Raw genomic sequence first — 55629 nt, forward strand, 5'->3', positions numbered from 1 at the left:
ATCAGGTCGCCCGTCTTCGGGTCCGTCAGGACCTCGGTACCGTCGTCTTGGATCCAGACACCCACTGTCATCGCCTCGCCCGGAAGCACGGACGGCAGTCACGCGTCTTGTCGCGGTCCTCGCCCAGCTCGTCCGCCGACAGCTCGGAACGGAAGGCCCAGCGCCGGGGGATGACGAAGCTGCTCAAGGTGCATTCGGGCTGGAAGGTGTCGCGCTCCGGGTCGTCGAGCTGGGACCGCAGGTATCGATGGTTGCGGGTGTCACCGGCCCAGAAGTGCACGCCGTACAGCGCCGTGTCGACTGCCGCCGGCGGCAGCTCGCCCGTGATTCGTACCGTCATATTGTCGCCCCTACCCTGGCGCCCTACGTCGGACCAGTCATCCGGCGTCGCTAAAACGTAGCACTACGTTTTGCAGCTGTCACTACGGGCGGACGCGGTAGCGATACGATCCGTGCATGGCGAACAGTCCGACGATGCGCCGCAAGCGGCTCGGCGCTGAGCTGCGCCGTCTCCGCGTCGAGGGAGACGTGTCCGTGGAGCAGGCGGCCGAGGTGCTCGACTGCTCGGTGAGCCGCATCGGGCACATCGAGAACGGCCGCAACGCACCCCGGAAGCCCGACCTCCAGGTGCTGCTCGACCTCTACGGCGCGCCGGCCGAGGTACGCGCGGTGCTGGAGCAGCTGCGCAAGGAAGGCGCGCAACGCGGTTGGTGGGCCACCTACAAGCTCCCGCCGTGGCTTCAGACCTACGTGGGCATGGAGGCCGACGCGCGCGCCATCCGGGTGTTCGAGATCGAGCTGGTGACGGCGCTGCTCCAGACGAAGGCGTACGCACGGCGCACCCACGAGAAGGGTACGCACGTCGTCTCGGCGGACGCGGTGGAGCGGCTCACGAGCGCGCGTATCCGGCGCCAGGCGGTGCTGGACGATCCAGGCGGGCCGTCGCTGTCGGCGATCCTGTCCGAGTCCGCGCTGTTGCGGGCTGCTCACGAGCCGGACGGCGTCGGCGTCGAGCAGCTGCGCTATCTGGTCGCGATGTCGCGTAAGCCGAACATCACCATCCGCGTGCTGCCGCTGTCCGCAGGGCTGCACCCCGCGATGAGCGGGTCGTTTCACCTGCTCGATTTCGAGCCGGAAGTGTCGACGCCGGTCGCCTACCAGGAATACGCGGTGGGCGGGCACCTAATCGACGATCCGGACGTGGTGCGGACGCTGAGCGAGCTGTTTGGAACACTGAAGGCTGCGACGCTCGGGGAGGTGGAAAGCCGGAACCTCATCGAGCGTCTCGCGCAAGAGACAGGATGAGCAGATGACCGAGCAGAGGCACGCCGCCGAGTGGCGGAAGAGCAGCTACAGCGGAGCGAACAACAACTGTGTCGAGGTCGCGGTGGGCGCGGCCGTCGTCGGGGTTCGGGACACAAAGGACCGGGTTTCCGGGCACGTCGCCGTCGGCCGTGACAGCTGGTCGGCGTTCCTGGCGCAGCTCGGGCGCTGACTGCGCACACGAGGAAGCCCCCAGCGATTCGAGAACGCTGGGGGCTTCCTGCTGTCCGTTCGGTCAGAAGGTGCGCATCTCGTCGTAGGTCATCGGCGACGTGTTGAGCGTGCACGTGGACACGTCGCGGTAGCCGCCCTGCCCGTCGCTGATCCACCCCTGGCGAGGATCAACGTTGGAGTCGGTGGCGGTCACACCGTCCCACGCAATCGTGCATACCGGGCGGGGCTTGGACCCCATGTCGTCGGCGGTGTCGTCCATGTAGATCGTCGGCGTGGCCACGGCCACCTGGAGACGGAAGGCGTCCCTGGTCTCGTAGGTCCCGATGGTGAACGTCCGGGTGCGTGAGCCCTCCGTGCCGTCGAACACGCCGCTCGCGACTCGGTTTCCCTGCACCACCGACGCGTCGGCGTTGATGACGAAGCCAGTGGGGGAGTCGAGGTAGCGGTAGCTGTCGGCGTTCTGCGGGTCCCAGATCGTCACGGCGACCTCGTGCGCCACAGGGTTAGCCGGGGCTATCGCGTGACCGGCGTTCACCGGAGCTGGTGTTACGAAGGCCAAGGCCGCGAGGCCGCCTACAAGCAGCGCCCCTGCGAGGGCGGCAATCGAACGTCTTCGTCTGATGGTCATCGTGGGTTCCTCCGTGGGTCTGGTGGAGGAATCGCTGAGCCGGCCAATTCGTAACACGGTCCCGGCAGCGCGGATCACAGGTCCGCCCCGTTCGGATCACAGCGGCGGTTGCCCATCGTGGAGCAGTTCCAGCACGGCCGGTCCTCCTCGCAGTGGGCCGACGGGGCCGGCGTCTTGGCCGGGGTCGGGGCGTCGCACTGCGCGGCGAGAGTGAGCGGCAGCAGCAATGCTGCCATGATGGCCACGGCGCACTTGCGTAGAGCTCGGGGGCGGGTGTCCTGTTTGGACATCGGGTGCTCCTGCGATAGGAGCGGGCGTCCCTCAGCCTCCCGGCGATGGTGCCCCGCTGGTCAATTCGCGAAGCACCTGTTCAGACCGCCGCAACTAGTGAGGTCGGGCGTCGCGGCGGCCCACGGTGAGCGCGCGGCTGATGGTGAACAGCACGCTGGGCCCGGGGACGACGACCATGAGGAACGTCAGCGCGGCGAAGGCCGCGAAGTGCGCAGGCGTGACCATCTCCCGAGCGTAGAACGCGCGGCCGCGTCGGCACGAGACGTTTTTGTCGGATCCCGCTGGTACAACGACAGCGTGAAGATCTCCCTCGCGCAACGCCGTGCCCGGCTCGGCGTGCGCCACCACCTCGCGGTTCCCGCGGCCACCGTCGAGGAGGCCGCCGCCGGGGTCGTCGCCCTGCACGCGACCGACCCGGCGTCGGTGTTCCTCGCCGCGTGGGCGCGGGTGCCGGAAGTGGGCGTCGCCGATGTCGAGCGCGCGCTGTACGAAGACCGCACGTTGTTGCGGCTCCTCGGCATGCGCCGCACGATGTTCGTCGCCGAGGTGGCCACGGCCGCGCTCGTGCAGGCCGGCTGCGCGAGCGATATCGCTGCGAAGCAACGGAAACTGCTCGAACAGCACCTCGGCACGGTCGGCCATCCCACCAATGTGGACGATCCACCGAGCTGGCTCGCCGACGTTGCCGCGAGCGTCGAGAAAGCCTTGCGCGCCAGGGGATCCGCCACCGCGCAGGACCTGGTCGACGACGAACCGCGCCTGCGCCAGCAGCTCCACATGGCCAAGGGTAAGCCGTACGCGGCGATCGGCAACGTCACCAGCCGCGTGCTCTTCCAGCTCGCCGTCGACGGCCGCATCGTGCGCGGACGCCCGCGCGGCAGCTGGCTCAGCACGCAGTACCACTGGGCCCCGCTCGACGGCTGGCTCCCCGGCGGCCTGCCCCCGGTCCCGACCGCCGACGCCCGCGCCGAACTAGCGCGGCGCTGGCTGCGCGCCTTCGGCCCGGCACCCGTCGCCGACCTGCGCTGGTGGACCGGCTGGACGGCCGGCCAGACCAAACAGGCCCTCGCCGCCGTCGCTCCCACGGAGGTCGACCTCGACGGCGAACCCGGCCTCGTCCTGTCCGACGACCTCGAGCCCGTCCCGGAACCGGCACCCTGGGTCGCTCTGCTCCCCGCCCTCGATCCGACGCCCATGGGCTGGTCCGCCCGCGACTGGTACCTCGGCCCCCACCGCCCCGCCCTCTTCGACCGCAGCGGCAACATCGGCCCCACCGCCTGGTGCGACGGCCGCGTCGTCGGCGCCTGGGCCCAGCGCCCGACCGGCGAGGTCGTGCTGCGCCTCCTGGAGGACGTCGGCGCCGACCGGGCGGCCACCCTGGAAGCCGAAGCCGCCCGCCTGACGACGTGGCTGGGGGAGACACGCGTGGTGCCGAAGTTCCGCACCCCGGCCGAACGTGAGCTGTCCACGTGAGCGCGCCGACGAGCAGCCCCGGCTGTCCGGGCAGCACCGCCGGCTCGACGGGTCGCCTCGCGAGGCGACCGAGAGCTACGGGGCCGGGCCGTCGACGCCGGCTGGGCCTGCTGGGCCGGCCGGCCGCAACCCCCGGTTCCCGTCGCGACCCGCCGCGCTCGTGACCGACGCCCGGCCGGTCCCGCGCCTCGGCGAGCCGGCCGCACACCCGCGAGACGCGGCCGCGGCCCGACGCGCCACCCCGCGCATCCTGCTCGCGACGCGCCCGGGCCCGCCCCCCGATCCCGACCTTCCGGACTCCACCCCCCGTCAGGCCACCGCGTGAACCGCGGCACCAAGACCGATCAAGCGTGTGGTCCGCACCCCTCCTGTGACACCGCCGGATTTCCTGTCGCAAGCTCGTGAGCTGGCTTCTTAATCGATTCTTGACGGTTCGGCGCAGTGGTGGAAGTCTCGTCGGGGCAGTCAGGGTCGACCGCGCCCGCACGCTAGGGTTGCGCCGAGCCCGGAAGTCTTCCGGGGCGTGGGCCCCGGTTCGGAAACACAGCGATAAGAGGAGTGGCAGCAGTGACCGTTCGCGTAGGTGTCAACGGCTTCGGCCGGATCGGCCGCAACTTCTTCCGCGCCGTGAAGGCGAGCGGTCACGACATCGAGGTCGTCGCGTTCAACGACCTCGGCGACGTCGCGACGATGGCCCACCTGCTCAAGTACGACTCCATCCTTGGCCGTTTCCCGGGCGAGGTCAGCCTGAGCGACGACGGCATCGTCGTCGACGGCAAGACCATCAAGGCCCTGGCGGAGCGCGACCCGGCGAACCTGCCGTGGGGCGAGCTGGGCGTGGACGTCGTCGTCGAGTCGACCGGCTTCTTCACCAACGCCGACGCCGCGAAGGCCCACATCGCCGGCGGCGCCAAGAAGGTCATCATCTCCGCGCCCGCCAAGGGTGAGGACCTCACGATCGTGCTGGGCGTCAACGACGACAAGTACGACGGTTCGCAGGTCATCATCTCCAACGCCTCCTGCACCACCAACTGCCTCGGCCCGCTGGCCAAGGTCCTGCAGGACGCGTTCGGCATCGAGCAGGGCCTGATGACCACGATCCACGCGTACACGCAGGACCAGAACCTGCAGGACGCGCCGCACAAGGACCTGCGCCGCGCCCGCGCCGCCGCGCTGAACATCGTGCCGACCTCGACCGGTGCCGCGAAGGCCATCGGCCTGGTGCTGCCGGAGCTGCAGGGCAAGCTCGACGGTTACGCGCTGCGCGTCCCGGTGCCGACCGGCTCGGCCACCGACCTCACGGTCACGCTGACCAAGCCGGCGACGCTGGAAGAGGTCAACGCCGCGTACAAGGCCGCCGCCGAGGGCCCGCTGTCGGGCTACCTGCGCTACAACGAGGACCCGATCGTGTCGGCCGACATCGTCACCGACCCGGCGTCGTGCATCTACGACGCGCCGCTGACCAAGGTCATCGGCAACCAGGTCAAGGTCGTCGGCTGGTACGACAACGAGTGGGGCTACTCCAACCGCCTCGCCGACCTGGTCAAGCTCGTCGGTTCGAAGCTCTCCTGAACCCGATGACGGTCAAGAACCTCGAAAACCTGCTGAGCGAGGGCGTTCAGGGCCGCTACGTACTCGTACGCAGCGACCTGAACGTCCCGCTCGCCGCGGACCGGATCACCGACGACGGCCGCGTCCGCGCGGCTCTGCCGACGATCGAGAAGCTCGCCGGCGCGGGCGCCAAGGTCGTCGTCACGGCGCACCTGGGCCGACCCAAGGGCGAGCCCGACCCGAAGTACACGCTCGCGCCCGTCGCGAAGCGGCTGGGCGAGCTGCTCGACACGGTGGTCCCGCTCGCCGGTGACCTCGTGGGCGACTCGGCCAAGGCGCTCGTCGGCGGCCTCGCCGACGGCGGCGTCGCGCTGCTGGAGAACGTGCGCTTCGACGCGCGCGAGACCAGCAAGGACGCCGTGGACCGCTCCGAGCTGGCCGCCGAGCTGGCCGCGCTCGTCCCCGGCGGGGCGTTCGTGTCCGACGGGTTCGGCGTGGTGCACCGCAAGCAGGCCTCGGTCTACGAGATCGCCGCGGTGCTGCCGGCCTACGCGGGCGGCCTCGTGCTGGCCGAGCTCGACGTGCTGAAGAAGCTCACCGACGACGTCAAGCGCCCCTACGTGGTGGTGCTCGGCGGTGCGAAGGTGTCGGACAAGCTCGGCGTGATCGCCAACCTGCTGACCAAGGTCGACCGCCTGCTCATCGGCGGCGGCATGGCCTACACCTTCCTCAAGGCCCAGGGCCACGAGGTGGGCCAGTCGCTGCTGCAGGCCGACCAGCTGGACCAGGTGTCGGGCTTCCTCGCCGAAGCGGAGAAGCGCGGCGTGGAACTCGTGCTGCCGGTCGACGTGCTGGCCGCCACCGAGTTCGCGGCCGACGCCGAGCACGAGGTCGTGGCCGCCACGGCCATCCCGGCCGACCGCCAGGGCCTCGACATCGGCCCGGAGAGCCGCGAGGTGTTCGCGAGCAAACTGGCCGACGCGGCCACCGTGTTCTGGAACGGCCCGATGGGCGTGTTCGAGTTCGAGGCGTTCTCGGGCGGCACCCGTGCCGTGGCCGAGGCACTGGTGAAGAGCGACGCGTTCACCGTGGTCGGCGGCGGTGACTCGGCGGCCGCGGTGCGGCAGCTGGGCCTGCCGGAGGACGGCTTCTCCCACATCTCCACGGGGGGCGGCGCCTCCCTGGAGTACCTGGAGGGCAAGGAACTGCCCGGCGTTTCGGCGTTGGAGGAGAAGCACTAGTGGCACGCAAGCCGTTGATCGTCGGCAACTGGAAGATGAACCTGAACCACCTCGAGGCCATCGCCTTGGTTCAGAAGATCGCCTTCGCGCTGCCGGCGAAGTACTACGCGAAGGTGGACGTGGCGGTGCTGCCGCCGTTCACGGACATCCGCAGCGTTCAGACCCTCACCGACGGCGACAAGCTGTCGCTCACCTACGGCGCGCAGGACGTGTCCCCGCACGACTCCGGTGCCTACACCGGTGACGTGTCGGGCCTGATGCTCGCGAAGCTGGGCTGCACCTACGTCGCCATCGGCCACTCGGAGCGGCGCGAGTACCACGCCGAGACCGACGAGCTGGTCAACAAGAAGGTGCGCGCGGCCGTCAAGCACGGGATCACGCCGATCCTGTGCGTCGGTGAGAAGCTCGAGGTCCGCGAGGCCGGCGAGCACCACGCGCACGCGACGACCCAGCTGATCGAGGGCCTCAAGGGGCTCAAGGCCGAGCAGGTCAAGGACGTCGTCGTGGCCTACGAGCCGGTGTGGGCCATCGGCACCGGCAAGGTGGCGACGCCGGCCGACGCCGAGGAGGTCTGCAAGACCATCCGCACGGTGCTGGCGGAGAAGTACGGCGACGAGGTCGCTTCGGCCGTTCGGGTGCTTTACGGCGGTTCGGTGAAGTCGGGCAACGTGGGCGAGCTGGTGGGCTGCGAGAACATCGACGGTGCTCTCGTGGGTGGCGCGAGCCTCGACGGTGACGAGTTCACCAAACTCTGCGCACTCGCGGCGGGTGGCCCCCTGCCCTGATCGAGGCCACTACCGGGTAACCTGTGTATCCGGTCCGTCACACAGCAGTGGACGAGTCCAGGGGTACGGTGATATTCGAGCCGTACCCCTGCATTCTCCGATGAGCACAGAGGATGACATGAAGCTGTTCCTGCAAATCCTGTTGATCGTCTCCAGCGTGCTGCTGGTCGTGGCCGTGCTGCTCCACCGCGGCCGGGGTGGCGGTCTGTCGTCGCTGTTCGGCGGCGGTATGCAGTCCAGCCTCTCGGGCTCGAGCGTGGCCGAGAAGAACCTCGACCGGATCACCCTGCTGCTGGGTGCCATCTGGCTGATCAGCATCGTGGGCCTCGGCCTGCTGCTCAAGGTCTGACCGGACTCCCCGCTCGGGGCCCGGCGAGTCAGGGGCTCTGTGTGCATCGGCGTGCCTATTGGGGGGCGCGCCGCCGATTCCTAGGTGTGAGGATTCATGGTTGGCGGTAACGCGATTCGAGGCACCCGGGTGGGTGCCGGTCCTTCGGGCGAATCGGAGCGGGGTGAGTCGGCGCCGCGGCGCCGCATCTCCTACTGGTGTGCAAACGGCCACGAGGCCCGTCCGTCGTTCGCGATGGAGGCCGAAATCCCCGACGAGTGGGACTGCCCGCGCTGCGGTCTGCCCGGCGGACAGGACGAGCAGAACCCGCCCGCCGCGCCCCGCACCGAGCCCTACAAGACGCACCTCGCGTACGTCAAGGAGCGCCGCAGCGACGCCGACGGCGAAGCGATCCTCGCCGAGGCCCTCGAGCGTCTGCGTCAGCGCCGGGAACTGATCTAGGTTTTCCCTGTCGGAAACCACCGACCAGGCCGATTCGGTTCGGCTCTGGCCGGTGGTTTTCGCGTTTCGGGGGGTTCCGGTGTGTTGGCGCCGGCTTGGGTACGGGGTGGCGAGGCTGCTTCCGGTGCTGGCGCAGATGCTGGTTGCGGTGTTGGTCTTGGTGGTGCGACTGCTCCCGGTGCGGTCGCTCGTGGCTCGGTTCCGCCCGGCGCGGTCGCCGGAGCGCGGGCCAGGGTTGAAACCCCTTCTCCGGCAAGCCCTTTGAGGCCGCGAGCGCGAGTTGTCCACACCAGACCCCGGGTGTGGACAACTCGGCCCTCGACCGGCTTTCGAGCAGGTTCTGTCGGGGGCGGCCGATAGAATGGAACTGGGCACGCCCCCCAGGGAGGGCGCAGTGTCTGGCGAGGCGGGGTGTCTGGCGAACAGCACCAAACGCCCACCCGGCAAATCGGAGTCGGCGCAGTGCAAAGACTCCGCCAGAGGCTTCTGGGACATGCGGGGCCGGTCAGCGCGAGCTCCGAACCCGAACCCTTACCCGACGAACCCGAACCCGACGAACCCGAACCCGACGAACCCGAACCCGACGAACCCGAACCCGACGAACCCGAACCCGAGAAGCCCCGAACGCGGCGAAGGGGTGGCACCCAGGCGCAGCCGGATCGCGGCGCGCACTGGGGCCACCCCTTCGACCTGCGGGGGACCGGGGAAGGTCAGAGGGTCAGCGGTCCAGGGGGTACCTGGCCCGCACGCGGAAACCGCCGTCTTCGGTGTCCGAGGTTTCGAAGCTGCCGCCCAGGAGGCGGGCGCGTTCGGCGAGGCCGGTGAGGCCGTGGCCGCCCGAGGGGAGGTGTTCGCCGGCGCGTTCGGCGCGTTCGTTGCGGACCTCGATGTTCAGGGCGCCGCTGCCGCCCTGGATGCGGATGGTGGCGGTGGCGCCGGGGGCGTGCTTGTGGACGTTGGTGAGGCACTCCTGCACGGTGCGGTACGCGGCGGCCGACACCTGGCTCGGCACGGTGTCCGGCAGGCGCTCGACGGTCAGGTGGACCGGGACGTCGGCGGTGCGGATCAGGTGGTCCAGCTCGCCGATGCCGGGGCGCGGGCCGTCGTCCTCGGCGCCGGAGCGCAGCACGCTCACGAGCGAACGCAGTTCCTCCAGCGTGCGGGTGGAGAGCTGGCGGATTACCTGCGCGGTCTGCAGCGCGGGGCCGTCGGTGGCCTGGGCCTGCAGTGCGCCGGCCTGCATGGCGATGAGGGTGATCTGGTGGGAGACCACGTCGTGCATCTCGCGGGCCAGGCGGGCGCGCTCCTCGGCGCGCACGGCGTCGGCGTGGAAGCGGCGTTCGCGGTCGCGGCTCTTGGCCAGCTCGGCGAGCTTCGCGGAGATCTCCGCGCGGGCGCCGATCAGCAGGCCGATCGCGATGGGCATGCCCGCCACGAGCACGCCGTAGATGCCGTCGAGCACGTGCTCGCGCCAGCTGAGCTGCGCGAAGTCGTCCAGTGGCCACTGCACGAACCGGCAGGTGAACACCAGCCCGGCGCCCACCCACGTCTGCCAGTGGATCTGGCGCTTGGTCGCGAGCGTGCCCAGCGTGATCATCGACGCCAGCTGCGCCCACCCGGCGAGGAAGCCCGGCACCGCGAGCACCACTGCGAGGAACGGGAGCTTCCGCCGCAGCACCACCGCGAGACACGCGGCCGCCGACAGGTAGATCGAGTACGGCGGCGCCTTCGGCGGGATCACCAGCCACACGTCGAGCACGGCCAGCAGCACGGCGACGGCCTCAACTCCGACCGTCGTCGCGATCGGCCGGCGCAGCGAAGCGAATGCACCGCGCAGGCTGAACCGCCGGACCCGATCGGCGGCCCCCGCGCCGGGGCTGCCCATCGAGATTCCTGGAATCGAGAGTCCCTCAGTGCTCATGCGGCGACCCCATTCGTCTTGTGGACTTGATGATGAGATGCGCCGGACACCCGATCGGGACGCGCGGCGGGCAACAAATGTGCGGATGCTAACGAGAAGACGTGTGACGACGGTAAGTTTCACCCGGACCCACAACTTTGGTCGTCTGATCTCCATCACTACAGCAACCAGGTGAGGCGAAGACGTCTGACGTCACCTGGTGTCGATCACAACACCCTACGTTCACCTTACGGGTGATCCCACATACTGGTGAGCCGCTTGATGGAGTAGTGGTCACTGCTCCGTTCGCACATGAATGATCTTCACGCTTACGGGTGGCGCGCGTCAGCCGGTCGAGCGGGCCCGGAAACCCACGGTCAGGGCCGCGAACCGGCTGCGCGGAGACAGAAAAGGCCGCCCCGGGCGAACCCGGGGCGGCCTTCGAGAACCGACGAGCGTCACGCGGTCGGCGGCTCGTACACCTTCGTCAGCTTCCCGGCCGCCGTGCGGTCCAGAAGCCACAGCGTCCGCCGGTAGCCGCGGGCACCCGACACGGGCACCTGCACCTCCGGCGCACCCGCGAGAGCCAGCGACACGGCCTCGGCCTTCGCTTCACCAGCGGTCATCAGCCACACCTCACGCGCGCGGCGGATGGCCGTGAGCGTGAGCGAGACGCGGGTCGACGGCGGCTTGGGGCAGTCGCGCACCGCCACCACCGAAAGCCGCGTCTCGTGGACGGCGGGGGAGTCCGGGAACACCGAAGCGGTGTGCCCCTCCCCGCCGAGGCCGAGCAGGCAGATGTCGAACGCGGGCACGCCTCCCTCGTCCGGACCCGCCTGCGAAGCCAGCACCTCCGCGTACGCCGCGGCCGCGGCGTCCACGTCGTCACCGAACTCGCCGTCCGACGGCGCCATCACGTGCACGCGCTTCGGGTCGAGCGGCACGTGGTCCAGCAGGGCCTCGCGCGCGCCCTTCTCGTTGCGTTCGTCGGAGTCGGCCGGGACGAACCGCTCGTCGCCCCAGTAGACGTCCAAGCGCGACCAGTCGATCGCGTCGCGCGCGCTGGAGGAGTTGAGCTCCTCCAGCACCGCGATGCCCGTGCCGCCGCCGGTGAGCACGACCGAAGCCGAGCCCTTGGCCGCCTGCACGTCGACGATCCGGGTGACCAGCCGCGCCGCCGCGGCGGCCGCCAGGAGGCCGGCGTTCTCGTAGACGACGACCTCCGTGCGGCTCACGAACCGCTCTTTTCCGCCTTGGCCTTGCCGGCCTTCTTCGCCGGAGCCTTGGCCGCCGAGGCCTTCGGCTTCGCAGCAGCAGCAGAAGCAGAAGCAGCCGCAGACGAAGCCTTCGCCGCGGTCGTCGGCGCGGTGATCTTGGGCAGCCCGTGCATCGCCGCCTCGAAGACCTCGTCCGGGTCGAGCCGGCGCAGCTCCTCCACCAGGCACTCCGGGTTGCTCCGCCGCTGCAGCGCGATGCGCCGCGTCGGCTGGCCCGGCTGCGTCAGCGTGCCGACACGGCCGTCGGGCCGGGTCAGCTCCACTGCACCCGAACGTCGTTCGAGCTCGACGGAGATGATGCCCTGCGCGCTGGAGCTCTTGATCCGCTTCACCGGCACCTTGAGGTACTCGGCGAGCCAGCCCGCCAGCAGCTCCGTGGACGGCGAGTCGGCCTCACCGGTGACGGTCGCGGCCGTGATCTCCTCGTACGGCGGCAGGTCCAGCGCCGACACGAGCTGCGCACGCCAGTGCGTCAGCCGCGTCCACGCCAGGTCGGTGTCGCCCTCCACGTAGGCCTTCGCCCGCGTGGTCAGAGCCCTTATGGGGCTCTTTTCCGCGGCCGAGTCGGTGATGCGCCGCTGCGCGATCTGGCCCAGCGGGTCCTCCGCCGGGGCCTTCGGGCCCGCGCCCGGCCACCACGTGACGATCGGCGCGTCGGGCAGCAGCAGCGGCACGACCGCGCTCTGGCCCTGCGCGGCCAGCGGCCCGTAGAGGCGCAGCACGATGACCTCGCTCGCGCCGGCGTCGCCGCCCACGCGGATCTGGCCGTCGATGCGCGGAGCCGCCGTGCGCGCGCCCTTCGCGACCACGATCACGCGCGACGGGTGCTCCCGGCTGGCGTGGTTCGCGGCCTCGATGGCCTCCTCGAGCTTGGCGTCGTCGTCCGCCACGATGACCAGGGTCAGCACCCGGCCCAGCGCGACCTGACCGCCCTGGTCGCGGATCTCCACCAGCTTCTTGTTCAGCTGCGAAGTCGTGGTGGATGGCAGGTCGATGATCACGGACGCCTCCAGTGCTTTTGCGGGATACCCGCACCCAGTCGGCGTCCGCGATCAGCTTCGCGATTATGGATCACGGACGCCTCCAGTTCCGGCCCGTACGCTCCAACATCTCGTCGGCGCTCTGCGGACCCCACGTGCCCGGCGCGTACTGCTCGGGTGCGCCTTCCTTCGCCCAGTGCTCCAGGATCGGGTCGAGGATCTCCCAGGAGAGCTCGACCTCCTCGTTCACCGGGAACAGCGACGGCTCGCCCAGCAGCACGTCGAGGATCAGCCGCTCGTACGCCTCGGGGGAGGACTCGGTGAAGGCGTGGCCGTAGCCGAAGTCCATGGTGACGTCGCGGACCTCCATCGTGGTCCCCGGCACCTTCGAGCCGAACCGCAGCGTGATGCCCTCGTCGGGCTGCACGCGGATGACCAGCGCGTTCTGGCCCAGCTCCTCGGTGGAGGTGGAGTCGAACGGCAGGTGCGGTGCGCGCTTGAACACCACGGCGATCTCCGTGACGCGCCGGCCCAGCCGCTTGCCGGTGCGCAGGTAGAACGGCACACCCGCCCAGCGGCGGTTCTGCACCTCCAGCGTCACCGCGGCGTAGGTCTCGGTCTTGGAGTCCTTCGCGAAGCCCGCTTCCTGCAGCAGGCCCGGCACCTTCATGCCGCCCTGCCAGCCGCCGGCGTACTGCCCGCGCGCGGTGGTCTCGTCGAAGGGCCGGATCGGCATGGTCGCCGCCAGCACCTTCGCCTTCTCCGAGCGCAGCGCCTTCGGCTCGAACGACAGCGGCTCGTCCATCGCGGTGAGCGCGAGCAGCTGCAGCAGGTGGTTCTGGATGACGTCGCGCGCGGCGCCGATCCCGTCGTAGTACCCCGCGCGGCCGCCGAGGCCGATGTCCTCGGCCATGGTGATCTGCACGTGGTCGATGTAGTTGGCGTTCCAGATCGGCTCGAACATCTGGTTGGCGAAGCGCAGCGCCAGCAGGTTCTGCACCGTCTCCTTGCCGAGGTAGTGGTCGATGCGGAACACCGACTCCTCGGGGAAGACGTCGTTCACGATCCCGTTGAGCTCCTTGGCGCTCTTGAGGTCGTGGCCGAACGGCTTCTCGATGACCACGCGGCGCCAGGTCGTGGCGTCGGTGTCGGCCAGGCCCGAGCGGGCCAGCTGCTTGGTCACCACCGGGAACGCGCCCGGCGGGATCGAGAGGTAGAACGCCGTGTTGCCGCCGGTGCCGCGTTCGGCGTCCAGGTCCTTCACGGTCTGGGCGAGGCGGTCGAAGGCGTCGTCGTCGTCGAACGTGCCCTGCACGAAGCGGATGCCCTCGGCGAGGCGGTTCCAGACCGACTCCTTGAACGGCGTCCGCGCGTGCTCGCGCACCGAGTCGTGCACCAGCTCGCCGAAGTCCTGGTGCTCCCAGTCTCGGCGCGCGAACCCGACCAGCGAGAAGCCGGCGGGCAGCAGGCCGCGGTGGGCCAGGTCGTAGATGGCGGGCATGAGCTTCTTGCGGGCCAGGTCGCCGGTGACCCCGAAGATCACCAGGCTCGACGGGCCCGCGATCCGCGGGAGGCGCTTGTCGCGCGGGTCCCGCAGCGGGTTCTGCCAGGTCGTCACTCGCCGGCCTCCTGTACGGCCCGCACGAGCTCGGCAAGCCCGGCGGCCCGGTCGGTCAGGTGCAGCCGCAGCACGGGGCGGCCGTGCTCGGCGAGGACCTGACCGTCGCCGAGGGCCTGCGCGTGCTGAAGCTGTCCCAGGGTGTAGGGGCGGTCCGGCACACCCAGGTCCTCGGCGACCGCGCCGGTGATCTGGAGGAAACTGCCGTTCTGGTGGCCGCCCTTGTGGTACTGCCCGGTGGAGTGCAGGAACCGCGGACCCCAGCCGAACGTCGTCTGCACGCCGGTGCGCTTGGCGATCTCGCCGCGCAGCAGCGAGGTCGACGCGTCGTCGAGCCGGTCGAGGTAGGCCTGCACGGCGAAGTAGCCGCCGTCGGCGACCGAGCCGAAGAACGCGCGCAGCACGTCCACCAGCTTTCCTTCCGTGGCAACGCCTTCACTGCCGAAGACCTCGACGGAACCGTCCACAGTGGCCGGAGTTTCTTTGCCGGACAGCTTCTCCGGCTCGTCCAGCAACGCGCGTGCGGCCTTCTTCGCAGCCTCGACGTCGGGCTGGTCGAACGGGTTGATCCCGATCAGCCGGCCGGCGAGCGCGGTCGCGAACTCCCAAAGCAGGAACTGCGCGCCGAGCGGGCCGGTCACCGAGATCTTCGCGGCGCCTTCCGCGGCGCCGACGGCGACCGGGGTCGCGTCGGACTTCGCGTCGGCGAAGCCGGCGGCCTGCGGACCCTCGACGGCCACGGGCAGCAGGCCCGTGCCCAGCTTGCCGGTCGACTCCGCGATCAGCTGCTCGGCCCAGTCCGGGAAGCCCTTGACGCCGGAGCCGGTGTCGGCCAGCACGACCTTCTCCGCGCCGCCCTCGTGGGCGGCGGCCCAGGCGGCCGCGAGCTTGATCGCCGGGTTGTCGGGCGAGTCGGAGCCCAGCACCTCGGCCACCGCGGCGGCCTGGTCCAGCAGGCGCGCGATGTCCGCGCCCGCGAGGCCGGCCGGCACGAGGCCGAACGCGGTCAGCGCCGAGTAGCGGCCGCCGACGTGCGGGTCGGCCAGGAAGGTCTTGCGGTAACCCTCCTTTTCGGACAGTTCCGAGAACGGCGAGCCCGGGTCGGTCACGACCACGATCCGCCGCGCCGCGTCGATCCCCGCGTCGGTGAAGGCCTTCGCGAAGATGCGCCGGTGGCTGTCGGTCTCCACGGTGCCGCCCGACTTCGACGACACCACGATCACCGTGCGCTCGAGGTCGCCCGCGAGCGCGTCGGCCACCTGGCCCGGGTCGGTCGTGTCGAGCACCGTCAGCGCGACACCCGCGGTCGCGGTGATGACCTCCGGCGCGAGCGACGAGCCGCCCATGCCGGCGAGCACCACGCGGTCCACGCCCTCGGACTGCAGCTCCGCGCGCAGCGCCTCGATCTCACCGATCAGCGGCCGCGACGACTTGTGCAGCGACGTCCACGAGAGCCGGATCGACGCCTCGGACTCGGCGTCCGGGCCCCACAGCGTCGCGTCCTGCGCGGCGAGCTTCGACGCGGCCTGGTCGGCGACGAGGCGCTCGACCAGCGGCGCCGCCTTGCCTGCCAGTTCGGCGTCGACGAGCTCGACGCCGGTTTCGTCCCCTGTCATGGTCTGGCTTCAGCCCTTCGCCTTGTTCAGCTGGCCGGTCACCGTCTCGAGCAGCTCCTGCCAGGACTTCTCGAACTTCTCGACACCCTCGGTCTCGAGGGTCACGAACACGTCCGGCACGTCGATGCCGGCCGCGCTCAGCTTGTCGAACACCGCCTGCGCCTCGGCGCCGCGGCCGGTCACCGTGTCACCGGTGAGCTCGGCGTGGTCGGCCACCGCGTCCATGGTCTTCTCCGGCATCGTGTTCACGACGTCGCGGACCAGGAGCTGGTCGACGTAGCGGGTGTCGGAGTACGCCGGGTCCTTGACGCCGGTCGAGGCCCACAGCGGACGCTGCGCGTTGGCGCCGGCGGCGGCCAGCGCCTGCCAGCGGTCGCTCGCGAAGAGCTCCTCGAACTTGGCGTAGGCGAGCCGGGTGTTGGCGATGGCCGCCTCGCCCAGCAGAGCCTTGGCCTCGTCGGTGCCGATCTTGTTCAGGCGCTTGTCGACCTCGGTGTCCACACGGGACACGAAGAACGACGCGACCGAGTGGATGCCCTTGAGGTCGTGGCCGTTGGCCTTCGCCTGCTCCAGGCCGGCGAAGAACGCCTCGATGACGTGCGCGTAGCGCTCGACGGAGAAGATCAGCGTCACGTTGATGCTGATGCCCTCGGCCAGCGCCGCGGTGATGGCGGGCAGGCCCTCGTCGGTGGCCGGGATCTTGACCATCAGGTTCGGCCGGTCCACGGCCTTCCACAGGTCCTTGGCCTCGGCGATCGTCTTGTCGGTGTCGCGCGCCAGGCGCGGGTCGACCTCGATGGAGACGCGGCCGTCGGTGCCGTTGGTGGCGTTGTAGACGTCGCGGAACAGGTCGGCGGCGTTGCGCACGTCGCTGGTCGTCAGCTCGCGGACGGTGCCGTCGAGGTCCGCGCCGCGCTCGGCCAGCTCCTTGACCTGCGCGTCGTAGGCTTCGCCCTTTGACAGCGCGTTGGCGAAGATCGTCGGGTTGGTCGTGACGCCCACGACGTGCTTGTCGCGGATCAGCGCGGCGAGGTTGCCCGAGTTGAGGCGCTCGCGGGAGAGGTCGTCCAGCCAGATGGAGACGCCCGCCTCCGAAAGCTGTGCGAGCCGATCGGTGGTGCTCATACCTTCTTCATCCCCTTCAAGGAAGAAAATTCAGTTCTTGGTGTTGGCGATCGAGCGACGGGCGGCCTCGACGACCTTCTCCGGGGTGAACCCGAACTCACGGAACAGTGTGGCGGCGTCGGCCGAAGCACCGAAGTGCTCGATCGAAACGTTCACCCCCGCGTCACCGGTGAAGCGGTGCCACGACTGCGCGATCCCGGCCTCGACGGACACGCGCGCCTTGACTGCCGGCGGCAGCACCGCGTCGCGGTAGGACTGCTCCTGCTCGTCGAACCACTCGACGCACGGCATCGAGACGACGCGGGTCGGCACGCCGTCGGCCTCGAGGGTCTTGCGGGCCGCGACGGCCAGCTGGACCTCGGAACCGGTGGCCATCAGCACGACCTCGGGAGTGCCGTCGGACGCCTCTTCGAGCACGTAGCCGCCGCGCTTCACGCCTTCGGCGCTGGTGCCCTCGAGCACCGGCACGTTCTGGCGGGTGAGCGCGACACCCGACGGGTGGTGCACGTCTTCCAGCACGGCCTTCCACGCGTAGGCGGTCTCGTTGGCGTCCGCCGGGCGGACGACGTTGAGGCCCGGGATCGCGCGCAGCGCGGAGAGCTGCTCGATCGGCTGGTGCGTCGGGCCGTCCTCGCCGAGGCCGATGGAGTCGTGCGTCCACACGTACAGCGTGGGCAGACCCATCAGCGCCGCGAGCCGGACCGGCGGGCGCATGTAGTCGGAGAAGATGAGGAACGTCGCGCCGTACGGGCGGGTGCCGCCGTGCAGGGCGATGCCGTTGAGGATCGAGCCCATCGCGTGCTCGCGGATGCCGAAGTGCAGCGTGCGGCCGTACGGGTTCGCATTCCACGCGGACGTGGTGGCCTTCGCCGGGCCGAACGAGTCGGCGCCCTTCATCGTGGTGTTGTTGCTCTCCGCCAGGTCGGCGGAGCCGCCCCACAGCTCGGGCAGCGGGTCGCGCAGCGCGTTGAGGACCTCACCGGAGGCCTTGCGGGTCGCGATGCCCTTGGGGTCCGGGTCCCAGTGGGGCAGGTTGTCGGCGAAGCCCTCGGGCAGTGTGCGGGTCGCGAGCCGGTCGGCCAGCGCCTTGCGCTCCGGGTTCGCCGCGGCCCACGCGTCGTAGCGCTCCTGCCAGGCGGCGTGCTCCTGCTTGCCGCGGTCGAGGGCCTTGCGGGTGTGGGTGATGACCTCGTCGTCGACCTGGAAAGTGCGCTCGACGTCGAAGTCGAGGATCTCCTTGACCGACTTGATCTCGTCGGCGCCGAGCGCGGCGCCGTGCGCCTTGCCGGTGTTCATCTTCGTGGGCGCCGGGTAGCCGATGATCGTCCGCAGCGCGATGAACGACGGGCGCTCGGTCTCCGCCTTGGCGGCCTTGATGGCCTCCTCGATCGCGGTGACGTTCTCGCCGCCCTCGACGACCTGCACGTGCCAGCCGTAGGCCTCGTAGCGCTTCGCGGTGTCCTCGGACAGCGCGATGTTCGTGTCGTCCTCGATGGAGATCTTGTTGTCGTCCCAGAAGAGGATGAGGTTGCCCAGCTCCTGGCGGCCCGCGATCGACGAGGCCTCGGAGGTCACGCCCTCTTCGATGTCGCCGTCGGAGGCGATCGCGTAGATGTGGTGGTCGAAGATGCTCTCGCCGGGCGCCGCGTCGGGGTCGAGCAGGCCGCGCTCGCGACGGGCGGCCATCGCCATGCCCACCGCGTTGGCCAGGCCCTGGCCCAGCGGGCCGGTGGTGGTCTCGACGCCCTTGGTGTGGCCGAACTCCGGGTGGCCCGGGGTCAGGGAACCCCACGTGCGCAGCTGCTTGAGGTCCTCGAGCTCGAGGCCGTAGCCGGCGAGGTACAGCTGGATGTAGAGGGTGAGGCTGGAGTGCCCCGCCGAGAGCACGAAGCGGTCGCGCCCGCGCCAGTGCGGGTCGGTCGGGTCGTGGCGCATGGTCCGCTGGAACAACGTGTAGGCGAGCGGGGCGAGGCTCATCGCGGTGCCCGGGTGACCGCTGCCGACCTTCTCGACGGCGTCCGCGGCGAGGACCCGGACGGTGTCGACGGCGCGGGAATCGGTCCCGGTCCAGTCGGCGGGCACGTCACGCCGGAGCAAAGGGTTGTTCTCGCTGGTAGAGGCGGTTTCGGACACTGAACTCGAACTCCCCGTCCTGAGGTTGTCGCTTGCTTTCCGTCATGGTGTAGCCGGTGTGCACTGCCAGTAATCTCAATCGATCCCGAAGGGACGATATTCCTGCTGGGAGCACTGCGCCGGGGTGCCACGCGGCCCGTCCGCGACAGCCTAGTGCTTGGGGTGTGCTCCGGGCAGCCGCGACGGCCGCGCCCGGCCCTTCCGGCCGGGTGATCCCGCCCATGCGGGTCGCCCGCCGTCCGCCGCTGGTCACGGACCGTGCAAAAGGGACGATCGAGGGGACCGACCGGACTCGCCGGACACCGCGACCGGTTCCTTCCGGACACACCGTGCGCCGCCGTTGTCGTCGAGCGTGAACCCGGTGGCGTGACGCAGAAGACAGACCTCGGCGTGTCGAGGACCCTCGATCACCCACCGGATTCGCCACGTCTAACATCGAACGCGGGCCTGGTCCGGGAGCTTCACCAGTTCCATCGCGGTCTTCCGGATCGCAGCCCGGCCCCGAACTGACCCAGGGAGTGAAATGTCGTTGGTGAACGCTGCGCACGGACGCAGTGAGAACACCAGCGCCGAACACCCGACCGGTGAACGACCGCGTGGTGCCCGGCGAAGTGTCCGCCAGGTTGTGGGCGCCTACGCCGCGCTCGCCAAGCCGAGGGTGATCGAGCTCCTCCTCGTCACCACGATCCCGGCGATGTTCCTCGCGGGCCGCGAGATCCCTTCGCCGTGGCTCGTGCTCGCCACGCTCGTGGGCGGCACGATGGCCGCCGGCAGCGCCAACGCACTCAACTGCGTGATCGACGCGGACATCGACAAGGTGATGAACCGCACCAAGAAGCGCCCGCTGGTGAAGGATTCGGTGCCGCGGCGCAACGCGCTGATCTTCGGTCTCGTGCTCGGCGTCGCTTCGTTCGCGGTCCTGTATTTCACCGTGAACCTGCTGTCGGCGATCCTCGCGATCGCGACCATCCTCTTCTACATCTTCGTCTACACCCTGGGCCTCAAACGGCGCACGTCGCAGAACGTGGTGTGGGGCGGCGCCGCAGGCTGTATGCCGGTGGTCATCGGCTGGGCCGCCGTGTCCGGCACCGTGCAGTGGCCCGCGTTCGTGATGTTCGGCGTCATCTTCTTCTGGACGCCCCCGCACACCTGGGCGCTGGGCATGAAGTACCGCGACGACTACGAGCGCGCGGGCGTCCCCATGCTCCCGGTCGTGGCGACGCCGCAGCACGTGGCCAAGCAGATCGTCATCTACTCGTGGGTGATGGTCGCCTGGACGCTCCTGCTGCTGCCGGTCACCAGCTGGCTGTACGCCACCTTCGCCGTGCTCGCCGGAGCCTGGTTCCTCTTCTACGCCCACCGCCTCCAGGCCGCGGTCCGCCGCGGCGAGGAGACGAAGCCGATGTCGCTGTTCCACCGCTCGAACACGTACCTGATGATCGTGTTCGTCGCGCTGGCCGTGGACTCGGCGATCGGGTTGCCGACGCTCGGCTTGCCGTTCTGATTTTTTGACCAGCAGCGCCGCCGTGGCTTCGGCCCGGCGGCGTTTTGGCGTGTGGACCAGCCTCCACGGCCTCCGTGCCGGCTGCGCGGTCGGCTGTGGGTACGAGTTCGGCCTCGTCGAGTTCTTACAGGATTGGCCCGGTCTCGCCTGCCCGGTCCGGTCACTCCGCGTTCTGCGCAGGGCCGCTCGGTTTGCCCGCGCCGCCACCCTGAACCGCTGCTACTACGGCGATCCGGGCGACGTCCACAACCTGAGTTCGCCGGTGTTCGCCACCCCGGAGTCGCGTGAAGGTGAGCTGTTCCGCACTCTCCACGACCTCCGATCCTCCTGAGCCGCGCTCGGGAATGGCGTAGTCTGGTTGGCCGTTGTGTTCTTCCGGCTCTCCGCCGCCTTCCCCCGATGCGAAAGCAGGATCTCACTTGTCCGTGTCCCCGGACCGGGAAGCAGACCGCGCCCTCGAGGACGGTACGCCCGAGCACGCCGCCGAGCTGGCGCGTGAGCAGGCGTATGTCACGACGTTGTACGCGAAGCTCGACACCGAGCGGGTCGAGGCCCAGCGGCGCCTCGACACCACGCTGCGGCAGACCGGCGGCACCCCGCAGGCACGCACCGAGCGGGACGTCGCCACCACGCTGTACTCCGACCGGCTCGCGCAGCTCGGGTCGGTGGAGCAGGGGCTGTGCTTCGGCCGCCTCGACTTCGTGCCCGAGAGCGCCGAGGAAACGACCTACATCGGCCGCCTCGGGTTGTTCGAGGAGGACGACGACTACAAGCCGCTGCTGGTGGACTGGCGGGCGCCCGTCGCGCGGCCGTTCTACCTCGCCACGGCGGCATCGCCCGACGGTGTGCGCCGGCGCCGGCACCTGCGGTCGCTGAGCCGCAAGGTGACGGGCTTCGACGACGAGATCCTCGACCTGAGCGCTGCGGACCAGGGCCAGGACCTCGGGCTGGCGGGCGAGGCCGCGCTGCTGGCCGCCCTGGAGCGGCGGCGTACGGGCGAGATGAGCGACATCGTCGCCACGATCCAGGCGGAGCAGGACCGGATAATCCGCGCGCCGCTCGGCGGGGTGATGGTGGTGCAGGGCGCGCCGGGCACGGGCAAGACCGCCGTCGCGCTGCACCGCGCCGCGTACCTGCTGTACACGCACCGCCAGCAGCTCACCACGCGCGGCGTGCTCGTGATCGGGCCCAACAGCACGTTCCTGCGCTACATCGGCCAGGTCCTCCCGTCGCTGGGCGAGACCGGCGTGCTGCTGGCCACCATCGGGCAGCTCTATCCGGGCCTCGACGCGGAAGGCATCGAGGCGCCGGAAGCCGCGGAGGTCAAGGGGCGCCTGGTGATGACCGACGTGCTCGCCAACGCCGTGCGCGACCGCCAGCGCGTGCCCGAGCCCGTGGTGGAGATCGAGCACGAGCGGGAGATCCTCAAGCTCGACCGCAAGACCTGCGTCGAGGCCCGCACCCGCGCGCGCCGCTCGCGCCGGCCCCACAACCTCGCGCGGCGCCTGTTCGTGTCCGACGTGCTCGACGCGCTCACCCGCCAGGCCGCCCGCAAGCTGGGGGAGGACCTGCTCGACGCGCAGGACGTGCAGGACATCCGCGCGGAGCTCGCCGCCAGCCCCGCTGTGGCCGCCGCCGTGAACGAGCTGTGGCCGAAACTGACGCCGGAAGGCCTGCTCGACGACCTGTTCGCCGAGCGCGAACACCTCGATCGCGCCGCCGGCAAGCTGCTGTCGGAGGCGGACCGCGGGCACCTGGAGAGCGGCCACGACGCGAAGTGGACCCCCGCCGACGTGCCGCTGCTCGACGAGCTCGCCGAGCTGCTCGGCGAGGACGACAGCGAGGAGCGCGCCGAGCGCCGGCGCCGCGAGCGCGTCGAGCGCGCCTACGCCGAGGGCGTGCTGCACGTCCTGGAGCAGGACGAGGAGATCCAGGACGAGGAGATCCTGCGCGTGTCCGACGTGCTCGACGCCGAGCTGTTCGCCGAGCGCCAGCAGGAGCGCAGCGAGCTGACCGCGGCCCAGCGCGCCGCGCAGGACCGCACGTGGACGTTCGGGCACGTGATCGTGGACGAGGCCCAGGAACTGTCCGCCATGGACTGGCGCCTGCTCATGCGCCGCTCGCCCAACCGCTCGATGACACTCGTGGGCGACGTCGCGCAGACCGGCACGCCCGGGGGAGCGCGCACGTGGGACGAGGTCCTCTCGCCCTACGTCGCGGATCGCTGGCGCCTCGAGCAGCTCACCGTGAACTACCGCACGCCGGCCGAGATCATGGCCGTGGCCGCGCGCGTGCTCGCCGTGCTCGACGTGGACCTCGCGGCCCCGGCGTCGGTCCGGGAGACGGGCGTGGCGCCGTGGTCGAAGGCGACGAGCGACCTCGACGCCGATCTGGGCGGCCTCGTCGCGCAGGAGCTGTCCGCAGTGGACGGTGGCACCGTGGCCGTGCTCACACCGGCGGCCCGGCTCGCCGCCGTGGAAGCCGCGGTGACCGCCGACGAACGCGTGAGCGTGCTCACGGTCGAGCGCGCCAAGGGCCTCGAGTTCGACGCCGTTCTGCTGGTCGCGCCGGACGAGATCGTCGCGGCGTCACCGCGCGGGCTCAACGACCTGTACGTGGCCCTCACGCGTGCGACCCAGCGGCTCGGCGTGGTCGAGACCGGTGAGGCCGTGGAGGCGCTGAAGGGGCTCGGTCACCCAGCCGACCACAAGTAGACGGGTCCCCGGCGGGACCGTTCTCGTATGCCGCAACCGTTCCCGCCGTGGCTGTGGTCGGATGGGTGCCTGGCAGCGCGCTAGGGTGCCGGGCATGCAGAGAATCGGCAAGATCGCCTCCGTGGGCGCCGTGGCCGTGGCCGCGGCGTTCAGCCTGACCGCGTGCGGCGGCGACGACACCGCGGCCCAGCCGTCCGGCACCCCGTCGGCCCCGGCCGCCCCGTCGAGCTCGGCCGCTGCGGCCGGCGCTCAGACCAAGGGCCGCGAGTGCACCGCGGACGACATCAAGACCACCGGGACCTTCGGCCAGGCGCCGACCATCACCATCCCGGACGACTGCGATCCGCCGAAGAAGCTGATCACGAAGGACCTGGTCGCGGGTACCGGCAACGGCGCGAAGGCCGGCCAGGAACTGTCGATGAACTACACGCTGGTCACGTGGTCGGACAAGAAGAAGCTCGACAGCTCCTTCGACCGCGGCGAGCCGTTCTCGCTGCACCTCGGCGCGGGCGAGGTCATCCCCGGCTGGGACCAGGGCCTCGTGGGCATCAAGCAGGGCGGGCGCCGGCTGCTGATCATCCCGCCCGACCTCGGCTACGGCCAGGGCGGCAACGGCATCGCGCCGAACGAGACCCTCGTGTTCGTCACCGACGCCGTCACGGTGCCGAACGACAAGAGCTGAGCCGTGCCCGACACCGTCGGTCCTCGCCTCGCTTGAAGCGCCCCATGTGGCGTTCGGTGCGTTGGGTGCACCGAACGCCACATCGGGACCGGTAGGGCGCGCTGTCGGCTGGGCGAGAGCGTCAGTGATGACGTGTCAGGGGACGAGGATCAGCTTCCCGGTCGTCCGGCGGCCCTGCAGATCTTCGTGGGCCTTGCGGGCGTCGGCCAGCGGGTAGCGCCCGCCGATGCGGATGTTCAGCGAACCGTCGGTCACGGCGGCGAACAGCTCGTCCGCGCGCCAGTCGAGCTCTTCGCGCGTGCGGACGTAGTGGCCGGACGTCGGGCGGGTCAGGAACAGCGAGCCGCCCGAGTTGAGGCGCTGCGGGTCGATCGGCGGCACCGGGCCGCTGGCCGCGCCGAACAGCGCGAGCATGCCCCGGATCCTCAGGCTGGCCAGGCTGCCGTCGACGGTGTCCTTGCCGACGCCGTCGTAGACCACGTGCACGCCCTCGCCGTCGGTCAGTTCGCGCGTGACCTTGGCGAAGTCCTCCCGGTCGTAGCGGATCACGTGGTCGGCGCCGGCCCCGCGGGCCAGCTCGGCCTTCTCCTCGGTGGACACCGTGCCGATCACGCGCCCGCCCTGCGCCTTCGCCAGCTGCACCAGCAGCAGGCCGACGCCGCCGGCCGCGGCGTGGACCAGCACGTCGTCGCCCGGCTTGACCTCGTACGTCGAGCGGACGAGGTAGTGGGCCGTGATGCCCTGCAGCATCGTGGCGGCGGCGACCTCGTCGGACACGCCGTCGGGCACCTTCACGGCGCCGGCCGCGGGCACGAGCTTGCGCGCCGCGTAGCTGCCCAGCGAGCCCTGCCAGGCCACGCGGTCACCCGGGGCGAACGCCGTCACGCCCTCGCCGACCTCGGCCACGGTGCCCGCGCCCTCCAGGCCGAGCACGAACGGCAGGTCGATCGGGTAGATGCCCTGACGCTGGTAGGTGTCGATGTAGTTGACACCGGCCGCGGCCACGTCCACCAGCAGCTCACCGGCACCCGGCGAGCCGACCTCGACCTCGGTGACCTCCAGTACCTCGGGACCACCGGTCGTCCTGACCTGCACAGCGGACGGCATGTTTCCTCCTCGCGTCGGGTTCGGCTCTCACCAAGTGCCAACTATGGCCGACGCCACGCTTGTTCCGCGCCACCGGGTGAGACCGGTTAAGCTCGCCGACGTGGCTGAGGAGACCGAGCAGACGCCCCCCGCACCGACCGGCCGGCAGCTGGCCGCCGCCCGTGACTTCGTGGCGCGGCACGGGAAACCGTCGCGCGCGGTGGTCGAGAACATCGGCCGCGCCGGCGCTCGCGTGGTGCTCGTGGGAGCCGACGGGGCCCTCGGCGACGTGATCGTGCCGGTCCCGGAGACGGGCACGGCGCTCGTCGAGGCGGTCGAGGACCTCGAACCCGCCGAATGGGACAGCGAGACGGTGAAGGCGACCAAGATCGGCGCGGCCCACCGCCGCAAGATGGCCGGTCCGCGAGCCGGCCGGTGAACCGCGAAGCGATCTTCGTCGCCTGCGCGCAGATGCCGGAAGGCGACGGCGACGACACCGGCGCCGCGGCCGCCCTCGACGACCTGGGCTTCGCCGTGCGCTGGGCCGTGTGGGACGACCCGGGCGCCGACTACGCGAGCGCCGACCTCGTGGTGCTGCGCGCGACCTGGGACTACCCCGAGCGCCGCGCCGAGTTCCTAGACTGGTGCGAGACCGTGCCGACGCTGGCCAACCCCGCCGCGGTCGTGCGCTGGAACACCGACAAGTCCTACCTCGCCGAGCTGATCGAGGCCGGCGTGCCCACGGTGCCGACCACACTGGTCGAGCCGGGTGAGCAGGCGAAGTGGCCGAAGGTGCCGTTCGTGGTGAAGCCCTCGGTCGGTGCGGGCTCGCGCGGCGCCGCCCGCTTCGGCGCCGACGCCGCCGGTGCGGCCGAGCACCTGCGCGAGCTGCACGCAGACGGCCGCACCGCCGTCATCCAGCCGTATCAGTCCAGTGTGGACACCCAGGGCGAGATCGCGCTCGTGTACTTCGGCGGCGTTTATTCGCACGCCTTCACGAAAGCGGCGATGCTCGGCGCCGGCACCGATCCGTCCGGCCTGTTCCTCACGGAGAAGCTCGCCCCGGCCGTCCCGGCGTCCGGTGTGCGTGCCGTCGCGGAAGACGCCCTGGACGCGGCGTGCTCGCTCATGGGCATCCTGCGCGCCGAACTGCTCTACGCCCGCGTGGACATCGTGCGCGGTGAAGACGGGCACCCGCTGGTGCTGGAGCTCGAGCTGGCCGAACCGTCACTGGGCTTCCGCAACGCCGACGCGGGGGCCCCGTTGAGGTTCGCGTCGGCGGTGCGGCAGCAGCTGGCCTAGTTACTTCAAGCCCGGTCACTTCAAACCCGGTCACTTCAAGCCCGGTCACTTCAAGCCCGACGACGCCAGCCCGTCGATCACCCGGCGCTGCAGCAGGATGAACAGGATCAGGATCGGCGCCATCGCCAGCAGGCTGGCGGCCATCAGCACGGGGTAGTTCACCGTCACGTCGCCGGCCAGCGTGGCCAGCGCGGCAGACAGCGGCATCTGCGTGGCGCGCGTCGACACCACGAGCGGCCACAGCAACTCGTTCCACGACCACAGCACGGCCGAGATCGCGAGCACGCTGATACTCGGGCGCACCACCGGCAGCAGCACGCTCCAGAACGTCCGCAACGGCCCGCTGCCGTCGATGCGCGCCGCTTCCTCCAGCTCCGCCGGGAGGTTGAGGAAGGCCGTGCGCATCAGGAAGGTGCCGTACGCGCTGAACAGCCCGGGCGCGACGATGCCGGCCAGGGTGTTGAGCCAGCCGAGGCCCTGCACGATCTGGTACTGCGAGATCAGGTACGCCTGCGAGGGCACCAGCAGGATCGACAGCACGAGACCGAGCAGCACCGCCCGCCCGCGGAAGCGCATGCGGGCGAACGCGTACCCGGCCAGCGTGCAGAGCACGATCTGGGCGAGCGTGCGGATCACCGTGATGAGCACCGAGGTCCACAGCTGCGACAGGAACGGCAGCCGCTGGAACACGGCCGCGTAGTTCTGCCACTGCAGGTGCGCGGGCCAGAACGTGGGCGTCACGCTCTGCACCTCGGCGTTGGTGGACAACGACATCACGATCTGCCACAGGAACGGGAAGGCCATGATCAGCCCGCCCACCCCGAGCACGAGGTGGATCAGCGCGTGGGACTGCCGCCGGCGCCGTGTTCTAGGCATTGCCGGTCCACCTCCGTTGCAAGCGGAACTGCACGAGCGTGACGAGACCGATGAGCACGAAGATGACCATCGCGATGGCCGCGGCGAAACCCTTGTCGTTCTCTACGAAACCCGCGTCGTAGAAGTAGTAGACGAGCGACATCGTCTTCGGCAGCACCGCGTTGTGGTTGCCCAGCAACGCATACAGCAGGTCGAAGAGCTGGAAGCTCGCGATGGTGGTCACCACGATCACGAAGAACACGCTGGGCGCCAGCTGCGGCAGCGTGATCGAGCGGAACTGGCGGAAGCGGCTCGCGCCGTCGAGCTCGGCGGCCTCGTACAGCTCCGTCGGGATGTTCTTCAGGCCCGCGCCGAGCACGATCATCGAGAAGCCCAGCGAGGACCACAGGCCCACCACGGCCACCGCGGCTAGCGCGAAGCCGGGGGTGTTGACCCACGATGGGCCGGTGATCCCGACCCGCGACAACGCCCAGTTGAGGATGCCGTAGTCGCCGTTGAAGATCATGCGCCATACCAGCGCGACGGCGGCGGGCATCGCCACGTACGGCAGGAAGAACAGCACGCGGTAGAACTGCGCGAACCGCAGGCCCGGGGTGTTGAGCAGGCTCGCGAGCCACGCCGCGATCGGCACGCCGAGCAGCACCACCGCCGTGTAGATCAGGGTGTTCAGCAGCGACCGGTACAGCTGGGGGTCGGTGAACAGCCGGCTGTAGTTGTCCAGCCCTGACCACTTGAAGCCGCCGAACACGCCCCAGGTGGTGAACGAGTAGAACGCTGTCTGCAGGATCGGCCAGATGTAGAAGGCGAGCACCCCGGCGAGCAACGGCAGCACGAACGCCCAGGGCCACAGGCCGTCCCCGCGCCGGACGCCGCGCCGCTTCCGCCGGGTGGCGGGAGCGGCGGGCGCCGGAGCGGACTCGGAGACGTCGGCGGACACGGCGCTCATTCCTTGGCCAGGTCCGCGTTCATCTGTGACGCCAGGTCCTTCAGCGCGGCGTCGACGGGTTTGGTGCCGTCGAACGCGTCGGGCAGCAGGTTGGTCTCGAGCGTGTTCCACGCGGCGGTGTTCTTCGACACCGGCAGCGGCTTGGCGTAGGGGACCTCGTCCAGGAACAGCTGCAGGTCGACACCGGGCATGGACTTCGCGAACGCGTCCTGCGTTCCGGTGTAGGCGGGGATCACCGCACCGAGGTCACCTTGCTGCTGCTGGGCTTCCTTGCTCGCGAGGAACACCTGCAGCGCCTGCGCGGCCTGCTTGTTGGGACTGTTCGCGGCGACCACATTGGACAGACCGTGGATCACCGTGGCCTGCTGGTCGCCCTTCGGTACGGGGAGCACGGCGATGTCCTTGGCGACGGGCGCGGCGGCCACCTCACTGCGAGCCCAGCTGCCGCCCTGGTACATCGCCGACTTGCCGGAGACGAACCACTGGTCGCCCGTGGTGTCGGTGAGTTGCTTGATCGTGGGCATCGCCTTGGACTTCACGAGGTCGGTCCAGAACTGGATGCCCTTCGCGGTGGCCGGGCTGTCGTACCCCGACTTCTTGCCGTCGGGTGAGATCACCGAGCCGCCGGCCTGGAAGATCGTGTTGTAGTACGTGCTCTGGCCGCTGTCCATACCGGCGGTGATGCCGTAGACGCCCTTGCTCGAGAGCTTCTGCGAGATCTGCGTGGCGGTGGACTGCAGGTCGGCCCACGTCCAGTCCTTGCTCGGGATCGGCACGCCGGCCTCGGCGAACAGTGCCTTGTTGATCCACACGCCGATGGTGTCGAAGTCCTTCGGCACGCCGTACTGCACGCCGTCCAATGTGTACAGCTGGTCCAGTGACTGCGGGTAGTTCTTCGGGTCGATCGCGCCGGCCTTCACCTCACTGGTGACGGGCGCGATCTTGCCGTTGCTCGCGTAGAGCTGGAAGTTGGGGCCGTTCATCCAGAACAGGTCGGGCAGGCTGTCGCTGGAGGCCTCGGTCTGCAGCTTGGTGAAGTAGTTCGCGTACGGGGTGACGTCCACGTTCACCTTGATGTTCGGATATTTTTTGTTGAACTCGGCCAGGTTGGCGTTGATCGCCTTCACCTGGGTCTGGTCCCAGACCGCGTAGGTCAGGTTCGCCGAGACGCCGGCGTCGGGCGGGCTGTACGGGGTGTCCGAATCGGACGCAGTGGACGCACCCGTGGACGAGCACGCGGCGAGCGTGGCGGCGGCGGCCACCGTGCCGGCCACCGCGGCCAGGGCTCGGCGGGGGAATGAAGCCATCGGGATTCCTTTCAGCGGGCGGGGGAGACGATCAGGGTCAGCGGGTGCCGGCGGGGAAGTGGGCGCGCACGGCGGCGGGCAGTTCGGGCACGTCGAGCGGGACCGAGCCGTTGCGCAGCGACCGGGTGGCCAGCGCGCCGGCGGCCACGGCCTCGCGGGCGGCGACCGGCGAGAGCGTCGGCGTCTCGCCGTCGATCACGTAGCGCAGGAATTCGGTCATCGTGAGCAGGTCGGCGTCGGCGTGACCTTCTTCGACGCCCGAGATCGGGTACTCGCGGTCGCCGTCGGCGGACCAGCCGCGGCGGTGGTTCCAGACCTTCACCACACCGCCGCCGGTGTCGCCGAAGTTCTCGGCGCGGCCTTCGGTGCCGATCACCGTGTAGTTGCGCCAGTAGTCCGGGGTGAAGTGACACTGCTCGTAGCTGGCGAGCACGCCGTTGTCGAGGGTCATGAGCACCAGGGAGACGTCCTCGACGTCGACCACCTCGTTGAGGCCGGTCTGCGCGGCGGGGGGCCAGTTGTCGAAGGAGAACCAGTCGTGCATCAGCTCGTTCTCGTGGCCGCCGCGGTCGGTGATGCCGCCGTAGACCGCGAGCTGCCCCATGCCGACGACGCGGCGGGTGTAACCGCCGGCGAGCATGTGGATCACGTCGAGGTCGTGGCTGGCCTTCTGCAGCAGCAGGGAGTTGACCTTGCTGCGGTCGGCGTGCCAGTCCTTGAAGTAGTAGTCGCCGCCGTTGCCCACGAAGTGGCGGCACCACACGGTTTTGACCTCGCCGATCTCGCCGCGGTCGACCACTTCGCGCAGCGCGCGGGTCACGCCCGAGTGCCGGAAGTTGTGTCCGATGTAGAGCGGCGTGTTCGACTCCTGCGCGGCGGCCAGCACGGCGTCGGCGTCTTCGAGCGTGATCGCGAGCGGCTTCTCGAGGTAGACGGCGATGCCCGCGCGCAGCAGGTCGACGGCGATCTCGGCGTGAGTCCAGTCCGGCGCGGTCACGATCGCGGCGTCGACGAGTTTGCGGTCGATCAGATCCGTGTGCTGCTCGACGACGTCGATCTCGCCGAACAGCTCACGGGCCCGGGCGCGGCCGGCCTCGGTCGGGTCGGCCGCGGCCACCACGGTCGCGGCCAGCCCGGATTCCGCGATGTGCCGGGCGATGACGGCCCGCTGGCCGACTCCCACCACACCCACGCGGACAGCTTCGCCGTTTCCCACCTGGTCACCTCACCTCTGCGTGATATTGATCCGTATGATGGCAAACCAATCACTAGTGCACAACACGCGATGATGCGTCTGCTCAGACGCGTGCGCGAACCGTTACGTGGGCCTTGGTCAGTCCGGGGTCGGCCCGGGGTCAGCTCGCGACCACGAGCTCGACCGACGCGGCCGCCAGCTCGGAGGCGAACGAAGCGGGCACTTCGGCGTCTGTGACCAGCACGTCGATCTCCGCGAGCCGGCAGATGCGCGCGAAGGTGGACTTCATCAGCTTCGTGGCGTCGGCGACCACGATCACGCGCCGCGCGACCTGGCTGAAATGCCGGCTGACCTCGGCTTCTCCCTCGTGCAGGGTGGTGGCGCCGTACTGCGCGCTCAGCCCGTCGACGCCGAGGATCACGGTGTCGAGGGCGAACGCCGCGAGCGCGTTGGACACCAGCGAGCCGACCAGCTCGTAGGACTGGCGCCGGGCCACGCCGCCGGTGACCACGATCTTCACGTGCGCGCGCACTGACAGCTCGTAACCGATGTTCAGGGCGTTGGTCACGATGGTCAGGCCGGTTTCGCCGTCGGCGCGGATGAACCGCTCGCTCTTGCCGAGCGCCCGCGCGACCTCGGTGGTCGTGGTGCCGCCGTTGATCCCCACCGTCTCGCCGGGCCGGACCAGTTCGGCGGCGGTGCGGGCGATCGCGGTCTTGGCCTCGGCCTGGCGTGCGATCTTGTACTGGAGCGGCAGCTCGTAGCCGGCGCCGAGGGCCGCCGCGCCGCCGTGCGTGCGGGTGATGAGGCGCTGGTCGGCGAGGATCGAGAGGTCGCGGCGCGCGGTGGCGGGGGAGATGCCGAGCGTTTCACCGATCTCCGTGATCGTCACGTTCCCTCGTTCGCTCACCAGCTCGAGCAGGGCGTTGAGGCGTTGCTGGGGTGTCATCGGGCGGCTCGCGTTCGAGGTCGAGGGGTAGGACCGACTCATCCTAGAGGTCATCTCCACTGAGCCGGATGATTGAAGATGACGTATATCGCTCACTCCAATCAAGAATGATCGTCTATGCTCACCATGCGATCACGTCGATCGCCCTCGGATCGAAAGGTCTCCATGTCCGACTCCTTCGTGTCCCGTGAGCTGGCGTCCCAACCGCAGATGTGGCGCACGGCCGCCGAGCTGTTCCCTTCCGTCGCGAGCGCGCTGCCGCAGCCGGGGGAACGCGTCGCCGTCGTCGGGTGCGGCACCAGCTGGTTCATCGCCATGAGCTACGCCGTCGCGCGCGAGCAGCGCGGGCACGGCCTGACCGACGCCTTCGCCGGCTCCGAGTACCCGCGTGAGCGCCAGTACGACCGCGTGGTCGCGATCTCGCGCTCCGGCACCACGACCGAGATCGTCGACCTGCTCGGCGCGCTCGACTCGCAGCGCACGGTGCTGATCACGGCCGTGGGCGACGCGCCGGCCGCCGCGGTGGCCGACGAGGTCGTCGAACTTCCCTTCGCCGACGAGGAATCCGTGGTGCAGACGCGGTTCGCGACGACCACGCTCGCGCTGCTGCGCGCGGGGCTCGGCGACGACGTCGAAGCGCTGGCGGCGCAGGCCGAGCAGGCGCTGCAGGTGCCGATCACCGAGCTGCTCGACGCCGAGCAGGTGAGCTTCGTCGGCCGCGACGCCGCGGTGGGCCTCACGTTCGAAGCCGCGTTGAAGACCCGCGAGGCCGCGCAGTTCTGGGCGGAGTCGTACCCGGCAATGGACTACCGCCACGGCCCGATCGCGATCGCTCAGCCCGGCCGGCTCGTGTGGTCGCTCGGCGCGACGCCCGAGGGCCTGGCCGACGACATCGCCCGCACGGGCGCGACGTTCGTCCACCACGACCTCGACCCGATGGCGGCTTTGGTTGTGGTGCAACGGTTCGCCGTCGCGCTGGCCGTGCGCCGCGGGCTCGACCCCGACCACCCGCGCTCGCTCACGCGCTCGGTCATCCTCACCTGATGGCGGTGCTCGGTGTCGACGTCGGCGGCACCACGGTCAAGGCGCGCGTCACCGGCGACGACGGCGCGGTGCTCGCGCAGTGGCGTGAACCCACGCCGACGGGCGATCCGCAGGCGCTCGCGGGGCTCGTGCGCCGCGCCACCGAGTGGTACCCGGTCGACGCTGTGGGCCTCGTCGTGCCCGGCATCGTCGACGAGCGCGCGGGGCTGTGCCTGCAGGCCGTGAACCTCGGTTGGCGCGACGTTCCGGTGCGGGAGCTCGTTTCCGCTGCGGTGGACGTGCCGTTGGCGTTCGGGCAGGACGTCCGCGCCGGCGCGCTCGCAGAGGTCCGCACGGGCGCGGCGGCCGGTTCTTCGGAGCCGGTGTTGTTCGCCGCCGTCGGGACGGGTCTGGCCGGCGCTTTGGTGGTCGACGGCCGGGTGCTCGACAGCCCGTGGGCCGGCGAAATCGGCCAGGTGCTCTTGGCCGGTGGCGGACGGGTGGAGGAGGTCGCCTCGGCCTCCGCCCTCGCGCGCCACGCCGGCGCGCCCGACGCCTTTACAGTCGCCGAACGCGTCCGCGGCGGCGACGGTGCCGCCCTTACCGCTTGGCGCGAGTGCGTCCGTGTGCTGGCCGAGTCCATCGCCTGGACCACCGCCGCCGTGGGCTGCGGCACCGTCGTGGTCGGGGGCGGACTGGCCGAGGCGGGCGCCCTGCTGCTCGACCCGCTCACCCACGAGGTCGCTGCCCGCCTCGGCATCCTCCGCGCGCCGTCGGTCGTCCGCGCCCACCACGGCGACGCGGCCGCGGTCATCGGTGCGACCTTGCTGGCGCAGGACTTGCTGGCCGCGGGAGTGGCCCGATGACCGGCGTGATCGTGCTCGGTCCGGCAGCGGGAGCCACCGATCGCGTGGCTCGGCACGAGTCGGTGATCGTGCGAGCTCACCGAGGTGGCGCGGTGCCTGTCGGCTCAGGACTCGCTCGTGGTGGGCGCGCTCCCGTGCTCCGTGCGACGTTGCCGATGAAGGACTTACCGGCCGCCGGAGTGGCCCGATGATCGTCGTGGTCACGCCGAATCCGGCGGTGGACGTCACCTACCGCGTGGCGCGGCACGAGCCCGGGGAGACGAACCGGGTGCTGGAGGTTCAGCGCCGGCCCGGTGGCAAAGGGCTGAACGTCGCGCGGGTGCTGGCCGGGCTGGGGGTCGAGGTGTTGGCCCTGCTGCCGCTCGGAGGTGAGGCCGGGCGGTGGGTCGCGGGTGAACTGACTGTGCCGCATGAAGTCTCGCCGCTTGCGGGGGAGACGCGGACGACGGTGACCGTCGTGGGTGAGGGGCATCCGACCGTCTACACCGAGCCCGGGCCGGAGACGAGCGAAGCCGAGTGGGCCGCGTTCGGTGAGGTGCTCGGACGGCGGCTCGCGGGCGCGGAGCTGCTGGTCGTCTCGGGGTCGTTGCCGCGGGGGGCGCGGGCCGAGTTGCTCGGGGACTGGGTGCGGGCGGCGCACGAGGCCGGTGCCCGGGTGCTCGCCGATGTTTCCGGCCCCGCACTGGTGGCAGCGGCGAATGCCGGGGCGGATGTCGTGAAGCCGAACCTCGCGGAGCTGCTCGACGCGACGTCCACTGTGGACGAAAATGCCGGCGCCGCCGAACTGAAGCGGCGAGGCGCCGGGCTCGTGGTCGTCTCGCGTGGCGCCGAAGGGATCGCCGCGCACACACCGGACGACACCATCGAAATCCCCGCCGTCCCCGGCGTCACCGGAAACCCGACCGGAGCCGGCGACGCCGCGACCGCCGGCCTCGCGGCGGCGCTCGTCGACGGCGTCCCCCTCGTCCAAGCGCTTCGCCGCGCCGCCGCGCTCGGGGCGGCGGCCGTACTGCGCCCGGTGGCGGGCGAGGTCGATGTCGAGGCCTACCGACGTTTTCTCGAACCGAACGGAGAACCCGCATGATCACCCGCCCGGCTCTCGCCCGGATCCTCGCGTCGGCGCGTGAGCGCAACGCCGCGGTCGGCGCGTTCAACGTGATCCTGCTCGAACACGCCGAGGCCATCGCGAGCGGCGCCGAGCAGGCCGGCGTGCCCGTGGTGCTGCAGATCAGCGAGAATTGCGTGCGCTACCACGGCGGGCTGGCGCCGATCGCGCTCGCGTCGCTGGAGATCGCCAAGCGCGCGAAGGTCGAGGTGCTCGTGCACCTGGACCACATCGAGGACCAGGACCTGGTCCTCGAAGGCGTCGAGCTCGGCGTGGACAGCGTGATGTACGACGGGTCCCGTCTGCCCTACGACGAGAACGTGCGCACCACCCGCGAGATCGCCGACCTGTGCCACGCGGCGGGCATCGCCGTGGAGGCGGAGCTCGGCGAGGTCGGCGGCAAGGACGGCGTCCACGCTCCCGGCGCCCGCACCGACCCGGCCGAGGGCGCCGCGTTCGTGAAGGCCACAGGCGTCGACGCGCTGGCGGTCGCCGTCGGCACGTCGCACGCCATGGTGTCGCGCACGGCCAGCGTCGACCGCGCGCTCGTCTCGCGGCTGCGCGACGCGGTGGCGGTGCCGCTGGTGCTGCACGGATCGTCCGGCCTGTCCGACGACGAGCTGCGTGGCGCCGTCGAGAGCGGGATGACGAAGATCAACATCTCGACGCACCTGAACGGCCTGTTCACCCGCTCGCTCAAGCAGTTCCTCGACGAGCGGCCGGACGTCGTCGACCCGCGCAAGTACGTCCGCCTCGGGCGCGCGGCCGTCGAAACGGAGACCGCGCGCCTGCTGCGCCTGCTCGCGGCTTGATCCGGCCGGCCCTCATCCACGACACACGAGCCAGACGGCCTCTGCCGGTCAGGCTCAGCGGGGCATCATGGTGTGACACGAGGACCTCCGTGGCTGGTGCAGATCGTGGTGATCCACACCAAACCCGGAGGTCCTCCCTCGAACCGAGATCATCCGATCACGCGTCGCCCCGTTCCCCACCACTCCGGGCGCTACACCCGGACCTCTGCGAAGTTCTCCCGGGCGTAGTCGGCCAGGGTGCGGGGTGCGTGTCCGGTGAGCTGTTCGACGTGGTCGGTCACACCATCGCAGGCGTCCGCGCGAACGAGGACGAACAGGTGCATCATGTGGTCGATCCAGGCGTCCGGCCGGCCTGAGCGGGCAAAGTGGGCACGGTGCTGCGCCAGGTCGGCGTCGACGTGCCGGACGGGACGCCCCGACGCTTTCGCGAGCACTTCGGCGACCTCTCCGAAGGTCAGCGACTCCGGGCCGGTGAGGTCGTAAGCCCGGCCGTGGTGGCCGTCGGTCGTCAGGACCGTGACCGCCGCATCGGCCACGTCCCGGGTGTCGACGAAACTCGCGCGGTGGCCGCCGCTGCCCGCGTACAGCTCGTCATCTTCGCGGATCGCCCTCGCGTAGACGGCCTCGTCTTCGTCGAAGTTCTGCATCAGCCAGTTGGGCCGCAGGATGGTCCAGTCGCGACCCGACTCCCGTACCGCCTGCTCGACCCGTGCGCGGTTGCCCGCGGCGGGCCCCTTGTCGACGCCGAACGCCGACATGAGCACCACGTGCCGCGCGCGCGGCGCCGCGGCGATCAGGCTCGCAATCGTGCCCGCCGCGTCGTCGTCGCTGTCGAGGCCCTTGAGGAACAAGGCATCCGCGTCGGCGACCGAAGTGTCCCAAGTGGACCTGTCGGACCAGTTGAACAGGGTGGGCGTGAGGTGACCCGTTGCCGCGCCCGGATGGCGGCTCGCTGCGCGCACGTCGAGCCCGGCGGCGGTGAGCGCCTCGGTCACGCGCTTGCCCGCCTTACCGGTGGCGCCTTCCACCCATACCGTCTTCGCGATCATCTGCGGCTCCTTTCATCCGGTCTCCGAGGATCAAAGTAGAGCGAGGAGACGAGACGAGTAATGGCTGAGAAGCGCGAACCTTTGTCTCATCGTCTCCGCGTTGTAGAGTTCCGTTGTGGACGTGCTGGGGGACATCCTGACCGCGATGCGGGTAGGTCAGCCGGTCGCCGCGCTCACCGAGGTGCACTCACCGTGGGGGCTGCGTTTCGACCACGTCATGGGGGCCGCTTTCCACGTGGTGCTCCAGGGCACCTGCCTGCTGACTCCGCTCTCCGACGGCGATTTCGCCCCCCGGGAACTGGGCCCCGGCGACGCGGTGCTGCTCGGGCGTGGCGCCGCGCACGCGATGAGCTCCACTCAGGACGTGCCCCTCACGGCTTTCACGCCGGTCCGCGGCACTGCGGGAGCCCCCTTCGGACGCTTCGAGCTACCCGGGCCCGGCGCCCGGTCGACGATCGTGTGCGGCGCCTACAAGCTCGTGCGCAGCCGGCCGCACCCGCTACTGCGGGACTTGCCCGAAGTCGTGCACCTGTCCACCCTGCGCGGCAGGAATCCTGGGCTGCGCGCGATGGTGGAGCTCCTGGACACGGAATTGCGCGACGCTCCGCCGGGTGCCGCCGTCGTGGCGCCGTCGCTGGTCGATGCGTTGCTGGTGTATCTGCTGCGAGCGTGGCTGCACGAATCCGCCGCCACGACCAGCTGGGCGGCGGCTTTGAGCGATCCGCCCACAGCGCGGGCGCTCGCGGCCATGCACGCCGAACCGGCTGAGGCGTGGACCGTCGAGCAGCTCGCCGGCCTCGCCGGCCTGTCGCGGGCGGCGTTCGCACGCCGGTTCACCGAGGTGGTCGGTGAACCGCCGCTGACCTACCTCACACGGTGGCGGATGGACACCGCGGCCCGGCTGCTCCGCGGCACCGACAAGACCCTCGCGCAGGTCGCCTCAGCGGTCGGATACGGCTCCGCGTTCGCCTTCGCCAAGGCGTTCCGGCGGGAGTTCGCGACCACGCCCGGCGGATACCGGACCGGCGCGGCTCAGTGATCACCGGCCGTCGTCGGCCCGCCGCAGCCGTCACGGGAGCTGCGTGAGGTCCTCGGGGAAGCCCGCGGCGCCCACCAGGCCCGGGTCGAGGAACGTCGTGATCGACACCAGGTGCGTGGCGTCGACGGTCAGCAATGCCAGCCCGAACGGCCGGAACGGCGCGGCGGTGTGGTCGCGGTGGTAGGCCGCCGCGGCCGGCTGTCCGTTGGCGACGGTCGGGAACATCCGGTACAGGCCAGGCTCGGTGAGCACGTGCTCCCCGAGGAACGGCACGCACAGCCGTTTCCCGGACAGCGAAAGACCGGACGGGATGACCTCGAGGGTCGCGTCGTCGCGCAGCAGCCGCGTCAGCGCCCCGATGTCGGCGGTTTCGAAGGCCGCGATGTAGGAGTCGAGGATGCGTCGCGCTTCGACCGAATCCGGCTCGACGACGGCCTCCGGCGACGGCGACAGTTCGTCGAGCCGGGCCCGGGCGCGCTGGAGCGCGCTCTTTACCGCGGGCACGCTCGTGCCGAGGACCTCGGCTATCTCCGAGGCCGGCATCGCCAGCACCTCCCTCAGCATGAACGCGGCGCGCTGGCGCGGAGGCAGGTACTGCAGACCCGCGACCAGCGCGAGCCGCAGCGTCGACCGTTGTTCGGCGATGTGGGCGGGGTCCGCGGGCAACGGATCGAGCCACAGGACGTCGGCTGTCGCCAGTGGAACGTCGGGGTCCTCGCCGGGGACACCGAGACCGGCCGGCAGCACTCGGCGCCCTCTGCCCTGCAACGTCGTCAAGCACACGTTCATGGCGATCCGGTACAGCCACGTCCGTACCGAGGAGCGGCCTTCGAACGCGTCTCGGCTGCGCCAGGCCCGCAGGCAGGTTTCCTGCACGAGGTCTTCGGCTTCGTGCACCGAGCCCGTCATCCGGTAGCACAGTGCCATCAGCTCCGGTCGGAAGCTCTCCAGTTCGTCCCACGTATCCGACAAGTCCGTCAACCTCGCGCCGGTCGGTAGCGCAACGACACCAGGCCCGGATCGGCCCCGGGCTCCGCGCTGAGGAGCTCCCATACGCTGCCAGTGCCACCGGGGCGGGCGAAGGTGTCACCATCGGGGACGATGACCGGCACGACGGTCAGGGCCAGCTCGTCGATCAGCCCGGCCGCTGTCAGCGTCTGGCCGAACCGGCCGTGACCGCAGACGATCAAGTCCCCACCTGCTTCCCGCTTCAGCGCGGCGACGGCGTCGACGACATCGTCGTCGATCACCGCGGTGTTCGTCCATCGAGGTTGCCGCAGGGATGAGGAGAACACGTATTTGCGCATGGCGTTGAGGTGTGCGGCGTACTCGCCCGGCGTCGCCGGCCACTGCCGGGAGAAGATGTCGTAGGTCCGCCTGCCCATCAGCATGGCCTCGTAGCCACGGAGCGCGGCCAGCGACGCGGCCGCGCTACCCGGGCCGAAGTAGGGCCCCGCCCACTTCAGCGGCTCGCTGATCACACCGTTGAGCGACACGAGCGTGCTGAGCACCAGTCGCCGCGGGGTTTGCCTCGTCATGGGGAGTTGGACCCGGCACGGGCCGAAAAGGAATCGGTCCGGCCGGTGGGTGCCGCGCGACGATTCCTTCGCGGGGCGCCGGCGGTCCAAGAGACCATGAAAATCAGCTACTACCTGCCCACCGGGACGACCCACGAGTTCGCGGGCCACACGAACCCGGTCACCGCGTTCGACAAGCTGCTCGAGCTGGCCCAGGTCGCCGACGCGGCCGGTTTCGCGACCATCTGGGCTCCGGACCACTTCATCCCGTTCGGCCCTTCGGGGTCGTACGTGTTCGAAGCCTGGACTACGTTGGCGGCGCTGGCCCGCGAGACCGGCACCGCGCGGCTCGGTCAGCTCGTCACCGGCAACGGCTACCGCAATCCCGCTCTCCTGGCGAAGATGGCCTCGAACCTCGACGTCGTCTCCGGCGGACGGCTGACCTTCGGCATCGGAGCCGGCTGGTACGAAGACGAGTACCGGGCGTTCGGCTACGACTTCCCCGGCGCGGGAGAACGCCTTCGGCGGCTGGAAGAGGCGCTGCAGATCATCAAGGAACTGTGGACCGGGAAACCCGCGACCTTCACCGGCCGGTACTTCACGACCGACTCCGCAGTGAATTCGCCGACGGGCGTCCAGCTCCCCCACCCACCTGTGATGATCGCCGGGGGCGGGGAGAAAGTGACGCTCCGCCTGGTCGCGCTGTACGGCGATCTCTGCAACGTGCAGGAACCACCCGAACAGGTGCGCCGCAAGTACGGGATCCTCGCTCGCCACTGCGACACGGTGGGACGTGATTTCTCGGCGATCACGAAGACATCGACGACGTACTGCATCATCGCGGACACCGACGAGGAAGCCCGCGCCGCCGTGCCGACGTGGGCGCCGCTGGTGTTCCCCGGCGACCTGGCCGCGTACGGGCTCGTCGGCACCATCAACACGATCCGCGAGCGGCTCGACGGCTACCGCGACGCCGGGGTCGACGAGCTGATCGTCGGCTTCGGGAACGCGCTCGACGCAGAAACTCTGCGCACCTTCGCGGATGAGTTCATCGTGAACTGAGCCGGTGCGGTACTAGGCGGGCTGCTTTCGCTTGGCGGCCAAGCGATCGGCTCGGGGCCATCGCACGTCGGTGGCCCAGCCGAAGCGCTCGAACAGCCAGATCACGCGCGCCGACACGTCGACCTGGCCGCGCAGCACGCCGTGGCGCGCGCAGGTCGGGTCGGCGTGGTGCGAGTTGTGCCACGACTCGCCCATCGACAGGATCGCGAGCGGCCAGAAGTTGGCGGCCTTGTCGCGGCTGGCGAAGGGGCGTTCACCGATCAGATGGCACACGGAGTTGACCGACCAGGTCACGTGGTGCAGCAACGCGATACGCACCAGGCCCGCCCAGAAGAACGCCGTGACGGCGCCCCACCACGACCAGGTGATCAGCCCGCCCAGCGCGGCCGGCAGGGCGACGCTGAGCGCGATCCACAGCGCGAAGAAGCGGTTCACCAGCCGCAGGTCGCGGTCGCCGACGAGATCCGGGGCGAAGCGGTCGGCGTTGGTCACCTCGCGCTTGAACATCCAGCCCATATGCGCGTGCCAGAACCCGCGCAGCAGCGCCGCGGGCGACGTGCCGAACAGCCACGGCGAGTGCGGATCGCCCTCGCGGTCGGCGAACGCGTGGTGGCGGCGGTGGCTCGCGACCCAGAAGATCACCGAACCCTGCACCGCCATGCTCCCCGACACGGCCAGCGCGATCCGCAGCGCGCGTGGCGCCTTGAACGCGCCGTGCGTGAAATACCGGTGGTACCCGACGGTCACGCCGAGCGTGCCGAACGTGTAGAAGACCACGAACAGCGCCGCGTCGACCCAGCTGAGCCCCCAGCCCCACAACAGCGGAACGGCGGCGACCAGTGCCACGAACGGCACCAGCAGGAAAGTCTTGAGCACGACCATCTCCGCCGGACCCCGGCGTCCGGAGATCAACGGCTTCACGGTGCTGGACTGGACGGACGTCATGAGCGTCACCTCGCGGCGCTTCGGATGGCGATTCCGAGCCGAAGAGTAGGTGCCCGTTCTGTCCGCTGCGCCGACGGCGAGCCGACGGAGAGTTACGAAGGCGTGGCCGTCCGGGGCGTCAGCCCGCCGGGGTGAGTTCGCGGTCCGTCGGAGGCGCCGGTTCCAGCGACACCACCGGGCCGCGGTCTCGGGTGCCGGTCCACAGCGCCGCCGTGACGACGATGACCAGTGCCGAGCCGAGCACGTGGAACGACACCATCGCCTCGGGGACGCCGAGCGCGTACTGCACGGTCCCCAGCACGCCCTGCGCGAGCGCGACCGCCCAGACCCACGCGTAGCGCTGCCACACGCTCTTCGGCGCGCCCACGCGCAGCAGCTGCAGGCCGAAGACCGCGAGGACCACGAGGTAGACGATCAGGAGTCCGCTGTGGACCTGGGCGAGCTTCTCGATGGGGACGTCGAGGCGGTGGGTGTGGATGTCGCCGCCGTGGGGGCCGGCGCCGGTGACGGTCGTGCCGGCGATGAGGACGGCCCACATCAGCACCGTCAGCAGCACCAGCACCTTGCGGCCCAGTGGCGGCACGATCGGGCGCGCGGGTTCGTCGCCCTCGCGGAACGCGCGCAGCAGCAGCACGGCGAGCCAGATCAACGGCGTGGAAGCGAGGAAGTGGATCGCGACCGTCCACCACTCCAGCTTCGCCAGCACGGTGATGCCTCCGAGCACGGCCTGCAGCACGACGCCGCCCGGCATCGTCCAGGCCAGCACCAGCAGCCGCTTGCGGCTCGGGTGGTCGATGAGGATGCGCCACGCCGTGAGCACCGCCAAGGCGGCCACGACGATGACCGCGCCCGTCAGCATGCGGTTCGAGAACTCGATCCACTGGTTGACCGCGTGGATCCCGGGGTGCTGCACCGGCACGAGACTGCCGGGCACGCACTGCGGCCACGTCGGGCAGCCGAGGCCCGAACCCGTCACCCGCACCACGGACCCCGTGACGCCGATGCCGCCCATCGCCACCACGGCGGCGATCCCGACGGCTCGTTGCACGCCGACGGAGGGATAGGGCAAGCGGGCGATCAAACTGCGAAGAGGCACGGGGGAATCGTACTCGCGCGCAATTCCGCGCTTTCCCACCGCATGCACGGCGACGCTTTTCTCACACCCGTTTCACGCCGCACTCAGGTGAGTTTTGTGGTCCGTGTCGCGATAAGTCCGGACACGATCGCCCACACGGCGAGCACCGCCATCGGCCCGACGGCGAAGTGACCGTCCACCAGCGCCGCGCGCATGCCTTCCGCGAGCGCGCCCGAGGGCAGCAGCGAGACGACCACGCCGAGGCCCGCCGGCAAAGCCGAAGGCGCCAGCAGGATCCCGCCGGCGAGCAGCAGCACGAACCACACGATGTTGGCCAGCGCCAGCACCGCTTCGGCCCGAAGGGCGCCGCCGAGCAGCACGCCCAGTGCGCCGAATGCGGCCGTGCCCAGCACCAGCAGCACGATCGCCGACGCGATTCCGGCACCCGAGGGCGACCAGCCCAGGAACGCCGCCACCACGCCGATCACGATCGACTGCAGCACGACCACCACGAGCGCCGCGACCACGCGCCCGGCCACGAGGAGCCAGCGCGGCAGCGCGGTGGCCGAAAGCCGTTTGAGCACGCCGTAGCGCCGGTCGAAGCCGAGCGCGATGGCCTGCCCCGTGAACGCCGACGACATCACGGCCAGCGCGAGGATCCGCGGTGTGATCCAGTCCACTTTGGACGTCGAGCCGAGCTGGCTCGCGGGCAGGATGTCCAGCAGGCTCAGGCCGATGAGCAGCGCGAGCGGGATGATCAGCGTGAGCAGCAGCTGTTCGCCGTGGCGCAACGTCAAAGCGGCCTCGATGCGCGCGTGCGTGCGCAGCATTCGGCCCAGTGGGCCGCGGCCCGGCGCGGGGGTGAAGGTGCCTTCCGGGAACGTCATGCTCACGCTCGCAGCTCCCGTCCGGTCAGCTCGAGGAAAACCTCTTCCAGCGTGCGCCGCCCCACCTGCAGCTGTTCGGGCAGCACGCCCTGTTGCGCACACCACGACGTGACGGTCGACACCACCTGCGGATCCACCGCGCCTTCCACGAGGTACGAACCGGGCGAGGACTCGCTCACGCGATAGCCCTCCGGCAGCGCCGCCGTGAGCAGCGACAGGTCCAGCCGCGTGCGCGCGCGGAACCGCAGCTGCGCGGCGTCGCCCGCTTCCAGCGTCAACGCGTGGGGCGAGCCCTGGACCACGACCTTGCCGTGGTCCACGATCACGACCTGGTCGGCGAGCGCTTCCGCTTCTTCCATCAGGTGCGTGGTGAGCAGCACGCTCACGCCGTCGCTGCGCAGCGCGGCCAGCAGCTCCCACACCAGGCGCCGCGCCTGTGGGTCCATGCCCGCGGTCGGTTCGTCGAGGAACACGAGCTCGGGCCGCCCGACGAGCGCGCACGCCAGCGAAAGCCGTTGCTGCTGCCCGCCGGAGAGGCGTTTGAACGGGGTGCGCTTGGCGCCGGCCAGCCCGAGCACGTCGAGCAGCCACGCGGGGTCGAGCGGGTTCGCCGCGCACGACGCGACCAAGCCGAGCATTTCGGCGGCGTGCACACCCGGGTAGGCGCCGCCGCCCTGCGGCATGATGCCGACGCGCGGGCGCAGCCGGGCGCTGTTTTTCACGGGATCGAGGCCGAGGACCCGGACTTTTCCGGCGTCAGGCTTGCGAAACCCTTCGCAGATCTCCACCGTGGTCGTCTTGCCCGCGCCGTTGGGCCCGAGCAAGGCCAGCAGGCAGCCACGCTCCATCCGCAGGTCGAGCCCGTCGACCGCGGTGGTGGAGCCGTAGCTTTTCACCAGGCCGGTGATCTCGACCGCTGGGTTGTCCACAACGAATTACGATACGACGTCCACCACGGCGGGCCGTTCCGGGGACGTCCTGGAGAGCAGGAGCGGCGAAAGCCGGTACACCCACGCGAGCCCGCCGAGCGTCACGAGCACGGCCGCGCCGTAGGCCCACGGCAGGATGTAGGCGTGGCCGTCGAACGTGCTCCCGGTGGGCGGCAGCAGGAACGGCAGCCCGGCGCTGATCACGGTCGCGGCCACGCGGAACCGCGACGTGCCCGCCGCCGCGGCGAGGGGAATCACGGCCCACAGCACGTACCACGGCTGCAGGTTGATCTGCAGGATCATCGCGGCGCCGAGCGCCACCCCGAGCCCGATGATGGGCCGGTAGCGCCACTTGAAGCTGGCCCACAGGAACTTGACGGTGACGAACGCCGTCACCAGGTAGCCGAGCGCGCCGATGATGGGCACCAGCGCGTCGGTGTGGTTGCCGAGCCCCAGCGCGATGCCGAGCACCCCGGTGAGGTTCGCCAGCTCGGCGGTGGGGGAGATCCACGAGCGCACGAGGCCGGGGGTGCCGAGCGCGCCGATCCAGCCGAAGCCCAGACCCGTGCCGTAGGAGACCACGACGAGCACCGCACCGAACAGCAGCGCCATCGGCACGCCGGCCCGCACGAGGTCCTTGATGCTCCCGTGCCAGCGCCGCGCCACCATCACCGCGAAGAACGGCAACGCGAGCAGTGCGGGCACCTTGACCGCGGCTCCGAGCGTGATGATCGCTACACCGAGCGCGATGCACAGCAGCTCACCCTTTGCCATCGGCGGCGGGGAGTCGCCCTTGACGCGCACCGGCAGCCGCCGGATGCCGACCTCCAGCCCGGCGACCATCAGCCCGATGGCCAGCGCGTCGTTGTGGGCGCCGGCGATGAAGTGGAAGATCAGCAGGGGATTGGCTGCGCCCAGCCACAGCGCCGTCACCGGTTGAACGCCGAAGCGGCGCGCCAGCCGCGGCACCGCCCACACGATGAGGACCACGCCGACGAGCGCCAGGCCGCGCTGCAGCAGCACGCCCGTCACGATGTTGGTGCCGCCGATCGGCGCGAGCCAGCCGCCCAGGCGCAGCAGCAGCGGCCCGTACGGCGCCGGCGTCTCGCGCCACATGTTGGCCACGCCCGCGGTGAGCGGGTCGGCCACGCCGAGCGCCTGGGCCGGGCCCAGGGTGTAGGGGTCCATCCCGCGGTGCACGATCTCGCTCTGCGCGAGGTAGCTGTAGACGTCCCGGGAGAACAGGGGCGGGATGAGCAGCAGCGGCGCCACCCACATCGCGATCGTTCGGGCCAGCTGGCCCTGGCTGGCCAGGCGGGCGCTCGCGGGCCGGGCGAAGCGGCCGAGCATCAGCCAGCTCAGCACGAGGATGCCCATGCCGGAGAACGCGATGGCGAGCGAGACGGTGGGGATGCGGGTGAACAGGCGCAGCACCGGCAGGTCCTGCACCGGGTTGATCACGGGCGCCGCGCCGGCGCCGAGCGAACCGAGCGCGAGGAACAGCGAGCCGACCGTGCCGAACCGCCGGACGATGTCGAGGCCGCGGTGTTCGGCCTGGTCGAGCGGCTGCGGCTCGCGCGGGAGGACGGGCGAAGGTGGCGCCACGGCCGTCGCCGTGTCGCCGGGTGTGCCCACTTCCGGGTCCCGCTGCACGGGTTGCTCGCCGACTGCCACGTCAGGAAGGGTATCGAGTCCCTCCGGCCGTGACGCGGGTCACTGCCGGACACCCCGCCTTTGCCCCTGCGCCGGAAATAAGACACACTTGTGTTGTGAAAAAGAACGGGACGCCTGAGGTAGAGGTCTGCGAGGAGTTCGGCGATCAGCCGCGCGCCGCGGATCTCGGCGTTCCTGTGCAGGTCAGCCAGGCTAATTCGCTCGAAGGACGCACGCGCCACGAGGTGGCACGCCTGCTTCTCGAGCAGGGCCCGATGACCGCCGTGGTGGTCGCGGAGCAGCTCGGCATCAGCCCCACGGCCGTCCGTAGGCACCTCGACGCACTGGTGGCCGACGGCGAGGCCGAGACCCGTGACGCGCCCCGGCGCGGTCCGCGCGGACGCGGGCGCCCGGCCAAGTTCTTCCTGCTCACCGAGTCGGGCCGCGCCCGGTTCGGGCACGCCTACGACGACCTCGCGGTGTCGGCCATCCGGTTCCTCGCCGAGCACGCAGGGGAAGGCGCCGTGCGCGCGTTCGCGGAGAGCCGCGTCGACGCGCTGGTGGGCCCGCACCGCTCCGCCATCACCGGTTCGAGTGATCCCGCGGAGCGCGCCGAGGCCCTGGCCACGGCCTTGACCAGGGAGGGCTACGCTGCGTCGACCCGCCAGGTCGGTGTCGGTGAACAGCTCTGCCAGCACCACTGCCCGGTCGCGCACGTCGCGGCTGAGTTCCCGCAGCTGTGCGAGGCCGAGACCGACGCGTTCGCCCGGCTGCTCGGCACCCACGTGCAGCGGCTGGCGACGATCGCACGCGGCGACAACGCGTGCACCACACACGTACCCGCCGTGACGACGGGTATCCCGGCCCTTCCCGAGCCGGACAGCACCAGGCCCTCCGGGACGACCGAGGCGGTTGCGGCGACGCAGCCGGCGCGGGCGGACCGGGGGCGTACAGCACGGATCCCGAATGGAGGGAAACCCGCATGACTGCCGCTGCCGAGCAGCGCACTCCCACCACCGCGCCACTGAGCCAGGAAGAGACCATCGAGTCCCTTGGCAAGTACGCGTTCGGCTGGGCCGACTCCGACGAGGCGGGCTCGACCGCCCGCCGCGGGCTGAACGAGGACGTCGTCACCGACATCTCCTCGAAGAAGTCCGAGCCGGAGTGGATGCGCGAAGCCCGCTTGAAGGCGCTCAAGCTCTTCGAGCTGAAGCCAATGCCGAACTGGGGAGCCGACCTCTCCGGGATCGACTTCGACAACATCAAGTACTTCGTGCGCTCCACGGAGAAGCAGGCGGCCAGCTGGGAAGAACTTCCCGAGGACATCAAGAACACCTACGACAAGCTGGGTATCCCCGAGGCGGAGAAGCAGCGCCTCGTCGCCGGTGTCGCCGCGCAGTACGAGTCCGAGGTCGTCTACCACCAGATCCGCGAGGACCTGGAGGCGCAGGGCGTGCTGTTCCTGGACACCGACACCGCGCTCAAGGAGCACCCGGAGATCTTCCAGGAGCACTTCGGCTCCGTGATCCCGGCCGGCGACAACAAGTTCTCCGCGCTGAACACGGCGGTGTGGTCCGGCGGCTCGTTCATCTACGTGCCCAAGGGCGTGAAGGTGGACATCCCGCTGCAGGCCTACTTCCGGATCAACACCGAGAACATGGGCCAGTTCGAGCGCACGCTCATCATCGTCGACGAAGACGCCTACGTGCACTACGTCGAGGGTTGCACCGCGCCGATCTACCAGTCCGACTCGCTGCACTCGGCGGTCGTGGAGATCATCGTGAAGAAGGGCGGCCGCTGCCGCTACACGACGATCCAGAACTGGTCGAACAACGTCTACAACCTGGTCACCAAGCGCGCCAAGTGTGAAGAGGGCGCGACCATGGAATGGATCGACGGCAACATCGGTTCCAAGGTCACCATGAAGTACCCGTCGGTCTTCCTCATGGGCGAGCACGCCAAGGGCGAGGTCCTCTCGGTCGCATTCGCGGGCGAGGGCCAGCACCAGGACGCGGGCGCCAAGATGGAGCACCTCGCGCCGCACACCTCCTCGACCATCGTGTCGAAGTCGGTGGCGCGCGGCGGCGGCCGTACCTCCTACCGCGGCCTGGTCCGCGTCGCGAAGCGGGCGCACCACTCGCGCTCCAGCGTGGTCTGCGACGCACTGCTGGTCGACACGATCTCGCGCTCGGACACCTACCCGTACGTGGACATCCGCAACGACGAGGTGTCCATGGGCCACGAGGCCACGGTGTCCAAGGTCAGCGAAGAGCAGCTGTTCTACCTGATGTCGCGCGGTCTCGACGAGGCCGAGGCGATGGCGATGATCGTGCGCGGGTTCGTGGAGCCCATCGCGCGTGAGCTGCCGATGGAGTACGCGCTCGAGCTGAACCGCCTGATCGAGCTCCAGATGGAAGGGTCCGTCGGCTAGTCATGTCGGTTACCGAGAACAACGTTGCCGAGTCGCTGCGGGAGGGCGCCGTCATTCCGGCGGCCTCCCGCGCCGAGCGGTTCACCTCCTACGACGTCGAGGCCTTCGAGGTCCCGGGCGGACGTGAGGAGAACTGGCGCTTCACCCCGATGAAGCGTCTGCGCGGCCTCCACGACGGCACGGTCGTCGCCTCCGGCGAGATCACGCTCGAAGCCGACGCCGCGCCCGAGTTGACGATCGAGACCGTCGGCCGAGACGACTCGCGGCTGGGCCAGGCCGGTGTGCCGAGCGACCGGATCGCCGCCCAGGCGTACTCCTCGTTCCAGAAGGCAACCGTCGTGACGGTGCCCAAGGAGACGAAGGCGTCGAAGCCGTCGGTGCTGCGCATCCACGGCCCGGGTGAGGGTTTGGTCGCTTACGGGCACCTGCAGGTCCGCGCCGAGGCGTTCGCCGAAGCCGTCGTCGTGCTCGACCACGTCGGCTCCGGCACTTACGCCGACAACGTCGAGTTCGTCATCGGCGACAGCGCCAAGGTCACCGTGGTCAGCGTCCAGGACTGGGCCGACGATGCGGTGCACGTCTCCGAGCAGCACCTCAAGCTGGGCCGCGACGCCGCGCTGCGGCACACCGTGATCACCCTGGGTGGTGACCTGGTCCGCGTCTCGCCGACGGCGACCTTCACCGACAAGGGTGGCGACGTCGACATGCTCGGCGTCTATTTCGCGGACGGCGGCCAGCACCAGGAGCACCGCCTCTTCGTCGACCACGCGGTGCCGAACTGCAAGTCGCGAGTGGGCTACAAGGGCGCGCTGCAGGGCGAGGGCGCGCACACGGTGTGGATCGGCGACGTGCTGATCCGGGCCGAGGCCGAGGCCACCGACACCTACGAGTTCAACCGCAACCTGGTGCTCACACCCGGGGCGCGCGCGGACTCCGTGCCGAACCTGGAGATCGAGACCGGCGAGATCGAAGGCGCCGGCCACGCGAGCGCGACGGGAAGGTTCGACGACGAGCAGTTGTTCTACCTCCAGTCGCGCGGAATCGCGGAGGAAGCGGCGCGGCGGCTGGTCGTGCGCGGGTTCTTCCACGAGATCCTGGTGAAGATCGACGTGCCCGAGGTGCGCGAGCGCCTCGAAGCCGCGATCGAGGCTGAGCTCGAAGCCGTTGGCGCCTGACCCCGTCCACCGCAGACTTTAGGAAACGAAGAATGGCTACCCTGGAAATCAAGGACCTGCACGCCTCGGTCAACACCGACGAAGGCGCCAAGGAGATCCTCAAGGGCGTGAACCTGACGATCAAGTCGGGCGAGACCCACGCGATCATGGGCCCCAACGGCTCCGGCAAGTCCACGCTGTCCTATGCGATCGCCGGTCACCCGAAGTACCAGGTGACCTCCGGCGAGGTGCTGCTGGACGGCGAGAACGTGCTCGAGATGACCGTGGACGAGCGCGCCCGCGCCGGCCTGTTCCTGGCCATGCAGTACCCCGTCGAGGTGCCCGGCGTCTCGATGTCCAACTTCCTCCGCACCGCGGCCACCGCGGTCCGTGGCGAGGCCCCCAAGCTGCGCCACTGGGTCAAGGAGGTCAAGGAGGAGATGGGCAAGCTCGAGATCTCGCAGGAGTTCGCCGAGCGCTCCGTGAACGAGGGCTTCTCCGGCGGCGAGAAGAAGCGCCACGAGATCCTGCAACTGGCGTTGCTCAAGCCGAAGATCGCCATCCTCGACGAGACCGACTCCGGGCTCGACGTCGACGCGCTGCGCGTGGTTTCCGAGGGTGTCAACCAGTACAAGGCTTCGAGCGAGGTCGGCGTCATACTGATCACGCACTACACCCGCATCCTCCGGCACATCACCCCGGACTTCGTGCACGTCTTCGCCGACGGGCGCATCGTCGAGTCCGGTGGCAAGGAGCTCGCCGACGAGCTGGAGGAGAACGGCTACGTGAAGTACGTGGGCAAGGCCGAGCCGGCCGCGCTCTGAGTTTTCGCCGCATCACGAAGTTCCCGACTACACCGAGAGGAGTTGGCTCGATGACCACCACGGCTTCGAACAGCCCGACCAACTCTGTTCCCCTTGACGTGGCGGCACTGCGTGCCGACTTCCCGATCCTGTCCCGCACCGTGCGCGACGGGAAACCCTTGGTGTACCTGGACTCCGGCGCGACCTCGCAGCGGCCGACGCAGGTCCTCGACGCCGAGCGCGCGTTCCTCGAGACCTCCAACGCCGCCGTGCACCGCGGTGCGCACCAGCTCGCCGAGGAGGCCACCGACGCCTACGAGTCCGCCCGCGCGCGGATCGCCGAGTTCGTCGGTGCCTCCCCGGAGGAGCTCGTGTTCACCAAGAACGCGACCGAGGGCATCAACCTCGTGGCGTACGCGATGAGCAACGCGAGCACGGCCGGCCCGGAGTCAGAGCGGTTCAAGGTCGGGCCCGGCGACGAGATCGTGATCACCGAGATGGAGCACCACGCGAACCTCGTGCCCTGGCAGCAGCTCTGCCAGCGCACCGGGGCCACGCTGAAGTGGTTCAAGGTGACGCCCGAAGGCCGGCTCGACCTGTCGGAGATCGACGAGCTGATCACGCCGCGCACCAAGCTGGTCGCCTTCGCGCACCAGTCCAACGTGCTCGGCACGATCAACCCGGTCGACGTGCTCGTGGCCAAGGCCAAGTCGGTCGGCGCGCTGACCGTGCTCGACGCGTGCCAGTCGGTGCCCCACGGGGTGTACGGCCAGGGGGCCGTGGACTTCGGGGCACTCGGCGTGGACTTCGCGGCGTTCTCCGGGCACAAGATGCTGGCACCGTCCGGCATCGGCGTGCTCTACGGGCGCAGCGAGCTGCTCGAAGCGATGCCGCCGTTCCTCACGGGCGGGTCGATGATCGAGCTGGTCCGCATGGAGGGCTCCACGTTCGCCCCGCCGCCGCAGCGGTTCGAGGCCGGCGTGCCGATGACGTCGCAGGCCATCGGCCTCGGCGCGGCCGTCGACTACCTCTCGGCGATCGGCATGGAGCGCATCGCGGCCCACGAGCACCTGCTCACCGAGCACGCGCTCGCCGGGATCAGCGCCATCGACGGCGTCCGCATCATCGGGCCGACCGACATGGCAGACCGCGGCGGCGCGGTGTCGTTCGTGATCGACGGCGTGCACCCGCACGACGCCGGCCAGGTGCTCGACAGCCTGGGCATCGCCGTGCGCGTGGGCCACCACTGCGCGTGGCCGCTGCACCGGGCGTGCTCGGCGCAGGCCACCGTGCGCGCCACGTTCTACCTCTACAACACACTGTCCGAAGTGGACGCTCTCGTCGACGGTATCCGCGAGGCGCAGAAGTTCTTCGGGGTCGCGAAGTGAACCTCGAGAGCATGTACCAGGAGATCATCCTGGACCACTACAAGAACCCGCACGGACGTGGCTTGAGCGATCCGTACGACGCCGAGTCGTTCCAGGTCAACCCGACCTGCGGCGACGAGGTGACGCTGCGCGTGAAGCTCGCGGACGGCAAGGTCGAGCAGGTGTCGTACGAGGGGCAGGGCTGCTCGATCAGCCAGGCCTCCACGTCGGTGCTGACCGACCTCGTCACCGGCCACACCGTGGAGGAGGCGTTCACCACCATGGACGCCTTCGTGGAACTGATGCAGGGCAAGGGCAAGGTCGAGCCCGACGAGGACGTGCTGGAGGACGGCATCGCGTTCGCCGGCGTCGCCAAGTACCCGGCGCGCGTGAAGTGCGCCCTCCTCGGTTGGATGGCGTTCAAGGACGCCGTGGCCCGCACCACCACAGGAGCTGAGAAGGCATGAGCGAAGAGACCGTGGCCCCGGAGGCCGACCCTCGCGAAGGGCGCACCGCCGCGGACCTGCCGGAGCAGACGGCGTCGTCGGTGCCCGCCGACGTCGCCAAGATCGAGGACATCGAAGAGGCGATGCGCGACGTCGTGGACCCCGAGCTCGGGATCAACGTCGTCGACCTCGGCCTGGTGTACGACATCCGCGTGGAGAAGGACAACTCGGCCACGCTGGACATGACGCTCACGTCGGCGGCGTGCCCGCTGACCGACGTGATCGAAGACCAGACCTCCGCGGCGCTGACCTCCGGCGGCCTCGTGAGCGACTTCCGGATCAATTGGGTCTGGATGCCGCCGTGGGGCCCGGAAAAAATCACCGACGACGGCCGCGAGCAGCTGCGTGCGCTCGGGTTCACCGTCTGAGCTTTTTTCGAAGGAACAGGCCATTCCGCTTCTGGCGGGGTGGCCTGTTCTGTTTCGCGGGCCGTATAACGTCCTACACAGCGCCGGTCAATTCGGTGTACCAGGGAGCTTCGCGCTCAGGCGAGAACCGGCTCCAGAGCCCAGCAGCCGCAGCCACCGGTGTCCGGCGCGGGACCTGGAGAGCTGCTAAGCGGGGGAATGGGGCGCCGGCCGCGAGCAGGTGACCGACCTGGGCGCGAGACAGGCTGAGCACACGCAGGTTCGGCAGCTCCGCGATCCGTTCCAGCTCCAGTACCTCGGCCTCGGCGACGGCGAGCCGTGTGAGGTTCGGCAAAGCGGCGAGCTCCTGCACCGCCACGGGCCGCGTGAGCCCGGCGAGCTCGAGACTCCACAGCGAATGGCCGGCGAATGCGCGGAGGTCGACTTCACCCGCGCGCACCCTCAGCGCCTCGATCGCCGGCAGGTGATCGAGGCCGCCGATGATCCGCGTGGCGCGATTGACCTCCAGCTCCCGCAGCGCGGGGAAGTCCTCGATCACGCCGAGGTTCACGGTGCCGGCGTCGTTGAGGCACAGGTGCTGCATCAGCTGCCGGTCGGCGATCTCGTGCACAGCCGACGCCGAGCCGGTCACCACCCCGCTGTGGCTGCGGAACTTGTTGTCCCGCAGCGCAACTTCGGTCCGCAGGAAAGCGCTGCCGCCGCCCTTCTTGTGCTTGCCGGCACGCAGCGCCTCGACGACCTCACGGATCATCGCCGTGACGGACGGCGCGACGTAGCGTAGCCCCTCGACATCCCGTCCGTACTCCAGAACCTGGCCGGCGCGTCCGCCCGGGGCGGGGTCGAGGTCGGCGCACAGGAAGTTCAACGCGCGGTCGCTGCCGAACGGGATCCACCAGTCGTTGCGAGACAGGCGTTTCACGAGCCCGAACGGCGGGGGCTCGAATACGACGCCGGTGTCGGACACGCTGTCTTCCCAGCCGTACGCGCCCGGCGGGCCGCCTGTGTGGTCGCCGACCACCTGGTCCAGCGGATTGGCCGAGTACGGCCCCAACAGTCCGGTCTCCTCGGGATCCCCGTCGGCCACGAGGTAGAGCGCGCGCAGGTCTTCCGGCAGCCGGGCACCGATGCGCTCTTCGACAGCCGAGATCTCCGCCTCGGTCCGTCCGGCCGGCCAGGGCGGTGCCTGACCCTTGATTCGCGTGTAGTGCCCGGCGAACTCCTCGCACAGCGCCGTGAGCTCGGCGAGCACAGCTGGATTCGTGGGCGCGCCGGTGGGGGCCGCGGCTGCCGGCCTCGGCATACCGGGCAACGGGTGTCCTGGGTAGCGGAAGTCCTCGTCGAACAGAAGCCAGCCGTCGGCGACCGGCCAGAGCGCACCGCCGGCCTCGAACGTGTAACTGCCGTCAGCGCGCAGCCGCACTTCGTACGTGCCGGGCCGGGCGTCGTAGAGGGCGCGCATGCCTGCGGCGCCGCAATCGACCCGGTGGCGGGCCGGAGCCCAGGCGTCGAGGACCAGTGCGCCGCCGGATACGCGCACTCGCAGCACGGCTTCTTCGGCGCCGACGGCTTCGTGCAGCGCGGTCGCCAGTCTGTGGGCGACGTCGTCAAGATCCATGGCGGTGAAGCTAGCGCGAAGGTCCGACGAAAACCGGGCCCGGGTGCTATGACTGGGGCATGACCGAACCGGACAACGAGGAGAGACCCCGGCGTGGCCTGGCCGTCGCGGCGGTGGCGATCGCGGCTGTGGGCTTCATGTTGGTCGTGGCGACGTGGATCGCGTGGTTGCTGGTGCGGCCCAGGATGGAGGCGGGGCCGGTGTACCCGATCGTGGGGCAGGTGTTTCTACTCGTGCTGGGGGCGCTGTTCTTCGTCGGGCTGCTGGCCGGGGTGCTGGCGATCGTGCTGGGCCTGACCGGCGGTGGTCGCGAACACGGAGGCGACGTGGCTCGCGCGGGCGTGCTGCTGGGCGGGCTCACGTGCGTGGTCGCGCTCGGCGGGGCGGTCGCGTTCGCGGTCAATCCACTGTGGACATCGACGATGGTCACCTTCGACACGGGGACCCTCGGTAACCCCTTCGGCCGATGACGGTCCTCAAGTCGGTCGCGTTGTTCGTCGCGGCCGCGGTGCTGGAGATCGGCGGCGCGTGGCTCATCTGGCAGGGCGTGCGAGAGCACCGCGGCTGGGCGTGGATCGGCGGGGGCATCGTGGCGCTCGGGCTCTACGGATTCGTCGCCACGCTGCAGCCCGACGCCCACTTCGGCCGCATCCTCGCCGCGTACGGCGGGGTTTTCGTGGCCGGCTCGCTCGCCTGGGGCGTGGTGGCCGACGGCTACCGGCCCGACCGGTTCGACGTGATCGGCGCCCTGCTGTGCCTCGTGGGCGTCGCGGTGATCATGTACGCGCCGCGAACCGGGTAACGCTCGCGCAACGCCCACGATAGATCAACGTGACCGAACCCGACTTTCCGCCGCCGCCCGCTCCGGTGCAGGTCAAGCGGCGGTTCTCAGCGCTGCTGGCAATCTTCCTCGTGCTCGCCGTCGTCGGAGCCGTGGCCGCGGCGACCGGTGTCGTGAAGGTGCTCGGCTACAGCATGGTGACCGTGCCGGGTGGCTCGATGGCCGGCACGATCCCGCCGGGCACCACCGTCGTCTACAACTGGGGCGAGGGCCGAGAGATCCACCGCGGCGACCTGGTCGTGTTCCAGGCCGATGCATTGCCTGACATGGAACGCGGTCGGCTCCTCAAGCGCGTGATCGCGGTCGGTGGCGATCGGGTGGTCTGCTGCGACCCCGGCCACCGGATCGAGGTCAACGGCAAGTCGGTCACCGAGCCCTACCTCGACCCGAAGGTGTCACCCGCTGCGGCGGCGATGCCCTTCAGCGCGCAGGTGCCGCCGGGCACGATCTTCGTAGCCGGCGATACGCGCGACAACTCCAACGACTCGCGCATCTACGTCAGCGCACCTGGTGCGGGTGCCGTCCCCCTGTCCAAGGTGGACGGTGTGGTCGTCGCGAAGGGCAGCATCTTCGCCTCGGAGAGCTTCAAGCCCACCACGGCGTTCACCGACGCGGGCCTGCCGGGAGCGTCCACCGAGGACACCGACCTGAGCAAGGACCGCTACCTCGCGGCCGGTGGTGCCGTGGTGTTCCTGCTCGGGTTCATCGGCGCGATTGTGATCGCCGTGCGGTCCGCGGGAAGGCGACGAAAAGCAGCCGCAGTCCCACCAGCGCACTGATCACGAGCAGGTTGCCGCCGAAGACCTGGTCGGGCGGCGGGTAACGCCGGCCGGGCCGGTCCGATAGAGGTGCGTGACAGACTTCCCGGCGCCCCCGGCGGCGCCGCCTCGCACGCGCCGGTTTTCGCCGTTTCTGGCGCTTTTTGTGGTGTTCGTCGTGGCCGGCGCCGCGCTCGTGGTAACCGGGGTGTTGAACGTGCTCGGCGGCTACAGCACATCGCGCATCGGCGGCCGCTCCATGGAAGCCACGATCGCGGCCGGCGACCCCGTGGTTCTGCATTGGGCCGGGAGCCACGAGATCCACCGGGGCGACCTGGTTTCGTTCCAGGCCGACGCG

58 protein-coding genes and 1 pseudogene (2 of these 59 only partly in view) are annotated in these 55629 nt (G+C 70.1%); 31 read left to right on the forward strand and 28 right to left on the reverse strand.

What is annotated here, in order from left to right:
• A protein-coding gene (locus tag AB0383_RS19725; RefSeq protein WP_366188131.1) for a hypothetical protein crosses the window boundary here: on the reverse strand, positions 1-65 show its 5' portion. 169 nt of this gene lie to the left of the window's left edge; only the first 65 of its 234 coding nucleotides appear in the window; it begins with the start codon at positions 63-65; its stop codon lies off the left edge, out of view.
• 2 nt (positions 66-67) lie between these two features.
• Positions 68-340, reverse strand: coding sequence for a hypothetical protein (locus AB0383_RS19730; protein WP_366188132.1), 273 nt, complete (start codon positions 338-340; stop codon positions 68-70).
• 134 nt (positions 341-474) lie between these two features.
• On the opposite strand from AB0383_RS19730, the gene AB0383_RS19735 reads away from it, so the two are divergent.
• Complete coding sequence (locus AB0383_RS19735) at positions 475-1305, forward strand: helix-turn-helix transcriptional regulator (RefSeq protein WP_366188321.1); 831 nt, start codon at positions 475-477, stop codon at positions 1303-1305.
• Between the two features lie 4 nt (positions 1306-1309).
• Positions 1310-1495, forward strand: a complete 186-nt coding sequence (locus tag AB0383_RS19740; protein WP_366188133.1) for a DUF397 domain-containing protein — start codon at positions 1310-1312, stop codon at positions 1493-1495.
• A 63-nt stretch (positions 1496-1558) separates the two neighbouring features.
• Here the strand turns inward: AB0383_RS19740 and AB0383_RS19745 are convergent, their stop codons facing one another.
• The 3 genes and pseudogenes from AB0383_RS19745 to AB0383_RS19755 all read right to left on the reverse strand — a co-directional run.
• Positions 1559-1978 carry a hypothetical protein gene (locus AB0383_RS19745; RefSeq protein ID WP_366188134.1) on the reverse strand — a complete coding sequence of 140 codons (420 nt, stop codon included), beginning with the start codon at positions 1976-1978 and terminating at the stop codon, positions 1559-1561.
• Between the two features lie 221 nt (positions 1979-2199).
• The gene (locus AB0383_RS19750) at positions 2200-2415 is read right to left on the reverse strand and encodes a hypothetical protein (RefSeq protein WP_366188135.1); all 216 of its coding nucleotides are present in this window, start codon (positions 2413-2415) and stop codon (positions 2200-2202) included.
• A 106-nt stretch (positions 2416-2521) separates the two neighbouring features.
• Positions 2522-2641 (reverse strand): annotated as a pseudogene (locus AB0383_RS19755) (LysE family translocator); the annotation flags it as partial.
• Between the two features lie 72 nt (positions 2642-2713).
• Here AB0383_RS19755 and AB0383_RS19760 point away from each other — a divergent pair.
• The 7 genes from AB0383_RS19760 (at position 2714) to AB0383_RS19790 (ending at position 8256) form a co-directional block, all read left to right on the forward strand.
• Positions 2714-3889, forward strand: coding sequence for a winged helix DNA-binding domain-containing protein (locus AB0383_RS19760; RefSeq protein ID WP_364184896.1), 1176 nt, complete (start codon positions 2714-2716; stop codon positions 3887-3889).
• A complete protein-coding gene (locus AB0383_RS19765; RefSeq protein WP_366188136.1) occupies positions 3873-4214 on the forward strand; it encodes a hypothetical protein in 342 nt (113 codons plus the stop codon). Before AB0383_RS19760 ends, AB0383_RS19765 begins: the two co-directional genes overlap by 17 nt.
• 242 nt (positions 4215-4456) lie before the next feature.
• Complete coding sequence (gap, locus tag AB0383_RS19770) at positions 4457-5461, forward strand: type I glyceraldehyde-3-phosphate dehydrogenase (RefSeq protein WP_364176773.1); 1005 nt, start codon at positions 4457-4459, stop codon at positions 5459-5461.
• 5 nt (positions 5462-5466) lie between these two features.
• Entirely contained in the window at positions 5467-6681 is a 1215-nt protein-coding gene (locus AB0383_RS19775; RefSeq protein ID WP_366188137.1) for a phosphoglycerate kinase, read from the forward strand.
• Positions 6681-7466, forward strand: a complete 786-nt coding sequence (gene tpiA / locus AB0383_RS19780; RefSeq protein WP_364176779.1) for a triose-phosphate isomerase — start codon at positions 6681-6683, stop codon at positions 7464-7466. Before AB0383_RS19775 ends, tpiA begins: the two co-directional genes overlap by 1 nt.
• 118 nt (positions 7467-7584) lie before the next feature.
• Positions 7585-7815: a preprotein translocase subunit SecG gene (gene secG, locus AB0383_RS19785; protein ID WP_220238698.1), complete on the forward strand. Its 231-nt coding sequence runs from the start codon at positions 7585-7587 to the stop codon at positions 7813-7815.
• A 96-nt stretch (positions 7816-7911) separates the two neighbouring features.
• The gene (locus tag AB0383_RS19790) at positions 7912-8256 is read left to right on the forward strand and encodes an RNA polymerase-binding protein RbpA (protein ID WP_220238699.1); all 345 of its coding nucleotides are present in this window, start codon (positions 7912-7914) and stop codon (positions 8254-8256) included.
• 531 nt (positions 8257-8787) lie between these two features.
• On the opposite strand, the gene AB0383_RS19795 is transcribed toward AB0383_RS19790, so the two are convergent.
• The 8 genes from AB0383_RS19795 to tkt form a co-directional block, all read right to left on the reverse strand.
• Positions 8788-8937: a hypothetical protein gene (locus tag AB0383_RS19795; protein ID WP_366188138.1), complete on the reverse strand. Its 150-nt coding sequence runs from the start codon at positions 8935-8937 to the stop codon at positions 8788-8790.
• Between the two features lie 37 nt (positions 8938-8974).
• Positions 8975-10177 (reverse strand): histidine kinase, encoded by a 1203-nt coding sequence (locus AB0383_RS19800; RefSeq protein WP_364176782.1) that lies wholly within the window; start codon positions 10175-10177, stop codon positions 8975-8977.
• A gap of 437 nt (positions 10178-10614) precedes the next feature.
• Positions 10615-11391, reverse strand: coding sequence for a 6-phosphogluconolactonase (pgl, locus tag AB0383_RS19805; RefSeq protein ID WP_364176784.1), 777 nt, complete (start codon positions 11389-11391; stop codon positions 10615-10617).
• Positions 11388-12434, reverse strand: a complete 1047-nt coding sequence (gene opcA, locus AB0383_RS19810; RefSeq protein WP_366188139.1) for a glucose-6-phosphate dehydrogenase assembly protein OpcA — start codon at positions 12432-12434, stop codon at positions 11388-11390. The genes pgl and opcA overlap by 4 nt, the downstream gene beginning before the upstream one ends.
• A gap of 70 nt (positions 12435-12504) precedes the next feature.
• On the reverse strand, positions 12505-14031 hold the full coding sequence (gene zwf / locus AB0383_RS19815) for a glucose-6-phosphate dehydrogenase (RefSeq protein ID WP_366188140.1): 1527 nt from the start codon (positions 14029-14031) through the stop codon (positions 12505-12507).
• Positions 14028-15647, reverse strand: coding sequence for a glucose-6-phosphate isomerase (locus AB0383_RS19820; protein WP_364176793.1), 1620 nt, complete (start codon positions 15645-15647; stop codon positions 14028-14030). Before AB0383_RS19820 ends, zwf begins: the two co-directional genes overlap by 4 nt.
• 9 nt (positions 15648-15656) lie before the next feature.
• Positions 15657-16772, reverse strand: coding sequence for a transaldolase (tal, locus tag AB0383_RS19825; protein WP_364176796.1), 1116 nt, complete (start codon positions 16770-16772; stop codon positions 15657-15659).
• A 30-nt stretch (positions 16773-16802) separates the two neighbouring features.
• Positions 16803-18905, reverse strand: coding sequence for a transketolase (gene tkt / locus AB0383_RS19830; protein ID WP_366188141.1), 2103 nt, complete (start codon positions 18903-18905; stop codon positions 16803-16805).
• Positions 18906-19428: 523 nt separating this feature from the next.
• Between tkt and AB0383_RS19835 the strand changes: the two genes are divergently transcribed.
• The 3 genes from AB0383_RS19835 (at position 19429) to AB0383_RS19845 (ending at position 23805) form a co-directional block, all read left to right on the forward strand.
• The gene (locus AB0383_RS19835) at positions 19429-20409 is read left to right on the forward strand and encodes a heme o synthase (protein ID WP_364176801.1); all 981 of its coding nucleotides are present in this window, start codon (positions 19429-19431) and stop codon (positions 20407-20409) included.
• Between the two features lie 419 nt (positions 20410-20828).
• Complete coding sequence (locus AB0383_RS19840; RefSeq protein ID WP_366188142.1) at positions 20829-23123, forward strand: ATP-binding domain-containing protein; 2295 nt, start codon at positions 20829-20831, stop codon at positions 23121-23123.
• 94 nt (positions 23124-23217) lie between these two features.
• Positions 23218-23805: an FKBP-type peptidyl-prolyl cis-trans isomerase gene (locus AB0383_RS19845; protein WP_366188143.1), complete on the forward strand. Its 588-nt coding sequence runs from the start codon at positions 23218-23220 to the stop codon at positions 23803-23805.
• 135 nt (positions 23806-23940) lie between these two features.
• On the opposite strand, the gene AB0383_RS19850 is transcribed toward AB0383_RS19845, so the two are convergent.
• Positions 23941-24912: a quinone oxidoreductase gene (locus AB0383_RS19850; RefSeq protein ID WP_366188144.1), complete on the reverse strand. Its 972-nt coding sequence runs from the start codon at positions 24910-24912 to the stop codon at positions 23941-23943.
• A 100-nt stretch (positions 24913-25012) separates the two neighbouring features.
• Here AB0383_RS19850 and AB0383_RS19855 point away from each other — a divergent pair, with 100 nt between their 5' ends.
• Together AB0383_RS19855 and AB0383_RS19860 are read left to right on the forward strand one after the other, a co-directional pair.
• On the forward strand, positions 25013-25330 hold the full coding sequence (locus AB0383_RS19855) for a hypothetical protein (RefSeq protein ID WP_364176818.1): 318 nt from the start codon (positions 25013-25015) through the stop codon (positions 25328-25330).
• The gene (locus tag AB0383_RS19860) at positions 25327-26193 is read left to right on the forward strand and encodes a hypothetical protein (protein ID WP_364176820.1); all 867 of its coding nucleotides are present in this window, start codon (positions 25327-25329) and stop codon (positions 26191-26193) included. The genes AB0383_RS19855 and AB0383_RS19860 overlap by 4 nt, the downstream gene beginning before the upstream one ends.
• A 45-nt stretch (positions 26194-26238) precedes the next feature.
• Here the strand turns inward: AB0383_RS19860 and AB0383_RS19865 are convergent, their stop codons facing one another.
• The 5 genes from AB0383_RS19865 to AB0383_RS19885 form a co-directional block, all read right to left on the reverse strand.
• Positions 26239-27069, reverse strand: coding sequence for a carbohydrate ABC transporter permease (locus tag AB0383_RS19865; RefSeq protein WP_220238713.1), 831 nt, complete (start codon positions 27067-27069; stop codon positions 26239-26241).
• Positions 27062-28006, reverse strand: a complete 945-nt coding sequence (locus AB0383_RS19870; protein WP_364176823.1) for a sugar ABC transporter permease — start codon at positions 28004-28006, stop codon at positions 27062-27064. The genes AB0383_RS19865 and AB0383_RS19870 overlap by 8 nt, the downstream gene beginning before the upstream one ends.
• 5 nt (positions 28007-28011) lie before the next feature.
• Positions 28012-29322, reverse strand: coding sequence for a sugar ABC transporter substrate-binding protein (locus AB0383_RS19875; protein ID WP_364176825.1), 1311 nt, complete (start codon positions 29320-29322; stop codon positions 28012-28014).
• Between the two features lie 37 nt (positions 29323-29359).
• Positions 29360-30538, reverse strand: coding sequence for a Gfo/Idh/MocA family oxidoreductase (locus AB0383_RS19880; protein WP_364176828.1), 1179 nt, complete (start codon positions 30536-30538; stop codon positions 29360-29362).
• Between the two features lie 139 nt (positions 30539-30677).
• Entirely contained in the window at positions 30678-31466 is a 789-nt protein-coding gene (locus AB0383_RS19885; protein ID WP_364176830.1) for a DeoR/GlpR family DNA-binding transcription regulator, read from the reverse strand.
• 165 nt (positions 31467-31631) lie between these two features.
• Between AB0383_RS19885 and AB0383_RS19890 the strand changes: the two genes are divergently transcribed.
• The 4 genes from AB0383_RS19890 (at position 31632) to AB0383_RS19905 (ending at position 35272) form a co-directional block, all read left to right on the forward strand.
• Positions 31632-32510, forward strand: coding sequence for a sugar isomerase (locus AB0383_RS19890; protein WP_220238718.1), 879 nt, complete (start codon positions 31632-31634; stop codon positions 32508-32510).
• Positions 32510-33355 carry an ROK family protein gene (locus tag AB0383_RS19895; RefSeq protein WP_364176833.1) on the forward strand — a complete coding sequence of 282 codons (846 nt, stop codon included), beginning with the start codon at positions 32510-32512 and terminating at the stop codon, positions 33353-33355. Before AB0383_RS19890 ends, AB0383_RS19895 begins: the two co-directional genes overlap by 1 nt.
• A gap of 187 nt (positions 33356-33542) precedes the next feature.
• Positions 33543-34439, forward strand: coding sequence for a hexose kinase (locus AB0383_RS19900; protein WP_364176836.1), 897 nt, complete (start codon positions 33543-33545; stop codon positions 34437-34439).
• A complete protein-coding gene (locus AB0383_RS19905; protein WP_364176839.1) occupies positions 34436-35272 on the forward strand; it encodes a class II fructose-bisphosphate aldolase in 837 nt (278 codons plus the stop codon). Before AB0383_RS19900 ends, AB0383_RS19905 begins: the two co-directional genes overlap by 4 nt.
• Positions 35273-35463: 191 nt before the next feature.
• Here AB0383_RS19905 and AB0383_RS19910 read toward each other — a convergent pair whose 3' ends face one another.
• The gene (locus AB0383_RS19910) at positions 35464-36321 is read right to left on the reverse strand and encodes an NAD(P)H-binding protein (RefSeq protein ID WP_364176842.1); all 858 of its coding nucleotides are present in this window, start codon (positions 36319-36321) and stop codon (positions 35464-35466) included.
• 115 nt (positions 36322-36436) lie between these two features.
• Here AB0383_RS19910 and AB0383_RS19915 point away from each other — a divergent pair, with 115 nt between their 5' ends.
• On the forward strand, positions 36437-37360 hold the full coding sequence (locus AB0383_RS19915; protein ID WP_366188145.1) for an AraC family transcriptional regulator: 924 nt from the start codon (positions 36437-36439) through the stop codon (positions 37358-37360).
• 30 nt (positions 37361-37390) lie between these two features.
• Here AB0383_RS19915 and AB0383_RS19920 read toward each other — a convergent pair whose 3' ends face one another.
• Entirely contained in the window at positions 37391-38332 is a 942-nt protein-coding gene (locus AB0383_RS19920) for an RNA polymerase subunit sigma-70 (protein ID WP_364176848.1), read from the reverse strand.
• A gap of 5 nt (positions 38333-38337) precedes the next feature.
• Positions 38338-38898 (reverse strand): dihydrofolate reductase family protein, encoded by a 561-nt coding sequence (locus AB0383_RS19925; RefSeq protein ID WP_364176851.1) that lies wholly within the window; start codon positions 38896-38898, stop codon positions 38338-38340.
• A gap of 96 nt (positions 38899-38994) precedes the next feature.
• Between AB0383_RS19925 and AB0383_RS19930 the strand changes: the two genes are divergently transcribed.
• Positions 38995-39939, forward strand: a complete 945-nt coding sequence (locus AB0383_RS19930) for an LLM class F420-dependent oxidoreductase (protein WP_366188146.1) — start codon at positions 38995-38997, stop codon at positions 39937-39939.
• Positions 39940-39951: 12 nt separating this feature from the next.
• Here the strand turns inward: AB0383_RS19930 and AB0383_RS19935 are convergent, their stop codons facing one another.
• From AB0383_RS19935 to mptB, 5 genes are all read right to left on the reverse strand, one after another.
• Entirely contained in the window at positions 39952-40884 is a 933-nt protein-coding gene (locus tag AB0383_RS19935) for an acyl-CoA desaturase (protein ID WP_364176856.1), read from the reverse strand.
• A 118-nt stretch (positions 40885-41002) separates the two neighbouring features.
• Complete coding sequence (locus AB0383_RS19940) at positions 41003-41980, reverse strand: COX15/CtaA family protein (protein ID WP_364176858.1); 978 nt, start codon at positions 41978-41980, stop codon at positions 41003-41005.
• An 83-nt stretch (positions 41981-42063) separates the two neighbouring features.
• Entirely contained in the window at positions 42064-42846 is a 783-nt protein-coding gene (locus AB0383_RS19945; protein WP_364177071.1) for an ABC transporter permease, read from the reverse strand.
• A 2-nt stretch (positions 42847-42848) separates the two neighbouring features.
• Entirely contained in the window at positions 42849-43775 is a 927-nt protein-coding gene (locus tag AB0383_RS19950) for an ABC transporter ATP-binding protein (RefSeq protein ID WP_364176861.1), read from the reverse strand.
• 6 nt (positions 43776-43781) lie between these two features.
• Positions 43782-45380 carry a polyprenol phosphomannose-dependent alpha 1,6 mannosyltransferase MptB gene (gene mptB, locus AB0383_RS19955; protein ID WP_364177074.1) on the reverse strand — a complete coding sequence of 533 codons (1599 nt, stop codon included), beginning with the start codon at positions 45378-45380 and terminating at the stop codon, positions 43782-43784.
• Positions 45381-45625: 245 nt separating this feature from the next.
• On the opposite strand from mptB, the gene AB0383_RS19960 reads away from it, so the two are divergent.
• From AB0383_RS19960 to AB0383_RS19990, 7 genes are read left to right on the forward strand one after another with little or no spacing between them, the layout of a single operon-like run.
• The gene (locus AB0383_RS19960; RefSeq protein WP_364177077.1) at positions 45626-46414 is read left to right on the forward strand and encodes a metalloregulator ArsR/SmtB family transcription factor; all 789 of its coding nucleotides are present in this window, start codon (positions 45626-45628) and stop codon (positions 46412-46414) included.
• The gene (gene sufB / locus AB0383_RS19965; RefSeq protein WP_364047737.1) at positions 46411-47859 is read left to right on the forward strand and encodes a Fe-S cluster assembly protein SufB; all 1449 of its coding nucleotides are present in this window, start codon (positions 46411-46413) and stop codon (positions 47857-47859) included. Before AB0383_RS19960 ends, sufB begins: the two co-directional genes overlap by 4 nt.
• A gap of 2 nt (positions 47860-47861) precedes the next feature.
• Positions 47862-49034: a Fe-S cluster assembly protein SufD gene (sufD, locus tag AB0383_RS19970; protein WP_364176863.1), complete on the forward strand. Its 1173-nt coding sequence runs from the start codon at positions 47862-47864 to the stop codon at positions 49032-49034.
• Between the two features lie 32 nt (positions 49035-49066).
• Positions 49067-49837: a Fe-S cluster assembly ATPase SufC gene (gene sufC / locus AB0383_RS19975; RefSeq protein ID WP_364176865.1), complete on the forward strand. Its 771-nt coding sequence runs from the start codon at positions 49067-49069 to the stop codon at positions 49835-49837.
• A 50-nt stretch (positions 49838-49887) separates the two neighbouring features.
• Complete coding sequence (locus tag AB0383_RS19980) at positions 49888-51204, forward strand: cysteine desulfurase (protein ID WP_364176868.1); 1317 nt, start codon at positions 49888-49890, stop codon at positions 51202-51204.
• A complete protein-coding gene (gene sufU, locus AB0383_RS19985) occupies positions 51201-51650 on the forward strand; it encodes a Fe-S cluster assembly sulfur transfer protein SufU (protein ID WP_364176871.1) in 450 nt (149 codons plus the stop codon). Before AB0383_RS19980 ends, sufU begins: the two co-directional genes overlap by 4 nt.
• The gene (locus AB0383_RS19990; protein ID WP_220238731.1) at positions 51647-52057 is read left to right on the forward strand and encodes a metal-sulfur cluster assembly factor; all 411 of its coding nucleotides are present in this window, start codon (positions 51647-51649) and stop codon (positions 52055-52057) included. Before sufU ends, AB0383_RS19990 begins: the two co-directional genes overlap by 4 nt.
• A 73-nt stretch (positions 52058-52130) precedes the next feature.
• Here the strand turns inward: AB0383_RS19990 and AB0383_RS19995 are convergent, their stop codons facing one another.
• Positions 52131-53672 (reverse strand): SMI1/KNR4 family protein, encoded by a 1542-nt coding sequence (locus tag AB0383_RS19995; RefSeq protein WP_364176874.1) that lies wholly within the window; start codon positions 53670-53672, stop codon positions 52131-52133.
• Positions 53673-53731: 59 nt separating this feature from the next.
• Between AB0383_RS19995 and AB0383_RS20000 the strand changes: the two genes are divergently transcribed.
• The 4 genes from AB0383_RS20000 to lepB (AB0383_RS20015) form a co-directional block, all read left to right on the forward strand.
• On the forward strand, positions 53732-54142 hold the full coding sequence (locus AB0383_RS20000) for a hypothetical protein (RefSeq protein WP_364176877.1): 411 nt from the start codon (positions 53732-53734) through the stop codon (positions 54140-54142).
• The gene (locus AB0383_RS20005) at positions 54139-54474 is read left to right on the forward strand and encodes a YnfA family protein (RefSeq protein WP_364176879.1); all 336 of its coding nucleotides are present in this window, start codon (positions 54139-54141) and stop codon (positions 54472-54474) included. Before AB0383_RS20000 ends, AB0383_RS20005 begins: the two co-directional genes overlap by 4 nt.
• A 29-nt stretch (positions 54475-54503) precedes the next feature.
• Complete coding sequence (gene lepB / locus AB0383_RS20010; RefSeq protein WP_364176882.1) at positions 54504-55292, forward strand: signal peptidase I; 789 nt, start codon at positions 54504-54506, stop codon at positions 55290-55292.
• 73 nt (positions 55293-55365) lie between these two features.
• Positions 55366-55629, forward strand: the 5' end (the start) of a protein-coding gene (gene lepB, locus AB0383_RS20015; protein WP_364176884.1) for a signal peptidase I. The gene runs 525 nt beyond the window's last position; only the first 264 of its 789 coding nucleotides appear in the window; the start codon lies at positions 55366-55368; its stop codon lies off the right edge, out of view.

It is taken from the genome of Amycolatopsis sp. NPDC051373 (assembly GCF_040689465.1).
GTDB lineage: Bacteria > Actinomycetota > Actinomycetes > Mycobacteriales > Pseudonocardiaceae > Amycolatopsis.

Bases quoted from the DNA above. Each gene is read 5' to 3' on its own strand.
- AB0383_RS19835 (WP_364176801.1), top strand. From the start codon at position 19,429: ATGTCGTTGGTGAACGCTGCGCACGGACGCAGTGAGAACACCAGCGCC.
- AB0383_RS19775 (WP_366188137.1), top strand. From the start codon at position 5,467: ATGACGGTCAAGAACCTCGAAAACCTGCTGAGCGAGGGCGTTCAGGGC.
- sufD (WP_364176863.1), top strand. From the start codon at position 47,862: ATGTCGGTTACCGAGAACAACGTTGCCGAGTCGCTGCGGGAGGGCGCC.
- secG (WP_220238698.1), top strand. From the start codon at position 7,585: ATGAAGCTGTTCCTGCAAATCCTGTTGATCGTCTCCAGCGTGCTGCTG.
- sufC (WP_364176865.1), top strand. From the start codon at position 49,067: ATGGCTACCCTGGAAATCAAGGACCTGCACGCCTCGGTCAACACCGAC.
- AB0383_RS19730 (WP_366188132.1), bottom strand. From the start codon at position 340: ATGACGGTACGAATCACGGGCGAGCTGCCGCCGGCGGCAGTCGACACG.
- AB0383_RS19790 (WP_220238699.1), top strand. From the start codon at position 7,912: ATGGTTGGCGGTAACGCGATTCGAGGCACCCGGGTGGGTGCCGGTCCT.
- AB0383_RS19865 (WP_220238713.1), bottom strand. From the start codon at position 27,069: ATGCCTAGAACACGGCGCCGGCGGCAGTCCCACGCGCTGATCCACCTC.
- AB0383_RS19890 (WP_220238718.1), top strand. From the start codon at position 31,632: ATGTCCGACTCCTTCGTGTCCCGTGAGCTGGCGTCCCAACCGCAGATG.
- AB0383_RS19980 (WP_364176868.1), top strand. From the start codon at position 49,888: ATGACCACCACGGCTTCGAACAGCCCGACCAACTCTGTTCCCCTTGAC.
- AB0383_RS20005 (WP_364176879.1), top strand. From the start codon at position 54,139: ATGACGGTCCTCAAGTCGGTCGCGTTGTTCGTCGCGGCCGCGGTGCTG.
- AB0383_RS19845 (WP_366188143.1), top strand. From the start codon at position 23,218: ATGCAGAGAATCGGCAAGATCGCCTCCGTGGGCGCCGTGGCCGTGGCC.
- AB0383_RS19800 (WP_364176782.1), bottom strand. From the start codon at position 10,177: ATGAGCACTGAGGGACTCTCGATTCCAGGAATCTCGATGGGCAGCCCC.
- AB0383_RS19995 (WP_364176874.1), bottom strand. From the start codon at position 53,672: ATGGATCTTGACGACGTCGCCCACAGACTGGCGACCGCGCTGCACGAA.
- AB0383_RS19925 (WP_364176851.1), bottom strand. From the start codon at position 38,898: ATGACGAGGCAAACCCCGCGGCGACTGGTGCTCAGCACGCTCGTGTCG.
- AB0383_RS19910 (WP_364176842.1), bottom strand. From the start codon at position 36,321: ATGATCGCGAAGACGGTATGGGTGGAAGGCGCCACCGGTAAGGCGGGC.
- AB0383_RS19750 (WP_366188135.1), bottom strand. From the start codon at position 2,415: ATGTCCAAACAGGACACCCGCCCCCGAGCTCTACGCAAGTGCGCCGTG.
- AB0383_RS19905 (WP_364176839.1), top strand. From the start codon at position 34,436: ATGATCACCCGCCCGGCTCTCGCCCGGATCCTCGCGTCGGCGCGTGAG.
- AB0383_RS19740 (WP_366188133.1), top strand. From the start codon at position 1,310: ATGACCGAGCAGAGGCACGCCGCCGAGTGGCGGAAGAGCAGCTACAGC.
- AB0383_RS19930 (WP_366188146.1), top strand. From the start codon at position 38,995: ATGAAAATCAGCTACTACCTGCCCACCGGGACGACCCACGAGTTCGCG.
- AB0383_RS19895 (WP_364176833.1), top strand. From the start codon at position 32,510: ATGGCGGTGCTCGGTGTCGACGTCGGCGGCACCACGGTCAAGGCGCGC.
- AB0383_RS19820 (WP_364176793.1), bottom strand. From the start codon at position 15,647: ATGACAGGGGACGAAACCGGCGTCGAGCTCGTCGACGCCGAACTGGCA.
- AB0383_RS19990 (WP_220238731.1), top strand. From the start codon at position 51,647: ATGAGCGAAGAGACCGTGGCCCCGGAGGCCGACCCTCGCGAAGGGCGC.
- AB0383_RS19885 (WP_364176830.1), bottom strand. From the start codon at position 31,466: ATGACACCCCAGCAACGCCTCAACGCCCTGCTCGAGCTGGTGAGCGAA.
- AB0383_RS19850 (WP_366188144.1), bottom strand. From the start codon at position 24,912: ATGCCGTCCGCTGTGCAGGTCAGGACGACCGGTGGTCCCGAGGTACTG.
- AB0383_RS19935 (WP_364176856.1), bottom strand. From the start codon at position 40,884: ATGACGTCCGTCCAGTCCAGCACCGTGAAGCCGTTGATCTCCGGACGC.
- AB0383_RS19945 (WP_364177071.1), bottom strand. From the start codon at position 42,846: ATGACGTTCCCGGAAGGCACCTTCACCCCCGCGCCGGGCCGCGGCCCA.
- sufB (WP_364047737.1), top strand. From the start codon at position 46,411: ATGACTGCCGCTGCCGAGCAGCGCACTCCCACCACCGCGCCACTGAGC.
- AB0383_RS19735 (WP_366188321.1), top strand. From the start codon at position 475: ATGCGCCGCAAGCGGCTCGGCGCTGAGCTGCGCCGTCTCCGCGTCGAG.
- AB0383_RS19900 (WP_364176836.1), top strand. From the start codon at position 33,543: ATGATCGTCGTGGTCACGCCGAATCCGGCGGTGGACGTCACCTACCGC.
- AB0383_RS19875 (WP_364176825.1), bottom strand. From the start codon at position 29,322: ATGGCTTCATTCCCCCGCCGAGCCCTGGCCGCGGTGGCCGGCACGGTG.
- tal (WP_364176796.1), bottom strand. From the start codon at position 16,772: ATGAGCACCACCGATCGGCTCGCACAGCTTTCGGAGGCGGGCGTCTCC.
- AB0383_RS20000 (WP_364176877.1), top strand. From the start codon at position 53,732: ATGACCGAACCGGACAACGAGGAGAGACCCCGGCGTGGCCTGGCCGTC.